The organism is Pseudomonas sp. GL_117, assembly GCF_057835125.1.
Genome location: NZ_CM174418.1, coordinates 3,834,305 through 3,891,219, shown reverse-complemented (window position 1 = coordinate 3,891,219; position 56,915 = coordinate 3,834,305). Strand labels below are relative to the sequence as shown.

Here is a 56,915-nt window from a genome sequence, read left to right as displayed (position 1 = left end):
GCGGTGAACACGTAGGGGATTTCTTCGTCGCCGTGGATGTCGAGGAACAGGTCGACGCCGTACTTCTCCATCTGTTGCTGGACGAAGAAGACTTCCGGGCTGAGTTCTTCGCTGGCGCTTTGCCAGGCTCGGTTGAGGTCCTGGCCCATGGCGTTGGTGCGCAAGTGGCCGTGGAATGCACCGTCAGGGTTCATGTTGGGCACCAGGTACAGGTCGGCGACTTTCAGCAGCTTTTTCAGCTCGCTGTCGCCGTCCTGTTGCAGGCGTTCGATGATGCCTTCCATGAACCATTCGGCCATGTGTTCGCCGGGATGTTGTTGGGCGATGATCCACACCTTGCGTCGGCCTTCGCCGCCTTTGCCACGGCGCAGCAACTGAATGTCGCGGCCTTCGACACTTTTTCCGGTGGCCAGCAACTGGGTGCCCGCACGGGTCAGGGCCTGTTCGATCAGCCAGTCGTGGCGCTCACGGCTGTAGGGTTCGAAATAGGCAAACCAGGCGTGTTTTTCACGGGTTTCGAGGCTGATGTGCAAGAGGTCGCCATCAAAACGCGTTGGCACGCGGAACCAGTTGATATGGTCGTAGGACGCCACGGCGTTGTAGCCGCTCCACGCGTGCTTATAGGAAGACTGGCTCGCGTTGCTCAGGCGGAAGGTGTGGGTGTGGCCCACGTGCATGCCTTCGGCCTTGAAGTGGAACCATTGGAAATGCGGGCTGCGGGTGTCGGGTTTGATGGCGAGCAACAACTGATAGGAATCGCTGGCGTCGAGCACCTGGATATTGCCACTGTCGAAGTCGGTGCTGATCCGGATGGAGGTCAAGGCCACGGTCATAGTCTGATTGCCTGAGTATGAGTGTTGTGGCAGGTATCTTACACAGGAGTCGGGCAAAATCTTGATGCAAAATTGTTGCATGGAGAAGGGGGGCGTCGTCCATGACGCCGCAGCAGCTTAGAATCTATGAGATTGATTCTCAAGCGCTAATTCGCAGAGATCCGACGCAGGGCGTTCGTTCGGCTTTCTTTTCGCGATGGTCTTTTGCTACCATGCGCGCCATCAAGCAACACACAGTCTTCATTAGCCTGAAGCCATGCCAGGGAAACTGGCAAAAAAAAGACCCGGCCAAAGAGCCGGGTCAAAAACCGTGATTAGCCTGATGAGGAGATATTCCAAGAGTCCGACCTAAGGTCCCTTGGTCTATCGACTGATCTCGCGATCAGCTGGGTCCAATAATAATCATTATCATTTGCAAGTCAAATGTTTTTATCCGTGGGATAGAAATATTTTTCCCGCGTGCCCGCTAAACGTTCGCCTGGGCTTCTGGCACCTGCAACGACCGCTCCACCATCGCCTTTGCCATATCAATCAAATACACCACTGAAAACGCCAGGTCCCGCTGGTTGCCTTGATGGCTGTTCGCCGATTCATACGCGGTGGCGGCCGCACTGCGCAGCAAGTCCGAGGCATGCACCAGTGCTTCCTCCTGGCTGATGCCGGATTTGACGCGGAACAGGATGTCGTCCTGGATCGATGTCGACATATCTTCTTTCAAGTAATAGTCCAGCGCGCGCTGGGCGGCGCCGCTGCTGCGCATGTCCAGCGGGTCGTCGGTTTCGGTTGTGTCGGGCAGTGAATACTGGCTTGTCGTCATAAGGGGCGGTACTCCGTGTGGGGGTCGAAAACCTTATGTCCGATGATAGTACGTATCGTATTTATGTCGTTTTATGGATTACTACAAACTGTTTATTGCCCTGGAATATGCCTGCCGTATGCTCAGGCCCCATGGATAAATGGATAGCGTTGGTCAAAGCCAACATGGAAGACGCCAAGGTCTCCCAAACCGAACTGGCCAAGCGCCTGGGCATGAGCCAGGGGGGCGTCGGCCACTGGTTGACGAAGCGTCGCACGCCGCGCGTGGCAGATATGAATCGGGTGCTGGCCGAGCTGGGCCTGGGTGACCTGGAGGTGACGCTGCACATTCGCGAACGCAGCGCTGAAGCGCCGGCCGCGACCGGCAAGTACAACCCGTATTTCCGCTACCCGGTCAGCGATTGGAAAGGCCTGTGTGAAGTGCGCGAGGAGCGCGGGACCTATGCCGCGCCACGCTTCGAACCGACGGATTACCACGCCCGGGGCGCTGCCTTCTGGCTGCCGGTCACGGGCGACGCCATGACCGCGCCCAGCGGCTTGAGCATCAGCGCGGGCATGCTGATCCTGGTGGACCCGGCCATCACCGCCGAACCGGGCAAGCTGGTGGTCGCACAATGGGCCGACAGCCCCCAGGCCACCTTCCGTCAGTTGGTGCAAGAGAGCGGCCAGTTGTACCTGGTGCCGCTCAATCCCACCTATCCCAAGCAGCTGTTCAGCGCGGATTGCCGCATCCTGGGCGTGGTGGTGCAGGCCACGGTGAAGTTTTAGTCCGCCGTGGCGAGCTCCACCAGCGCGCAACCTTCGGCAACCATTTCGCCTTCTTCGCAGAACAGTGCCTTGATCACCCCGGCCTGGGGCGCGCGGATGCTGTGTTCCATCTTCATCGCCTCCAGCACCACCAATTGCGTGCCAGCCTCGACGGTTTGGCCGACCTCCACCAGCACCCGCACGATACTTCCGTTCATCGGCGCCGTGAGGCCGCCCTGGTGCGACTGACCGGCTTCGACCGCCGCAATCGGGTCAAACAGGTTGACCGCATGCATCTCGCCGTCCCAGCGCAGGTACAGGGTGTCGGCGCTGCGTACGGCCAGATGGGCGCGCCGCACGCCCTGGTGTTCGATCAGCAACTGTTCGCCGCTTAACTGCGGCGCGTCTGTCGCCAGTGTCACCAGCCGATCCTGGCCATTGCTGCTCAAATGCAGGGAGACCTCGGCCGGCAGCCCGGCACGAAAGCCGCGAGTGTCGGCCCACGGCCCATCAGCCTTGGGCAGGCTCTGCATGAAGGCCGCGCCGGCCGCCTGCCAGAATGCATCGCTCAACTCGCCTGGCTCCGGTAGCAGTGCATCCTGATAACGCGGGATAAACCCGGTATCCAACTGCGCCGCGGCAAACGCCGGATGGCCGATGATGCGTCGCAAAAAGCCCAGGTTGGTCTTGAGCCCGCCGACGGCAAATTCATCGAGCATGCTCAACAAGCGCAGGCGCGCCTGTTCACGGTCTTCGCCCCAGGCAATCAGCTTGCCGAGCATCGGATCGTAGAACGGCGACACGCTGTCGCCTTGGGCGACGCCGCTGTCTACCCGGCGCCCAGGGCCTGGTGCGGATTCGCGGTACAGCGCCAGGTGGCCGGTGGCCGGCAGGAAATCATTGGCCGGGTCTTCGGCATACAGCCGCACTTCAATGGCATGCCCGATCAGCGGCACCTGTTCCTGGGTGATGGGCAGCGCTTCGCCCTGGGCGACGCGAATCTGCCAGGCCACCAGATCGAGGCCGGTGATCGCTTCGGTCACCGGATGTTCCACTTGCAGGCGCGTGTTCATCTCCATGAAGAAGAACTCGCCGCGCGCATCCAGCAGAAACTCCACGGTGCCAGCCCCCACGTAGCCGATGGCCTGGGCCGCACGCACCGCCGCTTCGCCCATGGCCTTGCGCTGTTCAACACTCAGGCCCGGCGCCGGGGCTTCCTCGACGACCTTTTGATGGCGTCGCTGGATCGAGCAGTCGCGCTCGTTGAGGTACAGGCAATGCCCATGCTGATCGGCAAACACCTGGATCTCCACGTGGCGTGGCTTGAGCAGGTATTTCTCGACCAACATCTGCCCATTGCCGAACGACGACAAGGCCTCCCGCTGGGCGGAGGCGAGGGCGTCGGCGAGCCCGCTGACGTCCTCGACCACTTTCATGCCCTTGCCGCCACCGCCGGCAGTGGCCTTGAGCAATACCGGGTAGCCGATGCGCTCGCACGCGTCGCGGAAGGTCTCCAGGTCCTGGGCGGCGCCGTGATAGCCCGGCACCAGCGGCACGCCGGCGGTTTCCATCAGCGCCTTGGCGGCGGATTTGCTACCCATCGCATCAATGGCCGAGGCGGGCGGGCCGAGAAAGATCAGGCCTGCGGCCTCAATCGCACGGGCAAATGCGGCGTTTTCCGACAAGAAGCCATAGCCCGGATGAATCGCCTGGGCGCCGCTGGCCTGGGCGGCGGCGATCAGTTTGTCGATCTGCAGGTAACTCTCGGTGGCCTTGCTGCCGCCCAGGTCGACCCGAATATCCGCCTCGCGACTATGCCGCGCATCGCGGTCGGTGGCGCTGTGCACGGCCACGGTGGTCAGGCCCATGGCCTTGGCGGTACGCATGACGCGGCAGGCAATTTCACCGCGATTGGCCACTAGTACGGTGGTCAATGGACTCATGGGCGCGGCTCCTGTGCTTGCCAGCTGGGCGGACGTTTTTGCAGGAAGGCACGCAAGCCTTCCTGGCCCTCGGCACTCACGCGAATCCGTGCGATGGCGTTTTCGCAATAGCGCCGCAACGCCGGGGTGAGGGCGCCGTTGCCCACTTCACGCAGCAAATCCTTGCTGGCGCGCATTGCCGCCGGGCTGTTTTGCAACAGATTGGTGATCCACAGTTCGACATGCAGGTCGAGGTCGGCCACCGGATAACTTTCCGCCAGCAGGCCGATTTCCCGCGCGCGCTGGCCGCCAAAGCGTTCGGCCGTGAGGGCGTAGCGCCGCGCCGCACGTTCGCCGATGGCCTGGACCACGAATGGGCTGATCACCGCGGGGGCCAGACCGATGCGCACTTCCGACAGGCAGAACTGCGCATCATCGGCGCCAATCGCCATGTCGCAGCAACTGATCAGGCCCAGCGCGCCGCCGTAGGCCGCGCCTTGCACCACCGCCAGGGTCGGGATCTTCAGCTTGGCCAGGTTGTACATCAGCTCCGCCAGTTCGCGGGCGTCGTCCAGGTTGGTGTGGTAATCCAGTTCGGCTGACTGCTGCATCCAGGCCAGGTCGGCGCCTGCGCTGAAATGCCTGCCGCGCCCGCGCAACACCAGGAAGCGCAGGGTTGGATCGCCCTGTACCCGGTCGAGGGCGATGATCAGTTCGCGGATCATCTCGGCGTTGAACGCGTTGTTCTTGGCTTCACGACTGAGCCACAGCGTGGCGAAACCACGGCTGTCGGTGATCAGTTCGAGGGTATTGAAATCGCTCATGGGTACAGCTCCATTTACATGCGGAACACGCCGAAGCGGCTCGGCTCGATGGGGGCATTCAACGCAGCAGAGAGGGCCAGGGCCAGCACGTCGCGGGTTTGCAACGGGTCGATGACACCGTCGTCCCACAGGCGTGCGCTGGAATAGTAGGGGTGGCCCTGGGTTTCATACTGGTCGAGGATCGGCTGCTTGATCGCTCGTTCTTCCTCGGCACTGAAGGCGTTGCCGGCCCGTTCGGCCTGCTCGCGCTTGACCTGCACCAGCACCCCGGCGGCCTGTTCGGCGCCCATCACGCCAATGCGGGCGTTCGGCCACATCCACAGGAACCGTGGGTCATACGCGCGGCCGCACATGCCGTAGTTACCCGCACCAAAGCTGCCGCCGATGATTACCGTGAACTTCGGCACCTTGGCGCAGGCTACCGCCGTGACCAGCTTGGCGCCGTGCTTGGCGATGCCGCCGGCTTCGTATTTCTGGCCAACCATGAAACCGGTGATGTTCTGCAAAAACAGCAGCGGAATGCCGCGCTGGCAGGCCAGCTCGATAAAGTGCGCGCCTTTTTGCGCGGCTTCGGCGAACAGGATGCCGTTGTTCGCCAGGATCGCTATCGGGTAGCCGTGCAGGTGCGCAAAGCCGCACACCAGGGTGGTGCCGAACAGCGCCTTGAACTCGTCGAACACCGAGCCGTCCACCAGCCGTGCGATCACTTCGCGCACGTCGAACGGTTGCTTGGCATCGGCGGGGATCACGCCATACAGCTCCTCGCCGCTGTACAACGGCGCTACGGGCGTGCGTTGCAGCAATTCGCCCTGTTTGCGCCAGTTGAGGTTGGCCACGCTGCGCCGGGCCAGCGCAAGGGCGTGTTCGTCGTTGTCGGCGTAGTGGTCGGCCACCCCGGAAATCTTGCAGTGCACATCGGCGCCGCCGAGGTCTTCGGCACTCACCACTTCACCCGTGGCGGCCTTTACCAACGGAGGGCCGGCGAGAAAGATAGTGGCTTGCTGGCGCACCATGATCGCTTCGTCTGCCATGGCCGGCACATACGCGCCGCCGGCGGTGCACGAGCCCATCACTACGGCGATCTGCGGGATGCCCTGGGCGCTCATGTTGGCCTGGTTGAAGAAGATCCGCCCGAAGTGCTCGCGGTCAGGGAACACTTCATCCTGACGCGGCAGGTTGGCGCCGCCGGAGTCCACCAGGTAGATGCACGGCAGGCGGTTTTGCTCGGCGATGGTTTGGGCGCGCAGGTGTTTTTTCACCGTGAGCGGGTAGTACGAGCCGCCTTTCACCGTGGCATCGTTGGCGACGATCATGCATTCGACGCCCTCCACGCGGCCGATCCCGGCAATCACGCCGGCGGCGGGTACGTCCTCGCCATACACCTGATGGGCGGCGAGTTGGCTGAGTTCGAGGAAGGGCGAGCCTGGGTCGAGCAGGCGGTTGATGCGCTCGCGCGGCAGCAGTTTGCCGCGAGAGGTGTGCCGCTCCTGGGCTTGCGCGCCGCCGCCTTGTCTGACGTGGGCGAGCAGGGTGTGCAGGGCATCGACCTGCTGGCGCATCGCCGCGTTGTTGGCGGCAAATTCCGCCGAGCGCGGGTTGAGCTGGGTATGCAAGGTGGCCATGGCGCGCTCCCTCAGCGGGTTTCGTTGAACAGTTCGCGGCCGATCAGCATCCGGCGGATCTCACTGGTGCCGGCGCCGATTTCGTACAGCTTGGCGTCGCGCAGCAGGCGGCCGGCGGGGAATTCGTTGATGTAGCCGTTGCCGCCGAGGATCTGGATCGCGTCGAGGGCCATCTGCGTGGCGCGTTCGGCGCTGTAGAGGATCACGCCGGCGGCGTCCTTGCGCGTGGTCTCGCCACGCTCGCAGGCCTGGGCCACGGCATAAAGGTAGGCACGGCTGGCATTGAGTTGGGTGTACATGTCGGCGACCTTGCCCTGGATCAGCTGGAATTCACCGATGCTCTGGCCGAACTGCTTGCGGTCGTGGATGTAGGGCACGATCAGGTCCATGCACGCTTGCATGATCCCGGTGGGGCCGCCGGACAGCACTACGCGTTCGTAGTCCAGGCCGCTCATCAGCACTTTCACCCCGCCGTTGAGTACGCCGAGGATGTTTTCCTCGGGCACCGCGACGTCATCGAAAAACAGCTCGCAGGTGTTGGAGCCGCGCATGCCCAGCTTGTCGAATTTGTTGCTGCGGCTGAAACCCTTCCAGTCGCGCTCGACGATAAATGCGGTGATGCCGTGGGCACCCTTTTCCAGGTCGGTCTTGGCGTAGATCACGTAGGTGTTGGCGTCGGGGCCGTTGGTGATCCAGGTCTTGCTGCCGTTGAGCACGTAGTGGTCACCGCGCTTGTCGGCGCGCAGTTTCATCGAGACCACGTCGGAGCCGGCGTTCGGTTCGCTCATGGCCAGGGCGCCGACGTGTTCGCCGCTGATCAGTTGGGGCAGGTACTTGAGTTTCTGCGCGTGATTGCCGTTGCGGTTGATCTGGTTCACACACAGGTTGGAATGGGCGCCGTAGGACAACGCCACCGAAGCCGAGCCGCGGCTGATCTCTTCCATGGCCACCACGTGGGCCAGATAGCCCAGGCCAGCGCCGCCGTATTCTTCCGGGACGGTGATGCCAAGCAGGCCCATGTCGCCGAACTTGCGCCACAGGTCGGCGGGGAACAGGTTGTCACTGTCGATTTGTGCCGCGCGGGGGGCGATTTCCTTGGCGACGAAGGACTGCACCTGGTCGCGCAGCATGTCGATGGTTTCGCCGAGGGCGAAGTTCAGGGACGGGTAACTCATGGACAGGCACCTTAATGTGAGCGTTGTTTTTGTGTGGGTTCAACGCCGGGAGGAGGGCGCTCACCTTTACGTTAACGTAAGCTTGCGTTAAGGCGCTGTCAATCGTAGTTTACGTAAACGTCAACCTAACAAAAAAGACAATAGGGGTCGTTATGGAACAACCGAATCTGAGCTACAGCCGCGGTTCTCAGGACAAGACCTTGTTGGCCATGACGATTGGCCAGGCCTTTGATCAAACCGCTGCACAGTTTCCCGATGGCGAAGCCCTGGTAGTGCGCCATCAACAACGTCGCTACACCTGGCGCCTACTCGCTGAAACCGTTGACCTGCACGCCCGGGCCTTCCTCGCCCTGGGCATGCAGACCGGCGACCGCCTGGGGATCTGGGCGCCCAATTGCGCCGAGTGGTGCATCAGCCAGATCGCCAGCGCCAAGCTGGGCGTGATCCTGGTCAACATCAACCCGGCCTATCGCAGTAGCGAGTTGGAATACGTGCTCAAGCAATCCGGCTGTCAGTGGCTGGTGTGCGCCGGGGCGTTCAAGACCTCCGATTACCACGGGATGCTGCAGGATTTGAAGCCGGACCTGCGTGGCATGATCAGTCTCGACCCCAGCCCGCCGTCGGGATTCCTGCCGTGGTCGCAGTTGGCGGCGCTCGGGGCAGGTATCCCGCCCGAACAGTTGCACTCTCGCCAGGCCAGCCTGCGCTTCGATCAGGCCGTGAATATCCAGTACACCTCCGGCACCACCGGTTTTCCCAAGGGTGCCACCCTCAGTCACCACAACATCCTCAATAATGGCTACATGGTCGGCGAAAGCCTGGGCCTGACCGCGCAGGATCGCCTGGTGATCCCTGTGCCGCTGTATCACTGTTTCGGCATGGTCATGGGCAACCTGGGCTGCATCACCCATGGCACCACCATGATCTACCCGAATGATGGCTTCGACCCGCTGTTGACCCTGACTGCCGTCGCCGAAGAACGTGCCACCGGCTTGTATGGCGTGCCCACCATGTTCATCGCCATGCTCGATCATCCGCAGCTTGGCGACTTTGATCTGTCCACCCTGCGCACCGGCATCATGGCCGGCGCCACCTGCCCCATCGAAGTGATGCGCCGGGTGATCAGCGAGATGCACATGAGCGAGGTGCAGATAGCCTACGGCATGACTGAAACCAGCCCGGTGTCTTTGCAAACCGGTGCGGATGACGACCTGGAGCGCCGCGTGACCACGGTTGGCCGCACCCAGCCACAACTGGAAAGCAAGATCATCGACGCCGACGGCAACACGGTTGCGCGCGGTGAGATCGGCGAACTCTGCACCCGTGGCTACAGCGTCATGCTCGGCTACTGGCACAATCCCGACGCCACCCGCGAAGCGATCGACGACGCTGGCTGGATGCACACCGGCGACCTGGCAAGCATGGACGCCCACGGCTACGTGTGCATCGCCGGGCGCAACAAGGACATGATCATTCGTGGCGGAGAGAACGTGTATCCGCGTGAGCTTGAGGAGTTTTTCTTCACCCATCCGGCGGTGGCAGACGTGCAGGTCATCGGCATTCCCGACGAGCGATACGGCGAAGAGATCGTCGCTTGGGTCAAGTTTCATCCCGGCCATGTGGCCAACGCGCTGGAGCTGCAAACCTGGTGCAAGGGCCGCATTGCGCACTTCAAGACGCCCAGGCATTTCAAATTCGTGGATGAGTTTCCGATGACGGTGACGGGCAAGATCCAGAAATTCCGGATGCGCGAGATTTCGATGCAAGAGTTGCGCATGCAGCCCCCGTCACAGTGAGGCTCAATGTGGGAGCTGGCTTGCCTGCGATAGCGGTCTGTCAGTTACAGGTGTGTTGCCTGATCCGCCGCTTTCGCGGGCAAGCCCGCTCCCACATTTTGAATAGCGCGGTGTCAGGCAAATCGCTGAATCGCAGAAAGCACAAAGGGGACCCAAAGGTCCCCTTTAATTTGTCGTTACGTGCTCTTTTTTTATTATTGAGGGGCGGTCTATTGTTGTTTTTGGTAACCGTTACCCTTTACCGCTGTTTTTGGCGACCCCCATCCGGGGTCAAGAGCAAACGTATTTTTTTGAGCGCTGATCTGCTTCTTCGTACGCGATCCAACCAGTGGGTAGCTACCTGAAGGTAGTTTTATTGTTCTCTACTGGTCGCGGGTTTCGGCGATGCCGTTCCCTGCGAAGCACATCTTCTCCAAAAAAATCTGTTAGCTGCGTCTCTGCCGTGTTGTTTTTGTTATGTCAGAGTCGTTTCGTCTTATTTTTATTAGGTTTGGCGCTTTTTATTCTTGTTATGCCATAGAGATAGCAGGAGCCGTGCCAACTTTTAAAAATCCTTTAAAATCAATGACTTGGTTTTTTGTGTGGGCAACAGCCTACGGCTAATGCGACAAAATATGTTCCCGTGTTACTCGATGTGTAGTCGGGCGGTAACACATTGTCACGGCTACGCTACTCAACTGGCCCTACGCGCCTTGGCTACTCGCGACCCCGTCGGCCGACCCAGCACGTGGCTGATTTGCTCACCCGCGCGAATCAATGCCTGCAGGTCGATACCGGTGTCGATACCCAGGCCGTTGAGCAGGTACAGCACATCTTCGGTGGCGACGTTACCACTGGCGCCCTTGGCGTAGGGGCAGCCACCGAGGCCCGCGATAGAGCTGTCGAACACATGGACCCCTTCCAGCAGGCTGGCGTAGATGTTCGCGACAGCCTGCCCATAGGTGTCATGGAAATGCCCGGCCAGCTTGTCCCGTGGCACCTGCGCGCCGACCACCTCGAACAACCGCCGCGTGGCCCCCGCCGTGCCGTTGCCGATGGTGTCGCCCAGGGACACCTCGTAGCAGCCCATGGCATACAACTCCCGTGCGACCGCGGCGACTTGCTCCGGCGCAATCTCGCCCTCGTAAGGGCAGCCCAGCACGCACGACACATAACCACGCACGCTGATGCCGTGCTGTTTGGCCGCGGCCATGATCGGCGCGAAACGTTCCAGGCTCTCGCTGATGGAACAGTTGATATTGCGCTGGGAAAACGCCTCGGATGCCGCCGCGAACACTGCGACTTCCTTCACCCCTGCGGCCAGCGCATCGTCAAAACCACGCAGGTTCGGCGCTAGCGCGCCGTAGGTTACGCCGGGCTTGCGCTGGATCTGCGCGAACACCTCGGCCGACCCGGCCATCTGCGGCACCCATTTGGGCGAGACAAAGCTGCCGACTTCGATATAGCTCAAGCCTGCGGCGCTTAACGCGTCCACCAGTTGGACCTTGTCAGCCACGCTGATCGGCTGGGCTTCATTCTGCAAACCGTCGCGCGGGCCGACTTCCACCAGGCGCACATGGGAGGGGAGGGACATGGCAGTTACCTTCTGATCAATGGCCAACCTGGCTCATGGTGTGGGCCAGGGCCTGGGTGCAACGCTCTTCGGCGGTGTCCAGTTCCAGTTTCATCTGTTCGATGTCCAGCAGTTGCTGCTCCAACTGCTCACGGCGCTCGGCGATCTTGCTGAGCATGCTGTTGAGCTGGATGTGGTTGCCGCTGGTGGGGTCGTAGAGTTCGATCAGTTCGCGGCATTCGGCCAGGGAAAAGCCGATACGCTTGCCACGCAGGATCAGCTTGAGGCTGACCTTGTCCCGCGCCGAGTAGATGCGCTCCTGGCCCCGGCGTTCCGGGGCCAGCAAGCCTTGTTCTTCATAGAAGCGAATGGCGCGGGTGGTGATGTCGAGCTCGCGGGCGAGGTCGGAGATGCTGTAGGTGGTACTCATGGCGGTGCCCAGGAAGAAGTCTTGGGCGCTAAGCTAATGGCTGCTTGACGTTAACGTCAAGCAGGTCGCCGTCCGTAGCAAGAGCGCTTGCCACAAAAAGACCACTCAAGCCTGCTTGCCATCCAATTTCTTTTCGTGCGCCGTCACCTGCTGGCACAACTCGATCATCTGCTCGCGCATCCAGCGGTTCGCCGGGTCCTGGTCGGTGCTTTCGTGCCAGTAAAGATGGGTTTCCACCGGCGGCACGTCGTTCACCGGCAGGTTGAACCAGTGCAATTCATGACGGCGAGCGAAGCGTTCGGGCACGGTCATGACCATGTCGGTCTGCTGCAACACCTGCGACGCCATCAAATAATGCTGGGAACGCAGGGCGATCTTGCGTTGCAAGCCCATCTTGCCCAGTGCCAGGTCCACATGGCCCAAACCGTTGCGGCGGCTGGAGATATGAATGTGGGTCAGCCCCAGGTAATCATCCAGGGTCAGCTTGTCCTTGCCCGCCAGCGGGTGGCCCTTGCGCATCGCGCACACGTAGCGGTCTTCCATCAGCTTGACGTGGCGCACCTGGGGGTCGGTGTTGAGTGGCGCGTCCACGGCGAAATCCAGGCGCCCGGCAGCCAGCTCCTTGGTGGTTTCGCGGCGTTTGGACAGGAAACTCTCGATCACCACCGTGGGTGCCAGGCGGCGCAGGCGCTGGAACAGCGGCGGCAAAATCACCGCTTCGGTGAGGTCGGTCATGCTGATGCGGTAGGTCTTGGCCGCTTGCTGCGGATTGAAGATGCGGCTTTCCTGCACCGACACCCGCAACAACGACAGCGCATTGCGCACCGGGCCGATGATGTTCTGTGCCATCGGTGTGGGCACCATGCCCTGGGCAGTGCGCACGAACAGCGGGTCGTTGAAGGTCTCGCGCAGACGCGCCAGGGCGTTGGACACCGCCGGCTGGGTGATGCCCACGATCTGCCCGGCGCGGGTCAGGTTGGCTTCGGTGTAGATCGCGTCGAAGACGATAAAGAGGTTGAGGTCGACCTTGCTCAGATTCATTTCGTTGCGCTCTTATTGTTAGGTGGTCATACGTCGATCATATATCGGTGATGAATGTTAATACACGCCGAGAATAGGCTAGGTAAATTATCAACGCTGTTCTAGCATCGATTGCATGACCTAAACAACCTCTCAGAGAAGGGAGCTGCTCATGGATTTCGCCTATTCGCCCAAGGTTCAGGAACTGCGTGAACGCGTCACTGCGTTTATGGATGCATACGTTTACCCCGCCGAGCCGGTGTTCGAACGCCAGGTCAGCGAAGGCGACCGCTGGCAGCCCACCGCGATCATGGAAGAGCTGAAAGCCAAGGCCAAAGCCGAAGGCCTGTGGAACCTGTTCCTGCCGGAATCCGAGCTGGGTGCCGGCCTGACCAACCTCGAATACGCGCCATTGGCCGAAATCATGGGCCGCTCCCTGCTGGGTCCGGAGCCGTTCAACTGCTCCGCCCCCGACACCGGCAACATGGAAGTGCTGGTGCGCTACGCCAACGAAGAGCAGAAACAACGCTGGCTGCAACCCCTGCTGCGCGGTGAGATCCGCTCGGCCTTCGCCATGACCGAACCGGACGTGGCCTCATCCGACGCCACCAACATGGCCGCCCGCGCCGAGCGCCAGGGCGACCAATGGGTGATCAACGGCAAGAAATGGTGGACCTCCGGCGCCTGTGATCCGCGCTGCAAGATCCTGATCTTCATGGGCTTGAGCAACCCCGACGCACCGCGCCACCAGCAGCATTCGATGATCCTGGTGCCGGTGGACACCCCTGGCGTGAAGATCGTGCGCCCGCTGCCGGTATTCGGCTACGACGACGCCCCCCACGGCCACGCCGAAGTGCTGTTCGACAACGTGCGGGTTCCGTACGAAAACGTCCTGCTCGGCGAAGGTCGCGGCTTCGAAATCGCCCAAGGCCGCCTTGGCCCAGGCCGTATCCACCACTGCATGCGCTCCATCGGCATGGCCGAGCGCGCATTGGAATTGATGTGCAAACGCTCGGTCAGCCGTACCGCGTTCGGCAAGCCATTGGCGCGCCTGGGCGGCAATATCGACAAGATTGCCGACTCACGCATGGAGATCGACATGGCACGCCTGCTGACCTTGAAGGCGGCGTACATGATGGACACCGTGGGCAACAAAGTGGCGAAAAGCGAAATCGCCCAGATCAAGGTGGTGGCGCCGAACGTGGCGTTGAAGGTGATCGACCGCGCGATCCAGATCCATGGCGGTGCGGGGGTGTCCAACGACTTCCCGCTGGCCTACATGTACGCCATGCAACGCACCCTGCGCCTGGCCGATGGGCCGGATGAAGTGCACCGGGCGGCGATTGGCAAGTTCGAGATTGGCAAGTATGTGCCCCGGGAGTTGATGCGCAGCGGGCAGTAAGTAGGACCGAGTCGCCTGCATTCGCGAGCAAGCCCGCTCCCACACTTTGATTTGTGAACACATTCAAAATGTGGGAGCGGGCTTGCTCGCGAAGAGGCCAGTGTTAACAACACAAAACCAGGGTTCAGTACACCCAAACCTCCACCCGCCGATTCTTGATCCGGCCCTCATCCGCCGTATTCGCCGCCACCGGCATCTGCGCGCCAAACCCGCGAATATCCCTCAGCACCACGCCGCTCTTGACCAGCTCGCGCCGCACCGCCATGCCCCGCAACTTCGACAGCAGCGCCGCACGCTGCGGGTCATTCTTGGCATCGCCAAAGCCCACCAGGGTGACTTGGCGGTCGAGCTTGTCGTGGCCTTTGAGATACGCCACCACTCGCTGCAAATCCTGGCGTGCCTTGTTGTCCAGGCTGGCGCTGCCTTCTTCGAAACGAAAGTTCACGGTCAGGCGCTGGGCTTCACGGGCGATGCGTTGATAGTCCTCAGGCATCGACGGGCGCGGTTCCACGGCCATCGCCTGCACCTGCTGCGCGATAAACCCGTTGGCGGCGACAATCGCCTGGCCCTTGCTGCTCTGGCTAAAGTCCACCAGCGCCTTGGCCCACGGGTTATGGCTGGACGGCGGCAGATAGAAAAACAGTCGGCGCGACAGTGGGTAGTCCTCGGTGGCGATCAGGCTGTTGAGCGGCAACATCGACTGCGAGTCACCATCGACAATCGCCACGGCCTTGGCCTGGCGCACATAGGGCAGGCCGATAAAGCCGATACCCTGGGGGTCCTGACTCACGGCATCGGACAGCTGTTCACTGGACTCGAAGCGTTTGGCCGAAGCCGCCAGCGGTTTGCCGCGCAGGCGCAGCACCAGTTCCTTGAAGGTGTCGTAGGTGCCGGACTGGTCATCCCGCGCATATAAATGAATGGCGCCGCCGACACCGCCCAAGGCCTCCCAGGAGGTCACTTCACCGTTGAAGATCTGCGCCAGTTGCTCGGTGCTCAGGCTGGCCAACGGGTTCTGTGGGTTGAGGATGATGGCCAGGCCGTCGATGGCGATGACCTGCTCGGCGTCGGGGCTTTTCAGGTCGCCGAGGGGCTCGAGGTCGACCAGTTCGCTGTCCTTGATCGGGCGGGATGACGCGGCCAGGTCGGCGCTGGATTTTTTCAGCGCGGCAAACCCGGTGCTGGAGCCGTGGGCGGCGATCTCGATCAATACGGTTTTGCCTTGGCGATTCTTGCCCAGCACCCGCAGCTCATTGGCGCCGTCGCCGGGTTCGCTGTGCACCGCTTGCAAGCCCTGGTGCTCCATCAACCCCTTGACCAACGCCGGCCCCAGTGCCGCGCCAATGGTGTTGGAGCCCTGGATGCGCAAAGCAGGGCCTTGATCGGGAACGGGCAGGGCGGCGCACACCGCGTGGAGGGGAAACAGAGTCAGCAGGAACAGAGCGCGCAGCCGCATGCCGGCACCTTCTTGGGCCAAAGGGAGTGCCGCGAGAATAAGTCAGTAAGATTGCGTAAATATGACAGGTGTTCACAGGGCGAAAATGTGGGAGCGGGCTTGCCCGCGAAAGCGCAATGTCAGAAAAATATGCACTGACGGACCCACCGCATTCGCGGGCAAGCCCGCTCCCACAGTTGAGTGGTGTTGATGCTCAATAGGCGCTCGGCTGGAGATCGCCCAGGCACTGCCAATCCCCTGTGGTAGTTGTCGAGCTTTAGCGAGGCTGCGAAGGCGGCGGTACTGTTGGTGGAGATGTTGGCCTCCACCATAGAATCTCCCACACCCGCCCGCTCCCACGGGTTGCCTGGGTGCAACCTGAGATCAGCTCAATTCAAGCCAGATCGGTGCGTGATCAGACGGCTTTTCCAACCCGCGCAATTCGTAATCCACCCCCGCATCCTTGACCCGTGACAGCAAGCCATTGGAGGCCATGATCACGTCAATCCGCAGCCCGCGCTTGGGCTCATCCTCGAACCCTCGGCTACGGTAGTCGAACCAGCTGAAACGATCGGCCACATCCGGGTTCAGGTGACGGAAGCTGTCCACCAGGCCCCAGTTCTTCAGGCGCGCCATCCACTCACGTTCTTCCGGCAGGAAGCTGCACTTGCCGGTTTTCAGCCAGCGCTTGGCGTTGTCCGGGCCGATGCCGATGTCGATGTCTTCCGGCGAGATGTTGATGTCGCCCATCACCACCAACGGCTGGTCATTGCTGAACTGGCTTTCCAGCAGCTGTTGCAAGTCTTCATAGAAGCGCTGCTTGGCCGGGAACTTGGTCGGGTGGTCGCGGCTTTCACCTTGTGGGAAATAGCCGTTCATGATGGTGATCGGAGTGCCGTGCTCGTCGGCGAAAGTGCCCCAGATAAAACGGCGCTGGGCGTCTTCTTCATCGCTGGCGAAACCTTTGTGCAGGCTCAACGCCGGCTTGCGCGAAAGCAGGGCCACGCCGTAGTGGCCTTTTTGGCCGTGGTAGTACACGTGATAGCCAAGAGCCTGCACTTCGGCCAGGGGGAACTGGTCGTCGTGGACCTTGGTTTCCTGCAGGCCGATCACATCCGGTTGATGCTTTTCAATCAGCGCCGCCAACTGATGTGGGCGGGCGCGCAGCCCATTGATATTGAAGGAGACGATTTTCATGGTCGGCAGTCCAGTCTGGGCAAAAGGGCGATGCTAGCCGACAAGTCGGGCGGGGGCCAGCGTGGCGGTAGGATGGATGCACTGCTAATGTCTGGGAACGACTGGAGTCGCGTAGGTTCGTACCCATAAGAACGCCATCCTTTTCAATGGCGCCCAGGGAGATCAACTGTATGCCGGACACGTCCACTGCCACCGCCGAAATTCGCCTGCTCAACAGCGGCTATTCCCGCGAAGCCCGCTCCCTGTTGTACCAGGCCTATCGGCATGAGCCGACGTTCGCCTACATCTTCGAAGCCGAACGTCCCGGTTATGAACAGCGGGTACGCGCCACCGTGCGTGAACTGGTCAAGCAGCATTTTTTCCAGAAACTTCCCGCCATCGGCCTGTTCGTCAACGACCGCCTGATCGGCATCGCGCTGATCGCCCCCCCGCAGCGCCGCCTGGGGATCACCGAGAGCTGGGCCTGGCAGATCCGCATGTGGCTGAGCACCGGGGTGCGTGGCACCCGGCGTTACCTCGACTACCACCACGCGGTGCTGGCCTGTCTGCCCGGCGAGGCGGTGCATATGCTGCCGCTGTTGGGTATTCACCCGCAATTCCAGGGCAAACACTACGGCGAGCAACTGCTGGAGGCGGTGCACAATTGGTGCGCCGAAGACCCGCACTCATCCGGTGTGGTGCTGGACACTGGGAATTCTCGCTATCTGGAGTTCTATAAACGCCAGGGCTATGAGGAGATTGGTGAAGTCGCCGTAGGACCTGTGCTGGAACATGTTTTTTTCCACCCCAATCCCCAGGCGTTACATGCTGCAACGGCTTAGCGCAGAATTTTTCAGATTCATCCGAGTTCTAAGAAACTCCCAAGCTCGTGTAGCATCCGCGCCTATGAAGTTTCCAGGAAGATTTACCAGCGGCTTGATTCTGCTGTTCACAAGCTGCGGCGTGTTGGCGCAAAGCGAATTGGACGTGCGCATCAAGCCCTCAAACGACGCGTTGAAAGCCAACATCGAAGGCTACATCGGCGGGGTGGGCGATCGTGATGAAGAGGCCTTGCTGCGGTTCAGCCGTGGCGCCGAGGAGCAGGCGCGTAAAGCGGCCCAGGCCTTGGGCTTCTACCAGCCACAGATCGAGAGCGACGTGAAGGGCGGCAAGAACCCGCGCCTGATCCTCACCATCGACCCCGGCGAACCGGTGCATTTGCGCGACGTGACCATTCGGGTCGACGGCCAGGCCGCGAACCTCAAGGCATTTCGCGTGCCCGCCAGCGACGACCTCAAACCCGGCGCTGTGCTCAACCACGGCCATTACGAAGACGCCAAGCGTCTGATCCAGAACCAGGCCTCGCGCTACGGCTTTTTCAGTGGGCGCTTTACCAGCCAGAAACTCGCGGTGGACCCTAAGGCGGGTGTCGCCGACATCGAACTGATCTATGACAGCGGTCCGCGTTATACCCTGGGCCAGGTCAACTTCAAGGGCGACACGCCGTTCGACGAAGAACTGCTGCAACGCATGGTGCCGTTCAAAAGCGGCGCTCCCTACGATTCCGAACTGATCGCCGAGCTCAACCAGAACCTGCAAGCCAGCGGCTTTTTCGAAGGCGTGCGCGTGGACGCCGCGCCCGCCGCCTCGGCCAACGATGTGATTCCGGTAGCTGTGCAACTGCAGACCCGCAAGCCACGCACCATGGGCCTTGGTCTGGGTTTCTCGACCGACGTCGGCCCACGTGGCAAGGCCAACTGGACACGTCACTGGGTCAACCCCCAGGGCCACAGTTACGGCTGGGAAGCCGAATTGTCGGCACCTCGGCAGAACGTCGGGCTGTGGTACGACATCCCGCTGGACCCGCCCCTCACCGACAAACTGCGCTTCGCCGGTGGCTATCAGAACGAAGAACTGGCCAACACCGACACCCTGAGTAAATTGCTCACCCTCGGCCCCGAATGGCACAGCAAGCTGCCCAGCGGCTGGACCCGGGTGATCTCGCTCAAATACCAGCGCGAAGAATATCGCCTGGGCAATGATTCCGGCCTCAGCAACCTGGTGATGCCGGGCATCAGCTATTCCTACCTGCGCAGCGACAACCGCATCGACCCGCACCACGGCTACCGCCTGCAATTTGATTCCAAGGTGGCCAAAGAAGGCCTGGGCTCCGACACCAACCTGCTTTACGGCACGGCCATGGTCAAAGGCCTGACCACCTTGTGGCACAACCACCGCTTCCTTGCGCGCGCCCAGGTCGGCGGCAGTGCCACCAATGGCTACAAGTCAGTGCCGCCGTCGCTGCGTTTCTTTGCCGGTGGCGACCAGAGCGTGCGCGGCTACGAGTACCAGACATTGTCCCCCGAAAACGACCGTGGCGACCGCATTGGCGGCCGCTATATGGTGGCCCTGAGCGCCGAGTATCAATATTCCATCGCCGAGAAATGGCGGATCGCAACGTTTATCGACCAGGGCAACTCGTTTAATACCCTGGAAATGCCCAGCTTGAAGACCGGCGTGGGCGTCGGCATCCGTTGGGTTTCGCCGGTGGGGCCGATCCGCCTTGACCTGGCCCATGCCCTCGAAGATCCGGGCGGCGTTCGTTTGCACTTTTCCATGGGGCCTGAGTTGTGATGCGTGGTGTGAAAATAGCGGGCCTGGCCGTGGTGGCGATCCTCGCCGTGCTGTTGCTGGCCCTGTGGGCGGTACTCGGCACCCAGGCGGGCAGCCGCTGGGCCTTGGGCCGTGTGCCGGGCTTGACCGTGGAGAATTTCCAGGGCCATCTGGGTGGTCGCTGGAGCGCCGATCACCTGTTGTGGCAACAGGACAGCAGCCGCGTCGAGCTCAAGGCGCCGACATTGGATTGGTCGCCCGCGTGCCTGTTGCGCATGACATTGTGTGTCAACCAACTGGACGTGGAGCAGGTCAGCCTGCAATTTCCACCCTCCACCGAGCAAAGCAGCGGGCCGATCCAATTGCCCGAGTTGAAACTGCCCGTGGCGATCCAGTTGGGCGACGTTCGTGTCGGCAGCCTGCTGTTCAACGGCAGCGAAGAACTCAAGGGCCTGCAACTGGCCGCGCACTGGACCGTCGCAGGCATGCAGATCGATTCAGTGCACCTGCAACGCGACGATTTGGTACTGGACCTGGCCGGCCTGCTGCAACCCACTGGCGATTGGCCATTGAGCGTTGCCGGCAACCTGAGCCTGCCTTACGCGCCAGGCGGCGCGCCCTGGACTGTCGCGCTGAAAGTCGAGGGCGACCTGCTCAAGACCCTCAAGCTCGACGCCGACAGCAGCGGTTACCTGCCCGCCAAGCTCAACGGCGAGCTGCAACCCCTGGCGGACAACCTCCCGGCGCAGGTGCGGATCATCGCCGATGGCTTCAAGCCCAGCGCCGACTTGCCCGACACCCTGCAACTCAATCAACTCGAGCTCACGGCCAAGGGCGACCTGAAAAGCGGCTACCAACTGCTGGGCAAAGCCGTACTGCCCGCGGAAAAAGGCCCGGTGGACCTGCTGCTGCAAGGCAAGGTCGACGCCAAGGGCGCGCAGATCGCCGGCCTGGACCTGACGGCAGGCGATAAACAAAGCCTCAAGCTCACGGCCCAATTGGATTGGCAGCAAGGCTTCAGCGCCGACGCCAAGATCGATTGGCTGGACTTCCCGTGGCATCGCCTGTACCCAGTGATCGACGAACCGCAGGTGGCGTTGCGTACGTTTAACGGTGAGATTTCCTACAAGGACGGCAACTACCTGGGCAACCTCAAGGCCGACCTCGACGGTCCCGCCGGCAAGTTCAATGTGGTCACGCCGTTCAGTGGCGACCTCCAGCAAATCTTCCTGCCCGAACTCAAGCTCACCGCCGGCCAAGGCAAGGCCGAAGGCCACTTGAACGTGCAGTTCGCCGACGGCATCGCCTGGGACACCGCACTCGACCTGTCGGCGCTGAACCCGGCTTACTGGGTCGCGGAACTGCCCGGCACCCTCGCCGGACCGTTGCGCAGCAAGGGCGAGTTCAAGAACGAGCAGCTCAAGCTGAACGCCGACCTTGACCTCAAGGGGCGCCTGCGTGGGCAAACCGCCGTACTCGCGGCCAAGGCCGAAGGTGCCGCTGATCAATGGACCCTGGCCAACCTGGATATACGCCTGGGCGACAACCGCATCAACGGCAGCGGCAGCCTGCAACAACGCCTCGCCGGGCAGATCGACATCAAGCTGGCGCGCCTGGCCCAGCTGTGGCCGCAGTTGCGGGGGCAAATCAACGGGCGTCTCGACGTGGCCGGTAGCCTCAACGCGCCCCAAGGCAAACTCGGCCTCAAGGGCCAGCAACTGGCCTTTGCCGACAATCGTCTGCAAAGCCTGAGCCTCGACGCCACATTGGATAGCGCCCAGCGCGCGAAGATCGACCTCAAGGGCAGCGGCATCCAATCCGGTGACACCCAGGTCGGCACCCTGACCGCCAGCGCCGCAGGCGACATCAAGAACCAGAAGGTCCAACTCGACCTGGCCGGCCCGCTGGTCAAGCTCGCCCTGGCGTTGGACGGCAACCTCGACAAAGGCAACTGGCGCGGGCGCCTGGCCAGTGGCAATGTGCAAGCCGGCGGCCAGGACTGGAAGCTGCAAGCCCCGGCGAAAATCGAACGCATGGCCGACGGCAAGTTGACCTTCGCCGCGCACTGCTGGGTGTCCGGCTCTGCCAGCCTGTGCGGTGAGGATCAGCGCCTGATGCCCGAGCCCAAGCTGCGTTATCACCTCAAGCAATTTCCCATCGACAGCCTGGCGGCGTTTCTGCCCAAGGACTTCGCCTGGCAGGGCATGCTCAACGCCGACCTGCAACTGGACCTGCCCAACAGCGGCCCCAAGGGCGTGATCGCGGTGGATGCCGGCAGCGGCACCTTGCGCGTGAAGGACAAAGACCAGTGGTTGGACTTCCCCTACGACACCTTGAAGCTGGAAACCACCCTCAACCCCAAGCGCATCGACACCCAGCTGAACTTCCATGGCGGCAAACTCGGTGAACTGACGGTACAGGCGCAGATCAATCCATTGCCGAAAAACAAGCCGATCACCGGCAACTTCAGCCTGGTCGGGCTGGATCTGGCGGTGGCGCGGCCGTTTGTGCCGATGGTGGAAACCCTCAGCGGCAAGCTCAACGGCAACGGACGTATCTCCGGTGGCCTGCTCGCGCCGCAGGTCAACGGCAACGTCAATCTGGTGGGGGGCGAAGTGTCCGGCCCGGAACTGCCGATCAGCCTTGAGGGCCTCAACGTGCAGGCGCTGATTGCTGGCGAGAGCGTGCAACTCAACGGTGGCTGGCGCAGTGGCAAGGCCGGGCAGGGCAGCCTCAAGGGCCGGATCGACTGGGGTCGCGCCCTGGCGGTGGACCTCAGCCTGCAAGGCTCGCAATTGCCGGTCACGGTGGAGCCTTACGCCGTGCTCGAAGTGGCGCCCGACCTGAAAATCAGCCTCAAGGATGACAAGCTGGCCATCGCCGGCAAGGTGCAGATCCCACGCGGTGACATCACCGTGCGGGAGTTGCCGCCGTCCACGGTCAAGGTCTCCGGCGACACCGTGATCATTGGCAGCCAGACCGAAGAGGGCAAACCGCCGATGGCCATGGCGATGGACATTGATGTGGCGGTGGGCGAAGACAAGCTCAACTTCTCCGGCTTTGGCCTCACCGCCAAAGTGCAGGGGCACGTGCACATCGGCGACAACCTCGACACCCGTGGCGAGCTGTGGCTCAACGATGGCCGCTACCGTGCCTATGGGCAGAAGCTCGATGTGCGTCGCGCGCGGTTGCTGTTCGCAGGCCCCTTGGATCAGCCGTACCTGGACATCGAAGCGATCCGCAAGACCGACGACATCATCGCCGGTATCCGTCTGAGCGGCAGCGCCGAGCAGCCCACCACGCAAATTTTCTCCGAGCCGGCCATGAGCCAGGAGCAGGCGTTGTCCTACCTGGTGCTGGGGCGTCCGCTGACCACCACCGGCGAAGACAACAACATGCTTGCCCAAGCCGCACTGGGGCTGGGCTTGATGGGCAGCGCCGGGGTTACGTCGGACCTGGCGAAGAACCTGGGTATCCAGGACTTTGAACTCGACACCCAAGGCAGCGGTACCACCACGGCGGTGGTGGCCAGCGGCAAGATCACCGAGAAACTCAGCCTGCGCTACGGGGTGGGGGTGTTTGAGCCGGCGAGCACGATTGCGCTGCGGTATTTGTTGAGCAAGAAGGTGTACCTGGAAGTGGCGAGTGGCGTGGCCAGCTCGTTGGACATCTTCTACAAACGCGACTTTTGAGTCATACACAGTAAAAAATGTGGGAGCGGGCTTGCTCGCGAATGCGGTGGATCAGCCAATGAATCTGTTGACTGACACACCGCATTCGCGAGCAAGCCAGCTCCCACATTTAGTTATGGGTGTTCCTGAAGTTGTGGGGCGCACTTCAAGTCCAGCCGCTCATAATTGAGCGCCTTGTTGCGTTCCCCTAACGCATAGTTCGCCTGGCACTGCTGCTCGCCCCATTTGATCACCACTGTGCCGGTATCCTGCTCGACCAGGGCCAGGGCCTTGCCGTTGGGATCGGAACTAGCACCCGTGCAAACGTCTCGCCCGCGGCCCTGGCTGTAGCTGGCGCTGACATCCATCATCGAGGTGCGCCCGCCGGCGTGACGACCGCGAGGCAAGCAAACTGTTTTAAGAAAGTCATGGGAAGGAGGGTGTCGACTGGCCAAAAGGCTACTCAGATTACTCAGCGAAGGCGTCACACCCCATCAGGCAATCCTTAGAACCCCACCATTCATCCGCCAATTACCAAGCAAGCTAATAATTTCTTTTGACATTCGCTGCCTAGGCAGTAACATCTTGTCATACAATCACTGCCTAGGCAGTAATAAGGTGACTTCCGATGCCCCACTTCACCCCTGACAGCTTTCGCAACTGCCACCTCGGCCTGCTCCTTGGCCGGGCGGCGCTGCTCAAGGACCGCATTATCGACACCCATATGGAGCCGTACGGCGTCACTGCCGCGCAGTTCAAGGTGTTGATCATCATTGCCCAGTTCGACGTGGACACCCCGGCGGAGCTGTGCCGCCACCTGTCCCTGGACAGCGGTTCCATGACCCGCATGCTCGACCGCCTGGAACAGAAAGGCTTGCTCGCGCGCCAGCGTTCCGAGCAGGACCGGCGCCAAGTGCGCTTGGTGCTCACCGAAGACGGCCAGCGCCTGGCCGACATGCTGCCGCACATCGGCGCCCAGTCGATGAACGAGTTGGCCGGCGCCCTGGAGCCCGGCGAGCTGCAGACCCTGGAGCGGATTCTCAAGAAAATTCTGGTAGCTGCCGGTGACGCCATCGTCATCCAGCGGGTAGGTAATCAATGAACACACGTGCACTCAGCCTGGTGCTGGTGGCCATGAGCATGGCCGGTTGCGCCAACTACAGCGGCCTCGACACCCAAGGCAAACGCCTCGACGCCGGCACTTTGCAAACGGGTAAGACCTTGAGCGACGTGACCCTGTCGAGTGCCGCCTGGCCCAGCGCCGATTGGTGGAAAAGCCTTGGCGACCCACAACTCGACGGCCTGATCCAGGAAGCCCTGCAAAACAGCCCGGACATGCAAGTGGCCAGCGCCCGTGCCCACCAGGCCGAAGCCGCCGCCTATGCCGCCGACGCGGCGCGTATGCCAACCCTGGATGCCAGCGCCGGTGTGACCCGCTCGCGCTTGGCGAAAGACCAGGACCCACGCGGGCAGGGCGATGCCTACTCGACCGTGCGCAATATCGGCGCCAGCTTCAACTACACCTTCGACCTCTGGGGCGGCCAGCGTGCGGCCTGGGAAGCGGCGTTGGGCGAGGCGCGTGCCGCCCAGGTCGACCAGCAGGCTGCGCGCCTGACCCTGGCCGCCAATGTGGCCAAGGCCTACAGCGATCTGGGCCAGGCCCATATCGTGCGCGACCTGGCCAATGACGACCTCAAGCGCACCCGGCAGATGCTCGACCTGGGCAAGCGCCGGCTGAACTCGGGCATCGACAGCCAATACCAGTACCAGCAGACCGAAAGCCTGGAAGCCAGCGCCCAGTCGCAACTGATCGACGCGGAAAAACAGCTGAAAAGCGCCAAGATCGCCCTGGCCGTGTTGCTCGGCAAAGGCCCGGACCGTGGCAATGAATTGGCCCGGCCCAACGTACTGAAACCCAGCGCGGTCGCCGTGCCCTCGGTGCTGCCGGCCGAGCTGCTGGGGCGGCGCCCGGACCTGATCGCCGCACGCTGGCGGGTCGAATCGGCAGGCAGGAACATCGATGCCAGCAAGACGCGCTTCTACCCCAACCTCAACCTGAGCGCGAGCGCTGGGGCCGAGTCGTTGCTGGGCGATGCGATGTTCGGGTCGGCCAGCCGCTTCTTCAACATTGCACCGACGATCTCACTGCCGATCTTCGACGGCGGCCGCCTGCGCGCCGACCTCGATGCCCGCGACGCCGACTACGACCTGGCGGTGGCGCAGTACAACAAAACCCTGGTGCAAGCCCTGGGCGATATCGGCAACACCCTTTCGCAACTGCGCGACACCGGCCGGCAGATCCAGGCCCAGCAACATGCCGCGGACATTGCCCAGCAGTCCTACGACACCGGGGTACAGCGCTACAGCTCCGGGATCGGTAACTACCTGGATGTGCTGAGCATCGAGCAGCAATTGCTGCAGGCCCAGCGCCAGCTGGCGACGCTGAACGCCGCGCAGATCGATCTTTCGATTCAACTGATGCAGGCCCTGGGCGGCGGCTACAGCGCCGACAACGTGGCAGCGACCACCCCAGCCACACGCACGGAATAATTTGAGGTACTTGTCATGGCCACTGCCGAAAACACCAACGCAACCGAACAACCGAAAGACAACAACCCCCGCAAACGCAAAGTGATGCTGATCGGCCTGGCGCTGATCGTCATCCTCAGCGTCGTCGGCGTGTGGGCCTGGCACGAACTTTACGGTCGCTTCAGCGAAAGCACCGACGACGCCTATGTGAACGGCAACGTGGTGGAAATCACCCCGCTGGTCACGGGCACCGTGGTCAGCATCGGCGCCGACGATGGCGACCTGGTCCACGAAGGCCAGGTGCTGGTCAACTTCGACCCGAACGACGCCGCCGTCGGCCTGCAAAGTGCCCAGGCCAACCTGGCCCGCACCGTGCGCCAGGTGCGCGGCCTGTACAGCAACGTCGACGGCATGAAGGCCCAGGTCAACGCGCAGAAAGCCGACGTGCAAACCGCCCAGGACAACTTCAACCGGCGTAAAACCCTGGCCCAGGGTGGCGCGATTTCCCAGGAAGAACTGTCCCACGCCCGCGACAGCCTGACCGCCGCGAAGAACGCCCTGACCAACCTGGAGCAACAACTGAAAACCACCAACGCGCTGGTGGATGACACCGTGATCAGCTCCCACCCGGACGTGCAAGCCGCCGCCGCGCAACTGCGCCAGGCCTACCTGACCGATGCGCGCAGCACCCTGATCGCGCCGGTCACCGGCTACGTCGCCAAGCGCACCGTGCAACTGGGCCAGCGCGTGCAACCAGGCACCGCGTTGATGGCGGTGATCCCGCTGAACCAGCTGTGGATCGACGCCAACTTCAAGGAGACCCAGCTGCGCGATATGCGCATCGGCCAGCCGGTGGACATCGAGTCGGACATCTATGGCAGTGACGTGAAATTCAGCGGCACCATCGACAGCCTCGGCGCGGGCACTGGCAGTGCGTTTGCCCTGCTGCCGGCGCAGAACGCCACGGGTAACTGGATCAAGATCGTGCAGCGGGTACCGGTGCGCATCCACATCAACGCCACCGAGCTGGCCAAGCACCCGCTGCGGGTGGGCTTGTCGACCCAGGTCAGCGTTGACCTGCACGACCAGAGCGGCCCGGTGCTGGCGCAACAGGCGCCGCAAAAAGCCTCGTTCAGCACCAACGTGTATGACCGCCAGCTCGCCGAGGCCGATGCCATGATCACCCAGTTGATCCATGACAACAGCATCGCCGCGCCCAAGGCTGTGCAACGCTGATGAGCAATAACGCCTCCTTCACGCCACCCAGCCTGTTGATGGCCACTATTGGCCTGTCGCTGGCGACCTTTATGCAGGTGCTCGACACCACCATCGCCAACGTGGCGTTGCCGACGATTTCCGGCAACCTTGGCGTGAGTTCGGAGCAGGGCACCTGGGTCATCACCTCCTTCGCGGTGAGCAACGCCATCGCCTTGCCGCTGACCGGCTGGCTCAGCCGCCGGTTTGGCGAGGTGAAGCTGTTCCTGTGGGCAACCATCCTGTTTGTGCTGGCGTCGTTCCTCTGTGGTATTTCCACGTCGATGCCCGAGCTGATCGCCTTCCGGGTCCTGCAAGGCCTGGTCGCGGGGCCGTTGTACCCGATGACCCAGACCTTGCTGATCGCGGTCTACCCGCCGGCGAGGCGCGGCATGGCCCTGGCGTTGCTGGCGATGGTCACGGTGGTGGCGCCGATTGCCGGGCCGATCCTCGGTGGCTGGATCACCGACAGCTACAGCTGGCCGTGGATCTTCTTTATCAACGTGCCGATCGGCATCTTTGCAGTGATGGTGGTGCGTTCGCAGCTGAAGAAACGCCCGGTGGTCACCAGCCACCAACCGATGGATTACGTTGGGTTGCTCAGCTTGATCGTCGGTGTGGGCGCCTTGCAGATCATCCTCGACAAGGGCAATGACCTGGACTGGTTCGAATCCAACTTCATCATCATCGGCGCGGCGATTTCGGTGATTGCCCTGGCGGTGTTCATTATCTGGGAGCTCACCGACAAACACCCGGTGGTCAACCTGAAGCTGTTCGCGCACCGCAACTTCCGCATCGGCACCATCGTGTTGATCCTCGGTTATGCGGGCTTCTTCGGGATCAACCTGATCCTGCCGCAATGGCTGCAAACCCAGATGGGCTACACCGCCACCTGGGCCGGCCTGGCGGTGGCGCCGATCGGCATCCTGCCGGTGTTGATGTCGCCGTTCGTGGGCAAGTACGCGCACAAGTTCGACCTGCGTCTGCTGGCGGGCCTGGCGTTCCTGGCAATTGGCTTGAGCTGCTTCATGCGGGCGGGCTTTACCAATGAGGTGGACTTCCAGCACATCGCCCTGGTGCAGTTGTTCATGGGCATCGGCGTGGCGCTGTTCTTTATGCCGACCTTGAGCATCCTCATGTCCGACCTGCCGCCACACCAGATCGCCGACGGCGCCGGCCTGGCGACCTTCCTGCGGACCCTGGGCGGCAGCTTCGCGGCGTCGCTGACCACCTGGATCTGGATTCGCCGCGCAGACCAGCACCATGCCTACATGAGTGAAAACATGACCACCTACGACTCGGCCACACGCAATGCGCTGGATGCCTTGGGCGGGGCAGGGCAGAAAGCCTACACGCAGCTGGACCAGATCCTCACCAGCCAGGCATACATGATGTCCACCGTGGATTACTTCACCTTGCTGGGGTGGATGTTCATGGGGTTGATGCTGTTGGTGTGGCTGGCGAAGCCGCCGTTTACGGCGAAGGCGGGGCCGGCGGCTTCCGGGCACTGATCCACGAAATGTGGAATGCAATCCCCTGTGGGAGCTGGCTTGCCTGCGAAGACGGTGGTTCAGTCGATGCCTTGGTTGACTGACACACCGCCTTCGCGAGCAAGCCCGCACAGTTGGAGCTGTGTTCACATCGGCAACCGACGCTATAGGTTGGGAAGTGCCCTGCTTTTAAAGAGGACCTTTCCGACATTATTCGCCGATAACAAATCTTTACTCTCTGGACTTTCGCACCGTCCAGGGATGACAAGGTATGAATACGAGCGTACTGCCGAGCGCTTTCTTTGATCACAGCCGACACAGACTCAGGGTCTACGGTGTCGATCCGTTGCTCGACGTTCTGGCTTTTCGCGGCGAAGAGCGGCTGAGCCGTCCCTTCAAGTACCACATCGAATTCACCTGCACCGAGCGCGATCTGGCGGTCGACCGAGTGCTGGGCAAACCCGCAACTTTCAGCCTTTTTTCCTTGCCGCCCAAGCCTGTCCTGGTTTGGCAGCCACCTCCAAAAAACAAGCCACTTCGCACCCTGACCGGCGTTGTCACCGGCTTCAAACGCCTGTCTGGTTCCAGTGATGAAGGCCGCTACGAAATCATCCTCGAACCACGTCTGGCGCTGCTGGCGCAGGGCAAGCAATTTCGCATTTACCAGCAGCAATCCGTGCCGCAGATCGTTGAGCACATCCTGCGTAGCCGTCACGGTTTTGAAGGGCAGGATTTTTACTTCCAACTGCTGCGCGACTACCCCAGGCGCGAGCAGGTCATGCAGTACGACGAAAGTGATCTGGCCTTTATTTCACGGCTGCTGGCCGACGTTGGCATCTGGTATCGCTTCGTTCGCGATGAGCGATTGAATCTTGATGTCGTGGAGTTTCACGATCACCAGCGTTACTACCAGTTCGACGTCGAGTTGCCCTATCGACCGCCCTCCGGGCTTGGCAGCGATCAGGACTGTGTGTGGAAACTGCAAACCCACCATCAGGTTGTAGAGCAACACGTCAACGTTCGCGCTTATCAATACCGGGATGCCAATGCGTGTCTCGACGGCGACATCGACCAGACCCGTGGTGCCACCACCACTTATGGCGAGGCATACCACTATGCCGAACCCTACAGCGTGCTCGGGAACAGGCTGGATACTGACGAGGACCTGCCCACCGAAAGCGGCTACAGCTACGCGCGCCTGCGGCATGAACGCTACCTCAATAACCAGACCCGGCTCAGCGGGCTTAGCACCAGTGCAACGCTGGCGCCAGGCCAGGTACTGACCATTACCGGCGGCGCGCCCAAGGCGTTCATGCCCAGGGTGGTGATCACCCAACTGACAACCCGTGCTGCCCGCGATCGCAGCCTTGAGGTCAGCTTCGACGCCATCCCCTATTCGGAAACCGTATGTTACCGACCGCCGTTGCAACCCAAGCCAAGTATCGCCGGCACCGTCCCGGCTCGTGTCTCCAACCCGGGGGTGAACGACCCTTACGCGCATATCGACCTGGAGGGGCGCTACAAGGTCAATTTCCTGTTTGATCGCGACACTTGGACGCGCGGCGAGGAAAGCCTCTGGCTGCGCCTGGCCCGGCCTTATGCGGGGGATACTCACGGCTTGCACCTGCCACTGATCGCGGGCACCGAAGTGGCCGTGGCGTTCGAGCAAGGTGACCCAGACCGCCCTTATATCGCCCACGCCCTGCACGACAGCGCACGCCCTGATCACGTCACCCTGCGCAACTACAAACGCAATGTGTTGCGCACGCCGGCCAATAACAAATTGCGCATGGATGACACCCGGGGTGAGGAGCACATCAAGCTCAGCACCGAATACAGCGGCAAGAGCCAGCTAAACCTCGGTCATATCGTAGATGCCGGAAAGAACAAGCGCGGCGAGGGGTTCGAACTGCGCACTGACGGCTGGGGCGCGATGCGGGCCGCAAAAGGCCTGCTGATCAGTGCGGATCAACAGAGCAAAGCCTCTGGCGCGGTCTTGGCGATGGACCCGGCCACGCAGCTGATACAGGGGGCTGCGCAGCAAATGGCCGACTGGCAGACCATCGCCCAGGCCCACCGAAGTCCTCAACCGGCCATCAACGGTTTACAGCAGTTGCAGGCTGACGCAAAAGACCTGGCAGCCCCGGCCATCCTGCTCAGCGCTCCCCAAGGTATTGGCGCGGTTACGCCGTCCAGCCTGCTGCTCAAAAGCGGCGACGCGCTGTACCTGCAAAGCCACGACGACATCCATCTAGCCGCCGCCCGGCAGCTCTCGGCTCACGCCAACCAAGGCATTTCCCTGCTCGCTCAGCAGCACGGCATGCGCCTGGTCTCGGGCAAGGGACCGCTGGAAATCGAGTCCCACGGTGATTTGCTCAATTTGATCGCACAGCAGGACATCAGCGTGCAGTCGGTGCAGGGGCAAGTGCACCTGACCGCCAGGAACGGCATCACCCTGGGGTGTGGTGGCGGTTACCTGCGGATTCACCCGAGTGGCGCAATCGACATCCACAGCCCAGGCAAGTTGCTCCTCAAGGGGCAGCATGTGTGGGAGGGGCCTGCGGGCCAGAGCTTTGCGTTGCGTGAGTTGCCGCAGTCGGTGTGTGAGGACTGCCTTAAGAGAGCACGCGCAAAGGCCATCACCCTTTTGATGCGTGAAGGTTGATCAGGAGAGAGTGAAATGGCAGCACCTATCCCATGGCAGGACCAGGTCGAACACGTATGTGCCACCGCCGGTGTGCACTCTGTAGATCTGCTGTTTGATCAGGCCGCCTGGCACACCGACCTTATCGGGGCGCTGGAGCAGATAAGGCCAGCGATCCCTTGGTTTTCACTGTTCACGGGAACCCCCGAGGAACACATGCTGGACCAGGCCCCCCTATTGATGCGCCTGGACTTGACCCATTGGCGGCATAAAGCCTGGCTGGAGGAACTACTGACTCACGGCGCAGCCGACGCACGCGTGTTGGTGGTGATCTCGCCGCTGGCCTTTGAAACCCTGAGTCACGCGCTGCGAGCACTTTCGCAAATCCGCTGGGGCGGTAAAGCCGGACTGTTGCGTTACTACGACCCGCGCAGCTTTCCCTTATTGATGTCTTCGATTTTTACCGACCAACAACGCACTGAGTTTCGGCAACTGGCTTTTTTTTGGGGCTGGTTTGATCGAGATGAGCAAATGCAGTGGCTCAAGGGACATGCATTGGGTGGAAAGAGCGCCGTTCACGTTTCACCTTTTCTGGAATTGAGCGACGAACAGTTCGAGTTGATGGGGTGTATCAGCGATGCGCAGGAGTTAATGAACAGCGGAGAGTTTTATCAAGCACTTGGAGGTCGGGAGCAGCGTTTCTCTTTGTTCTACTCATTAGCCTTGAAGGCCAGTCGGGAAAATTATTTTGGTGATTTTCATGAGTATGTAAGGAGCAGGTTATGAGGTTGAAGCGTTGCTTGCTTTGCTTGGGTTTTGTCGGGTGCGGCCTGGCGGCTTTAATGTTGTTGGGGTGTGCGTTTACCGAAAACAAAATGGTGGCCGGGAATATAGCGGCGATTAATCATGTTGAAGGTACTGCGATTAATTGGTTTTCGGTGAATGGGTATAGAGCCCACGGCGGAGGGGGGAGTTCGTGTTGCATCATTTTGCCGGTTAAGTGGCGGCCGGGGTTGGAAGTGGATGTTGAATGGGAGGTTGATCCGAATAGCAATGCTGCTACGCCTCCGTTAGGGACGGAGGAGTTCAAAGCCTTTATGGTCAAGCATAAATCCAACTATCGACGTTACAGCGCATCTGTTGATGTTCCGGAGTGGCCTGAAAAAAAATCTTGCGACCTAAAGGTGCACTTCTTAACTTGCAATCGCGTTGCAGTTACTACTGCTTGCGCGATATATGGTCGACCAGATTATCCGATCAAAGAACCTAGGCGCGCAAAGGAGCCAGTTGTATGTGCGAAGTGACGCGTTTCATGATTAATTTTTTTAGGAGGCAGAGTTTGTTTTTCTCGTTGCTGAGGTCGGTAGTGTGTTTTATTGGAAAGATAAGCGCGGTTTTGAAATGCCTGTGTGGGTTATTGGTGCTTACATTGTTGGGGTGTACGTTCGCTGAAAATAAGATGGTAGCCGGGAATATAGCAGCGATTAATCATGTTGAAGGTACTGCAATTAATTGGTTTTCGGTGAATGGCTATAGAGCGCACGGCGGAGGAGGGAGTTCGTGTTGCATCATTATGCCAGTTAAGTGGCGACCGGGGTTGAAGGTGGATGTTGAGTGGGAGGTTGATCCTGATCGCTTTGCGAAAATAAAAAGAAAAACAATCGGGTTTGGATTTGATGAGGAAGCCTGGGCCAGTCACAAGGCTAAATTTCGACAGTACCGAGTTACAGTCGATGTTCCTGAATGGCCGGAAAAAAAGTCGTGCAGTATGAATGTTCATTTCTTGACTTGTAAGCGAGTGGAGGTGACGACCTCGTGCTGGGTGTACGGTCACCCAAGTTATCCCATCCAAGAACCACTTGATATGAAGGAGCCAGCTGTATGCCCCAATTAGAAAGTAACTCAAAGGATAACGTTTTTGTTCCGACTCGTAAGTCTTGGTGGTCAGGCGATAAAATTATATTGGTAATTTGAGTGAGTGTGTAAGGAGCAGGTTATGAGCCTGAAGAGATGCTTGCTTTGCTTTGGTTTTATGGGGGGCGGCCTGGCGACTTTAGTGTTGTTGGGGTGTGCGTTTACTGAAAATAAAATGGTGGCCGGGAATATAGCGGCGATCAATCATGTTGAAGGTACTGCGATTAATTGGTTTTCGGTGAATGGGTATAGAGCGCACGGCGGAGGGGGGAGTTCGTGTTGCATCATTATGCCGGTTAAGTGGCGGCCGGGGTTGGAAGTGGAGGTTGAGTGGGAGGTTGATCCTAATTCATCCGCAGAAATGCCATCTGTTACGTCGAATAAATTTCACGAGGTTTATGCAAGACACGCTGAGAGCTACAGGGTTTATAGAGCTGTTGTTGCCATTCCGGAATGGCCTGAAAAAAAATCTTGCGACCTAAAGGTGCACTTCTTAACTTGCAATCGCGTTGCAGTTACTACTGCTTGCGCGATATATGGTCGACCAGATTATCCGATCAAAGAACCTAGGCGCGCAAAGGAGCCAGTTGTATGTGTGAAGTGACGCGTTTCATGATTAATTTTTTTAGGGGGCAGAGTTTGTTTTTCTCGTTGCTGAGGTCGGTAGTGTGTTTTATTGGAAAGATAAGCGCGGTTTTGAAATGCCTGTGTGGGCTATTGGTGCTTACATTGTTGGGGTGTACGTTCGCTGAAAATAAGATGGTAGCCGGGAATATAGCAGCGATTAATCATGTTGAAGGTACTGCAATTAATTGGTTTTCGGTGAATGGCTATAGAGCGCACGGCGGAGGAGGGAGTTCGTGTTGCATCATTATGCCAGTTAAGTGGCGACCGGGGTTGAAGGTGGATGTTGAGTGGGAGGTTGATCCTGATCGCTTTGCGAAAATAAAAAGAAAAACAATCGGGTTTGGATTTGATGAGGAAGCCTGGGCCAGTCACAAGGCTAAATTTCGACAGTACCGAGTTACAGTCGATGTTCCTGAATGGCCAGAAAGAGAATCTTGCGACCTAAAGGTGCATTTCTTAACGTGCAATCGCGTTGCAGTTACTACGGCTTGTGCGATATATGGTCGACCAAATTATCCGATCAAAGAACCTAGGCGCGCAAAGGAGCCAGCTGTATGTCCGAAATAAAAAATCAACTTGCAGATAAAGCTTTTGGTGCGCCTGTTTTTCCTCTTGGCGGGCGCTTGCCTAGAGATGTTTCAGTGGTGGATGCTAACTATCGTAGGCAAACTGCTGAAGAGAACCTATTTTGTCGACAGCCTGATTCTGCTGGGAGGAGTCAGCGCTTTGTATGTTGTCATAGCATGCACGTAAGCCTGTTTTTCGATGGGACCAATAACAACGACAATAATGACACCAAAAAGAACCATCCCAGTAATATCGCCAAGCTCTATCATGCGTCGATTCAGGATGATGAAGCTAAAGGGAGCGGCTATTACTCTTACTACATGCCCGGTGTTGGCACCCCATTTCCGGAAGTGGGCGAGTTGGATTACAGCGAGGACGGGTTGAAGTACGCCACCGGAGGCGAGGATCGCATCAACTGGGCTTTGGTATCTGTCGCCGACGCCATGTATTCGGCGTTGGCCGGTGTTCCTTTGTCGCAGGATGATCGTGCGAAAGCGGTCACCAAAATGAGCACGTGGTCTCTGCCCTTGATGAGTACCCTTGGCCCAAGCAATCGTCGCTCCGTAATGACCAGCCTGCTTGCCCCTTTGAAAGCCCGCGTGCCGGTAGCACAGCCCAAGGTTCTAGGAATCAAACTCTTCGTATACGGCTTCTCCCGAGGCGCCGCAGAGGCCCGTACTTTTGTTACCTGGCTAAGCCAGCTATTCGACACGCCGGAAGGCGCCGAGCGCCCCGAACAAAGCCTGATTGGTCTGCCAATCAGCGTCGAGTTTCTCGGCCTGCTGGATACCGTGGCCTCGGTCGGCATCGCTCACGCCGCGCCGTTTTTTGCAGGGCACATGGATTGGGCCGATAACACTCAGTTATTGCCCGACGCCCAACGTTTCCCTGATCTGGTCAAGTGCTGCCGCCATTTCGTCGCGGGATTCGAACAGCGCTCGTGTTTCCCGCTGGATTCGATACGCAATGAAGATGGCAAGTACCCAGCCAACACCATTGAAGTGGTCTACCCCGGCGTTCATTCCGATGTGGGAGGCGGCTACCCAAAAAATGATCAGGGCAAGGCACGCGGTGGTACCAATGAACTAGTTTCACAGATCGCCTTGCACGACCTATATGCCGAAGCCTTCGCTGCGGGCGCACCGTTGCAGGTTCCGGAGCAGGCATTGCCTGAAAGCTTGCAGCGCAACGAATCTTGGCGGAGGTTGGGGCCGGACACAAAAGAGGAGTTCGATATCAGCCCCCTCGTTATCGAACGCTTCAACGCCTGGCGCCAAACCCTCCCAGGCATCCCTTGCGACCCACCCACTGCGACTCCCCCCTGGTCCTACCAACCCATCCAGCTCACCACCACTGTCGAAGACACCCTGGCCGACCAACTGGGCTGGATCACCGGCTGGCGCATCGGCCGTTTTGCCAACGACAGCTACAAACACCAACCCTTCTTCACTCAAGCCCACGAGACCACGGCCTACGATGAGGGCCAGCAACGCGAGCACTACGAAGCGCTGAAAAAGGCTCTCAAAAAACACCGCGAGCAAACCCCTGATGCGGCCAAAACCTTCCCGGGCCCGCCCATCTACGAACCGAAGATCGACCAGACCCAACTGAGTCAGGCCGCTGCCGAGTTCAAGGCCGACTACACCGGCAGCAAACGCGAACAAACCAGCTTGAAGGGTTACGTGCTGGATGTGGTGCTGCGCGACGCGATCTACCTGCTCAACGAAGATGACGAAGCCAAGGACCACGCTGCACTCAAGGCGGCGGGCGAGCGACGTTGCAAACAGCTGTTCCGGGATGACCGAGGTACGCCCAGTACGGAAGAAAATATGGCCCTGCTGGTCGCGCTGTTCGACGATCAAGTCCACGACTCGCGCGCCTGGTTCATGCACGATGCGCTGAAAACCCGTGAGCTGTGGGCCGGTTACTTTTTTTACCGCATGACCTATTTCGGCAATGAAAACAGCCGCGAGCTTTCCCCGGTGGTGGTGGCGGGGCGGATGCTGGGTGTGGCGATGGTGGTTGGGGCCACGGTGTATGGCATCAAGCGAAAAAATGCCCTGGGTGGCCTTGCCGCCGGTATCAGCGGCGCGACCATCGGTTATCAGGTTATCGACAAGGCCACGGGCCTGGTGGTGCCGTTCCTGCCGGGGGCCGAGCAAATCCTCAAGCCAACCGCGCACATCGGTTTGGTGGCCGCCGAGCTGAAAACTCAAATCGCCCAGGAGGATCTGGCCGAGCGCCTGGAACGCACCACTGCCATGTTGCGCGCGGCGGGCAGCTTGTTTGGGATCGACGGGGAGGTGGCCTGATGTTGCCTTTAGTGCGTCTCGGTGATCCTTTGCAGCCCTTTGGCGGCGAGGTTTTGCAAGGCCATTTCCTGGCCTTCGGCAAACCGGTGGCCTGCATGGGCGACCCCGTCCGCTGTAAAAAGCACGGCCTGAACAAAATCAGTGAAGGCACTGCGGGTTCCACAATGGACGGCAAACCTGTGGCGCTGCACGGGCACCGATGTGAGTGCGGCTGCCGTTTGGTGAGCACGCTTGCTACTGCATCGATGGGGGTGTCGCCATGACTCGGCCGCCGCTGTATCCGCAGGTTATTGCGCCGAGAGCACCCCATTGGCGAGGCTGGTGGCTGGCGTTGCTGGTGCTCTTGAGCGTGCAGGCGGCAGCCCTGTTTGCGCTCTGGCCCGAAGGCCAGCCTCAGGTAGAACTGTGGTTATGGAGTGCAGTGCTGCCATTGAGTTGGGTGTTGGTATTGGCGCTGCGTATATTGGTTTGGCAGATCGCTCAGTTCCAGACGGATGTGTACCGCCGCGCCCGTGATGGCGACCTGCAGCGCTGGTGGCGGCGGCGTGGTTTGGGGTTGCCGGTGCAACAGGTGTTGTTGCTCGGGCCGGCGGGCGACGAGCAGGCGCAGTACCGCGGGCTGATGGCCGCCACGCCCGTCCCGAAACCGTCGCTGATACCGGGGGCGACGCAGCCTGCGCTACGGTGTCGATTGTCACTGAGCAATCTCACCGAACGCGGCCCTGCCTTGGCCCGCCACCTTGCCCGGTTGACCCTTGCACTTCCTGAGTTATCTGCGCGCTGGCCAAGGTTGTGCGGCGTTGCCTGGGCGGGTGATACGGGCAGCGAGAGCGCGTTCACTCAACAGTTGGCCAAGGCCGGCGTGAGGCTGCCCGATACTCGCGTGCCATTGGCCGATCTGGCCGACCTCGATGCGCTGATTGAAGGCTTTTACCCGCGCTGCCAGGAGGCGGGGGATTGGTTCTTGTGCGCCGGCGTGGTGTCTTTGGAACGCGCCGAAGACCCTGAGCTGCCAGGCGAAGCGGGCTTTCTGTGGGTGGTGGATCGGCAAGGCAGGCAGGTGTTGCATCGAGCTGAGTATCTATTGAGCGAAACGCATGAGTCGCCGGCTCAACTGTGCGCGCAGGTGCAATGTTATGCCGGCCTTGATGGGCCGCCGGCCAGCTGTTTGGCATTGGATGCAACCAGCCAGCTAACGTTTGCGCAGGGAGGCTGGTGCGCAGCCGAGCACCAACTGAGCATGCATTGGGGCCTGCTGGGGAACCTGGCGCCTTTCATCGGTATGTCGCTGGCGCTGTTGCAGGCGAAGGTGGCAGCTCAGCCCTGCGGCTGGTTGAGTCAGGACGCCGAGAAACGACTGGCGATTGGAGTGGTGGTACCTCATGGCAATCATTAAGGGTGGACGTAAGGCCTCTTTGGTCGGCGTGGGGTTGGGTTATCTGGTGGTCGCGTGGTTGCTGGTCATGCTCGGCTGCTTGCTCTACGCATTGTGCCGTGACTATTTCGCTTGGCCCGCGCTGGCGCTCAAGGATCTGGCACTCCGAGGCCTGTTCATCGGGCTCGCGCTTTGCTGGTTTTGCCCGCTGATTGTATTGGCTTGGGACCGTGTTGCGGTTGGCTGGGCAACGGGGTTGGTGGCGACAGTGGCTGAACCCTGGGGGGCTTTTCCGAGTCCTGTCGAGCCTGAAGAAAAACCGTGGCTGGAGGCGCTACGCAAGTCTCTTCGCACCCAGCACGGGTACTTCTGGCGCAGCAAAGTCCGCTGGTTTTTAGTGTTTGGCGAACCGGATCAGATCAACGCTATCGCCCCTGGCTTGACGCCACAAAACTGGCTGGAAGGGCAGGGCACAGTGTTGTTATGGGGTGGCAGTGTCAATTGCGGGCTGGACAAGGCAGCCCTTGCACAGTGGCGCGAGTTGAGCCGCCAGCGTGCGTTTGACGCTGTGGTCTGGGCGCTGGGCAGGGAGCAAAGCCTCGATGATGCCGCGATGGGTGAGGGCGTTCGGCACTTGTGCGAACTGTCCCGTGAGTTGCGCTGGCAGATTCCCCTGCACCTGTGGCAAGTCTGTGCCAGCCCATGGCCGCAGGCCCAGCGCAGAGTCGAGCCGGTTGGCAGTGTGTTGCCGACGAAGCTGACCATCGGCGCCCTGCAAGCGTGCTTGCAAGGCTTGATCGAGCCCCTGCGTCAAGCAGGTCTGGCGCAGATGCATGATCAGACTACCCATGATTTCCTGCTCCGGCTGTCTCGCGATTTGCAGGTCGAAGGCATGACCCGGTGGCGCCAGGCGCTTGCGCCGTTGCTGGGCCCGTCCGCCCGTGGAGTGCCCCTGCGTGGTGTGTGGTTCAGCCTGCCGGTGCAGCGTGAGCCGACGGGCCATTATTGGCCGAAGGACCCCGCCTGGAACGGCGTACTGGCGGACAAACCCGTACGCCGCCGAGTGGGCTGGAGCGCCGCTCGCGTCTGTTACGCCGTGACGATGATGCTGATGCTGGTCTGGGCAATGGGCTTGTGGCTGTCCTTCGCCAGTAACCGCGCGCAGGTCGCTCAAGCACACGCGTCGCTCGCTGCGTTGCAGCAATCGGCTCAAGGCGACCAGCAATTTCAGGCCCTCAACGAGCTGACTCGCGTCCTCGCCCGGCTGGACTACCGCGCCGAGCACGGCACGCCGTGGTATCAACGTTTTGGCTTGAACCAGAACCAAGCCTTGCTTGAAACCCTTTGGCCGCACTACGTCGAAAGCAATAACCGATTGATGCGCGACCCGGCGGTCGAGAATTTGCAACGCCAACTCGACACGTTGATCAACCTTGCACCGGACAGCCCGGACCGCGCCCGCTACGCCCGTGTTGCCTACGATCAACTCAAGGCTTACCTGATGATGGCCCGCCCGGAAAAAACCGATTCTGTCTTCCTGGCCAAGACCTTGAGCGAGGCTGAGCCGCTGCGCGCCGGTTTGTCACCCGGTATTTGGCAGAGCCTGTCGCCGACGCTTTGGCAGTTCTACAGCGTGCAGTTGGCTGCACATCCCGAGTGGCGCATCGCGGCTGACTGGAAGCGGGTCGCTCAGGTCCGGCAGGTCTTGCTAGGCCAGTTGGGTCGACGCAACGCCGAAGCCAGCCTGTACCAACAGGTGCTCGATGCCGCCGCCAATCATTCGCCGGACTTGAGCCTGCACCAGATGGTCGCCGATACCGATGCATTGGCACTGTTTTCCACCGACGCCAGGGTCGCGGGGGTGTTCACCCGCCAAGCCTGGGAGGGCCATGTGCGCCAAGTCATTGACGATATTGCCAGCGCTCGACGCGAGGAAATCGACTGGGTGCTCAGCGACAAGCCCATCGATGTTGATCCCGATCTGACGCCAGAAAAACTGCGCGAGCGTCTTACCGAGCGCTACTTCCAGGACTATGCCCGCGCGTGGCTGGACTTCCTCAACAGTCTGCGCTGGCAGCAATCCGAACGGATGGCCGATGTCATCGACCAATTGACGTTGATGAGCGATGTGCGCCAGTCGCCATTGATTGCACTGATGAGCACAGTGGCGTACCAAGCGCATGCAAGTCACCGTGGCCGGACACTTGGAGACTCTCTGATCCAGTCGGCGCAACAGTTGATCGGCCGGGACGAGACGCCGGTGACCGACGGATTGACGCATGAGCCGAGCGGCCCCCTGGATGCCACTTTCGGTCCGCTGCTTTCACTGATGAGCAACGACGACGGTAGCAAGCTCTCCTTGCATGCTTTTCTCACCCAAATCACCCGCGCTCGCCTGAAACTGCAGCAAGTCAGTCACGCCCCGGACCCGCAGGCCATGACCCAGACCCTGGCGCAAACGGTCTTCCAGGGAAAAAGTATCGATCTGACCGACACCCAGTCCTACGGCAGGCTGATTGCTGCCAGCCTGGGTACGCAGTGGGCCGGGTTCGGCGAGGCGCTGTTCGTGCGTCCAATGGACCAGGCCTGGCAGCGGGTGCTGCAACCTTCAGCGGCGAGTCTTAACCGCCAGTGGCAACGCGCGATCGTGACGCCCTGGCACAGCGCGTTTGCCAGCCGCTACCCGTTTGCCGCCACAGGCAGTGACGCCTCGTTGCCGATGTTGGGACAAATGATTCGTGCCGACTCAGGGCGGATCGAGCAGTTCTTGCAGCATCAACTGAGCGGCGTGTTGCGCAAGGAGGGCAATCGCTGGGTGGTCGATCCGTTGCATAGCCAGGGCTTGCGTTTCAATCCGCAGTTTCTGTCAGCCATCAACCAGCTCAGCAACTTGGCGGACGTGCTCTACACCGACGGTGGCATGGGGCTGAGCTTCGAGCTCCAGGGCAAGGCGGTCAGAGACGTGGTGCAAACCACCTTTGTTCTCAATGGCGAAAAACACCACTACTTCAACCAAAAAGAACGTTGGCAGCGCTTCAACTGGCCAGGCCATAGCGATTACCCCGGGGTGAGCCTGAGCTGGACCAGTGTGCATGCCGGCGAACGCCTGTTGGGTGATTACCAAGGCACCTGGGGGCTGATCCGTTTGCTGGAAAAAGCCCGCGTCACGCCATTGGACGATGGCGACAGCCTCTATCGCATGGAGCTCAAGGCGCCTGACGGTATCGACCTGACTTGGCATCTGCGCACCGAACTGGATGCAGGGCCATTGGCACTGCTCAAGCTGCGCGGTTTCACGCTGCCTTCACAGATATTTTTGGCTGATGAGTCGTAGGCACAAAACGCGAGTGTGGAATGCAAACCCCTGTGGGAGCTGGCTTGCCTGCGATAGCGGTGGTTCAGTCGATACATGAGTTGACTGCCCCCCGCTATCGCGGGCAAGCCCGCTCCCACATTTGGATCGGTGTTCACATTGGATCAGTGGTGTTTGAGGTTCAGGCGCCAGGCAGCGCCAGTTGCGGATTGACGAAATCAAACGCCGCCAACTGAAACCCTTGCTCATCCACCTGCAACGCCCAACCCTGTTTATCCCAATCCCCCAGCACAATGCGCTTGGCCGCTTGCTCGCCAATCTGCAACTTGTGAATGGCGGGGCGGTGGGTGTGGCCGTGGACCAGGGTGCGTACGCCGAACTGCTGCATTACCCGTGGCACTTCCTCGGGGGTGACGTCGACAATGTCGTTGGCCTTCATGCGTGTCTGTGCACGGCTTTCACTGCGCAGCTTGCGCGCCAGTTTGTGGCGGGTGCGCAGGGGCAGGTGGCGCAGGATAAACAGCACGACCGGGTTGCGCAGGATACGCCGCAGCTTCATATAGCCGACGTCGCGGGTGCAGAGGCTGTCGCCGTGCATCAACAGCACCGGCTCGCCATGGAGTTGCACGACACTCGGGTCCTTGAGCAAGGTGGCACCTGCAGCTTTGCAGAACGCCTTGCCGATCAGGAAGTCGCGGTTGCCATGCATGATGAAAATCGGGGTGCCGCTGTCGCTCAGTTCGCGCAGGGCTGCGCAAATCGAGCGTTGGAAAGGGGTCATCCCATCGTCGCCAATCCAGGCTTCAAAGAAGTCCCCCAGAATGTACAACGCCTGGGCGCCACGGGCGCGGCCGTGGAGTAAATCCAGAAACGCCCGGGTTATATCCGGGCGCTCCTCTTCCAGATGCAAATCTGAAATCAGCAATATCACCCAACGATCTCGGCTTTCTCGACGATCACGTCTTCTACCGGAACGTCCTGGTGACCGGCTTTGCCAGTGGTCTGTACGCCTTTGATCTTGTCAACGACGTCCTGGCCTTCGGTGACTTTACCGAATACCGCGTAACCCCAACCCTGCACGTTCTTGCCGCTGTGGTTCAGGAAGGCGTTGTCGGCCACGTTGATGAAGAACTGCGCGGAGGCCGAATGCGGCTCCATGGTACGGGCCATGGCGACGGTGTACTTGTCGTTGGAAAGGCCGTTGTCCGCTTCGTTCTGGATGCTTGGGCGCTTGTCTTTCTTTTCTTTCATGCCTGGCTCGAAACCACCGCCCTGGATCATGAAGTTGCCGATGACACGGTGGAAAACGGTGTTTTCGTAGTGGCCGGCGTTTACGTACTCGATGAAGTTGGCGACGGTGATCGGCGCTTTCTCGGCGTTCAGCTCGATGACGATGTCACCGTGGTTGGTGGTCAGTTTGACTTGAGTCATGGTCGTTTCTCTTTCAAGGAATTCGTAGGTACGGACGCCCTAGCGCCTTACCGGTTTGGCGAAACTTCGGCCAAGGCGCGCAGTTTAGCGTGCCCGGCAGGAATTTCGAGGTGGTTTTTTATCGCGTTCGTCATTAAAGCAGTAATTAAAGCAGCAGTTTTGGGTCGTGGCCTGTCAGTGTCTTGACCGCTTCGGCTATTATGAGCGCTTTGTTTTATCTGGCCTCAACCGGCCACGTACCTGTCTGTTCAAGGATCCTATGAGCAAGCCCACTGTCGACCCTACCTCGAATTCCAAGGCCGGACCTGCCGTCCCGGTCAATTTCCTGCGCCCGATCATCCAGGCGGACCTGGATTCGGGCAAGCACACGCAGATCGTCACCCGTTTCCCGCCTGAGCCAAACGGCTACCTGCACATCGGTCACGCCAAGTCGATCTGTGTGAACTTCGGCCTGGCCCAGGAATTCGGTGGCGTCACGCACCTGCGTTTCGACGACACCAACCCGGCCAAGGAAGACCAGGAATACATCGACGCCATCGAAAGCGACGTGAAGTGGCTGGGCTTCGAATGGTCCGGTGAAGTGCGCTATGCCTCGCAATACTTCGACCAGTTGCACGACTGGGCCGTCGAGCTGATCAAGGCCGGCAAGGCCTACGTCGACGACCTGAGCCCGGAACAGGCCAAGGAATACCGTGGCACCCTGACCGAGCCGGGCAAGAACAGTCCGTTCCGCGACCGTTCGGTGGAAGAGAACCTGGACTGGTTCGCACGCATGCGTGCCGGTGAGTTCCCGGACGGCGCCCGCGTGCTGCGTGCCAAGATCGACATGGCCTCGCCGAACATGAACCTGCGCGACCCGATCATGTACCGCATCCGCCACGCCCATCACCACCAGACCGGTGACAAGTGGTGCATCTACCCGAACTACGACTTCACCCACGGTCAGTCGGACGCCATCGAAGGCATCACCCATTCGATCTGCACCCTGGAGTTCGAAAGCCATCGCCCGTTGTACGAGTGGTTCCTGGAGCACCTGCCGGTTCCTGCGCACCCGCGCCAGTACGAGTTCAGCCGCCTGAACCTGAACTACACCATCACCAGCAAGCGCAAGCTCAAGCAGTTGGTGGATGAAAAGCACGTACATGGCTGGGATGACCCGCGCATGTCCACACTGTCGGGCTTCCGCCGCCGTGGCTACACGCCGGCTTCGATCCGCAATTTCTGCGACATGGTCGGCACCAACCGTTCCGACGGCGTGGTCGACTTCGGCATGCTCGAATTCAGCATCCGCCAGGACCTCGACGCGAACGCCCCACGCGCCATGTGCGTGCTGCGTCCGCTGAAAGTCGTGATCACCAACTACCCGGAAGACAAGGTCGACCACCTCGAACTGCCGCGCCACCCGCAGAAAGAAGAACTCGGCGTGCGCAAGCTGCCGTTCGCCCGTGAAATCTACATCGACCGCGATGACTTCATGGAAGAGCCGCCAAAAGGCTACAAGCGCCTGGAGCCAAATGGCGAAGTGCGCCTGCGTGGCAGCTACGTGATCCGTGCCGACGAAGCGATCAAGGACGCCGATGGCAACATCGTCGAACTGCGTTGCTCGTACGACCCGGAAACTCTGGGCAAGAACCCGGAAGGCCGCAAGGTCAAAGGCGTGATCCACTGGGTGCCGGCCGCCGCCAGCATCGAGTGCGAAGTGCGTCTGTACGATCGCCTGTTCCGTTCGCCGAACCCTGAAAAGGCGGAAGACAGCGCCAGTTTCCTCGACAACATCAACCCTGACTCCCTGCAAGTACTCACTGGTTGTCGTGCCGAACCCTCGTTGGGCGAAGCACAGCCGGAAGACCGTTTCCAGTTCGAGCGCGAAGGTTACTTCTGCGCGGATATCAAGGACTCGAAACCAGGCGCTCCGGTATTCAACCGTACCGTGACCTTGCGTGATTCGTGGGGCCAGTGATCAGGCAGGCCTGACCGGCTTTGCCTAGAGAGAAGGAATTGTCGTGTTAACGATCTACAACACACTCAGCAAGACCAAAGAAGTCTTCAAGCCGCTGGATGGCAACAAGGTGCGCATGTACGTGTGCGGCATGACCGTGTACGACTACTGCCACATCGGCCACGGCCGCAGCATGGTGGCTTTCGACCTGGTCACCCGCTGGTTGCGTTTCAGCGGCTATGACTTGACGTACGTGCGCAACATCACCGACATCGACGACAAGATCATCAACCGCGCCAATGAAAACGGCGAGTCGTTCGACGCGCTGACCGAGCGCATGATTGCCGCGATGCACGAGGACGAGGCGCGCCTCAACATCCTCAAGCCGGACATGGAGCCACGCGCCACGGACCACATCCCGGGCATGCACGCGATGATCCAGACCCTGATCGACAAGGGTTACGCCTACGCCCCGGGCAATGGCGACGTGTACTACCGCGTCGCCAAGTTCATGGGCTACGGCAAGCTGTCGCGCAAGAAAATCGAAGACCTGCGCATCGGCGCGCGTATCGAAGTGGATGAGGCCAAGCAAGACCCGCTCGACTTCGTGCTGTGGAAAGGCACCAAGCCGGGCGAGCCGAGCTGGGAATCGCCATGGGGCGCCGGGCGGCCGGGCTGGCACATCGAATGCTCGGTGATGTCCACCTGCTGCCTGGGCGAGACGTTCGACATTCATGGCGGCGGCAGCGACCTCGAGTTCCCGCACCACGAAAACGAAATCGCCCAGAGCGAAGCCGCCACCGGCAAGACCTACGCCAATGCCTGGATGCACTGCGGCATGATTCGCATCAATGGCGAGAAGATGTCCAAGTCCTTGAACAACTTCTTCACCATCCGCGACGTGCTGGCAAAGTATCACCCGGAAGTGGTGCGTTACCTGCTGGTGTCGAGCCACTACCGCAGTGCGATCAACTACTCGGAAGACAACCTCAAGGACGCCAAGGGCGCCCTGGAGCGGTTCTACCACGCGTTGAAAGGCTTGCCGGTGGTTGCTCCGGCCGGTGGCGAAGCGTTCGTTGAGCGCTTCACCCAGGTGATGAACGACGACTTCGGCACCCCAGAAGCCTGCGCCGTGCTGTTCGAGATGGTGCGCGAGATCAACCGCCTGCGCGAGAGCGATCTCGACGCCGCCGCTGGCCTTGCCGCACGCCTGAAAGAACTGGCCAGCGTGCTGGGCGTGTTGCAGATGCAAGCCGATGACTTCCTCCAGGCCGGCGCCGAAGGGCGTGTGGATGCGGCTGAAGTCGATGCGCTGATCCAGGCGCGCCTGAACGCACGGGCCAACAAGGACTGGGCGGAATCCGACCGTATCCGTGACCAACTCACCGCCATGGGCGTGGTGTTGGAAGACGGCAAGGGTGGGACGACGTGGCGCTTGGCTGATCAGGCTTGATTGCTAAAGGCTGAATAAAAAACGCCCCGACTGGTTCGGGGCGTTTTTTTTCGCCAGGCACACCACAATCCAAATGTGGGAGCGGGCTTGCTCGCGAATGCGGTGTATCAGTCACACATGTGCTGACTGACACGCCGCATTCGCGAGCAAGCCCGCTCCCACAGTTTTTACCGTGCCCGCTTTGCAAATTCTTCGGCTTCAGATTGATCTGTGAATGGGCTCGTCTTTGAGGCTTAGTGTTTTATCCACCATCAATTGGATTCCTTCCAGCATCCGACACATACCCAGTGCCACACTACGAGGATTGCCATCGATCTCGAAAGCCAAATGGCTTGCCAACGCACGAACCGACGCTAGATCCTCTGACGCGTTGACCAACAGCGTCTCGACGTCCAGTCCTTCGCGTACGGTAAACAGGTTGTCGCCCTCAGCAGATGGCTGCGGGTTTTCAGAGGGGTTCAGATAGTGGTTAATTGCTCGATGAGCAGAGGCGTGAAACGCGGTTGAATCTAACGGCGGATTTGGACTGTCTTTAATCATGGCAAAGCTCCTAGAGTATTGGAGCTGCCTCCCATCGCTGCGAAACGATACTAGGGTGGCAGCTGTACGCGGGTTCGCAGACCGGGACTCTAGGCACCCGGCATACCCGAAGGTATCCCGCGCACAGCCGCCATGACATCAGGCATAAAAAAGCGCCCGCTATCTGAGGTGGACGCTGTGCGTCTAGAGTTTAACCGGGCTGCGAAACCCGGTCGCTGAATTTGCAGCGACTGCCGAAGATTAGGCAGCCATCTTCCGAGGGACAACCCTTAAACACTGTCGGAAAATTCTGTGGTTTTTTACTCGGCTGCGCCACCGATCCATTGGTGACCCCCAATCTAAATGTGCCCACCCACTCAGATTCAAAGCCTTGGTGTTCCCTGGCACCCATGCATGGCCTATTCCTTAATAAAAATGGCGACGGTACAAAAGGCCTAGGACATTTCGGAACGTTTCCATTTGTTTTGACGCCTACCGAATCGTGGCTTTAGATAGCTGCGTCAACCCATCCCATGACTAGAATGGCAGCGATTAAAATGGATTGTATTTTCTGCAACATTGTCCGCAAAGCCTCCCCAGCCCACATCCTCTGGGAAGACGACCAGCACATGGCCTTCCTCTCGATTTTCCCCAACACCCCGGGTTTCAGCGTGGTGATCCCCAAGCAGCATTACGGCAGCTATGCGTTTGCCCAGTCGGACGAAGTGTTGGCCGCGCTCGCGGTGGCGGCGAAGAAGACGGCCTTGCAGATCGACCGGGCGTTTCCCGATGTGGCGCGTACGGGGCTGATCATGGAGGGCTATGGCGTGGATCACCTGCATGCGAAGTTGTTCCCCATGCATGGCACAGGGTCGGACAGTACGTTCAAGCCCTTGAGTTCGAAGGTGGACAAGTTTTTCGAGGCGTATGAGGGCTATATCTCGTCCCATGATCATGGGCGCGCGGATGATGACGGGCTGGCAGAACTGGCGGCGAGAATTCGATCTTTCGCCTAGCACAAAACCAAATGTGGGAGCCCGCTCCCACATTTATACTGTGTTCACTTGAGCGATCAGCGGCGGCTGCTGACTTCGGCAGGCACATCATCACCCGCCATGCGCTTACGGAACAGTGCCGTGCGCGCCAGCAGCAACGTGGTCACCGGCACCGTGATCGACAACAAAATCGGAATCAACCAGCCGTGCAACACCGGCCCGGACTTGAGTGCCGAAAAGTACACAATCGACGCCAATGCCACACACCACGCGCCCAACGTCGAAGCCAGCGCCGGCGGGTGCATGCGTTGAAAAAAGTCCTTCATGCGCAACAAGCCGATTGCGCCGATCAAGGCGAACACGCTGCTCGACACCAGCAGCACGGCCACGATCACTTCCACCCATAACGGCATCATTCAATCACCTCGCCACGCAGCAGGAATTTCGCCAGGGCAAACGAGCCCACGAAGCCAAACAGCGCAATCAACAGCGCCGCTTCAAAGTAGGTGTCACTGGCGTAACGAATGCCCAGCACCAGCATCATCAGCATCGCCAGCATGTACAGGTAATCCAGCGCCAGGACTCGGTCCTGGGCCGAGGGACCCTTGAACAGGCGCACCAGGGTCAGCACCATGGCCAGGGAAAACAGGAACAGGCTGAACAGGATCGCATTGGAGAGCAGGGCGCTCATTCGAAGATCTCCATCAGGGGCCGCTCGTAGGTGGATTTGAAGTGCTCGATAAACGCCGCTTCATCCTCCAGATCGAACACGTGCAACAGCAGGATGCTGCGGTCCAGCGCCAGTTCCGACCAGATGGTGCCGGGCACCACGGTGGTGATCATCGACAGCGCGGCGAGGCCGTTGGCGTCGCGCAGGTCCAGGGGGATCTTGATAAAGCGCGAACGCGGTGGGCGTGTGCCGCAGGTCAGCACGCCCCAGGCCACTTGCAGGTTGGACGCGATCACGTCGCGGCCGACCACGAAGAACAGGCGGATGATCACCCCGGGACGGCGGATGCGGATCGGCAATGGCCGCAGCGGCGCCATCAGCAGCGGCGCGAGAACGCCCAGCAGTGCGCCGAGCAGCAGGTTGCCGGGGCTCACCGACAGGTTCAGCACCAGCCATAACAACCACAGTGCCAACGACAGCCACGGCGCAGGGAACAGGCGTTTCATGGCTGCACCTCCAGCGCGGCGCTCTTCGCTTCGGGGCTCGGCACCGGACGCGTGGCCATCACCGCCATCACGTAGTGCTCGGGGTTGTTCAGGCTCACGGCCGTGGCCTGGGTGTAGCGCATCAGCGGTTCGGCCTTGAAGGTCAACAGGATACTCAACCCGAGCAGGAAGAAGATCGGCACGCACTCATAGCGGCGCAGCAGCGGCGAGGGGCGCTCTTCCGGCGTCCAGAAGCGCTGGATGCCCAGGCGCGCGAACGCGATCAACGAGGCCAGGCCAGAGAGCACCAGCAGCACCACCAGGCCCCAGGCTGCCGGACGGATCGGCGCGTCGACGCTCACGCCCAGGCCCAGTGGATTGATCAGCGCGCTGAGCAAACTCAGCTTGCCGATAAACCCGGACAACGGCGGCATGCCGATGATCAGCAACGCGCAGGCGATAAAGCTCAAGCCGAGGAACGCCATGGTCCAGGGGATCACCTGGCCGACCACGGCTTGCTGTTCATCATCCAGGTTCACCCCCGGACGCGGATGCAGGGATTCCATGGCCTTGGGCAGCGCATCGATTTCCTCATCCAGCGGCAAGTCGTTGGCCGAACGCGAACGCTCGATCAACTCCGCCAGCAGGAACAGCGCGCTCAACGCCAGGGTCGAGCTGACCAGATAAAACAGCGCGCCTGCCGTCAGGCTCGGCTGGGCGAAACCCACGGCCGACAGCAAGATCCCCGCCGACACCAGGATGCTCAAGCTGGCCATGCGCTCCAGCCGTTGTGCCGCGACCATCGCCAGCGCCGCGCCGATAATGGTCGCCATGCCGCCGTACACCAACCAGTCACCGCCAAACAGCGCCGACGCACCGGCCTGGCCGGAGAACAGCAGCGTCCACAAGCGCAGCACGGTGTATACGCCGACCTTGGTCATGATCGCAAACATCGCCGCCACCGGCGCACTTGCCGAGGAATAGGCAGGAGCCAGCCAGAAGTTCAGCGGCCACATGCCGGCCTTGGCCAGGAACGCGGTGGCGAGGATCGCCGCACCCGCATGCAGCAGGCCACGATCCGCCTCCGGCACCAGCGGAATTTTCAGCGCCAGGTCGGCAAAGTTCAGCGTACCCGTGACGCCGTAGATCATCGCCGCGCCAATCAGGAACAGCGACGAGGCCAGCAGGTTGATTGCGATGTAATGCAGCCCCGCCGACACCCGCGCGCGGCCCGAGCCGTGCAGCATCAGGCCGTAGGACGCCGCCAGCAGCACCTCGAAGAACACGAACAGGTTGAACAGGTCGGCGGTGAGGAAGGCGCCGTACAGGCCCATCATCTGCACCTGGAACAAGGCATGGAAACTGGTGCCGGCACGGTCCCAGCGGGCCATGGCGAACAGCAGCGCGCTCACGCCGATGATGCCGGTGAGTACCAGCATCAGCGCCGACAGTTGGTCCACCACCAGCACGATGCCGAACGGCACCTGCCAGTTGCCCGGCAGGTACACGCCAATCGAACCGGGGCCGCCTTTTTGCGTCCAGTACAGCAACAGCACCGCAATCCCCAGGCCCAGCACGCTGGAGAACAGGTTGATCTTGGCTTTCAGCGGCCGGCGTTTTTCGCCGAGCATCAACATCAGTGCAGCGGTGAGCAGCGGCAGCAGAATCGGCGCGATGATCAGTTGGTTGACCCAATTCATTCCTTGGGCTCCCGGCCGTCGACGTGGTCCGTGCCGGTCAGGCCCCGGGAGGCGAGCAGCACCACCAGGAACAACGCGGTCATGGCGAAGCTGATTACGATGGCCGTCAGCACCAGGGCCTGGGGCAGCGGATCGGTGTAGTTGAGCAGGTCTTGCGGCACGCCGTCCTTGATGATCGGCTCCTTGCCGATAAACAGGCTGCCCATGCTGAAGATGAACAGGTTGACCCCATACGACAGCAGGCACAGGCCCATCACCACCTGGAATGTCCGTGGCCGCAGGATCAGCCACACACCGGAGGCCGCGAGGACCCCGATGGCAATTGCGATGACTTCTTCCATCAGGCGGCTCCTTCCGTTGCGGCAACCACTTTGGCCTGGTTGCTTGGTTTGTGTGCGCGCACCGATTGGTGACCGAGGGCGGTGAGCATCAGCAGCGTCGAGCCGACCACCATGGCGTACACGCCGACGTCAAAGAACAGCGCGCTGGCCACATGAATGTCGCCCAGCAGCGGCAGGCTGAAATGCCAGGTGTGGGTGGTCAGGAACGGGTAGCCGACAAACAGCGCACCCAGCCCGGTCAGCGTCGCCGACAGCAGGCCGAAGCCCATCCAGCGCATCGGCCGCAGGCTCATCTGCGCCTCGACCCACTGCGTACCGGCGACCATGTATTGCAGGATGAACGCCACCGACATCACCAGCCCGGCGACAAACCCGCCGCCCGGTTGGTTGTGGCCGCGCATGAACAGGTAGAACGACACCACCAGCGCAATCGGCAGCAGCAGGCGCACCAGCACTGCGGGCACCATCATGAAGCCCAGCGCGGTGTCGCTGGCCTGGCGCGGGTTGACCAGGTCAGTGGCCACGTCCGGGGCCAACTGGCGCTGTTGCGCGGGCAGTTGCATGCTTTCCTTGGACGGGCGGAAACGTCGCAGCAGCGCGTACACCGTCAGCGCCACGGCGCCGAGCACGGTGATTTCGCCGAGGGTGTCGAAGCCGCGGAAGTCCACCAGCATCACGTTGACCACATTGCTGCCGCCGCCTTCGGGCAGGGCGCGGCTGAGGTAGAACGAGGAAATATCGTTGGGCGTCTGCCGCGTCAGCATCGCGTAGGACAGCAACGCCATGCCGCCGCCTACCACGGTGGACAGCAGGAAGTCGCGCACCCGGCGAATCCGCGCCTTGCGCAGGCTGCCCGGCAGGGGCGAAACCTCTTCGATCCGCCGTGGCAACCAACGCAAGCCCAGCAGGATCAGCACGGTGGTCACCACTTCCACCACCAGTTGGGTCAAGGCCAGGTCCGGCGCGGAGAACCACACGAACGTGATGCAGGTCATCAGGCCGCACACGCTGACCATGGTCAGGGCTGCCAGCCGGTGATACTTGGCTTGCCACGCGGCGCCGACGGCGCAGGCAATCGCCAGCAGCCACAAGGTAACGAACACGATGGAACCGGGGATCTTCGGCCGGTCGCCCCAGCTGAGGCTGCTGTGCAGCATCGGGATGAGGCCTGCGACCACCGCCGCCAACACCAGCAGGAACAGCTGGGTTTGCAGGCGTTTGGTGCTGATGCGTTTTTCGATCTTGCGTGCACCGCGCATCATCACAACCAGGCAGCGCTCGAAGCCGCGCTTGCCGTTGAAGTAGCTGATGATCGGCGGGTAATCGAAGCGCCCGCGCTTGAGTTGCTTGCGCAGCAACAGGTAGAGCACCACGCCGCAGGACATCGCCACCAGGCTCATGATCATCGGCGCGTTCCAGCCGTGCCAGATCGCCAGGCTGTACTGCGGCAGCACGCCGCCCACCACGGGCAGTGCGGCGGCAGCGAGGATCGAGCCGACCATCTGCGCCGGGAAGATCCCCACCAGCAGGCAGGTGAACACCAGCAGTTCCACCGGCGCGCGCATCCAGCGCGGCGGTTCGTGTGGCGTATGGGGCAGGTTGGTGGCTGTCGGGCCGAAGAACACATCGACCGTGAAGCGCAGCGCGTAGGCCACGCTGAACGTACCGGCGATGGTGGCGATCACCGGCAGGGTGATTTCCACCCACTTGGTCGCCGAGATGAACACGGTTTCGGCGAAGAACATCTCTTTGGACAGGAAGCCGTTAAGCAGCGGCACGCCCGCCATGGACGCACTGGCGACCATCGCCAGGGTCGCGGTAAACGGGATCAAACGCACCAGACCACTGAGTTTGCGAATGTCACGGGTGCCGCTTTCGTGGTCGATGATACCCGCCGCCATGAACAGCGAAGCCTTGAAGGTGGCGTGGTTGAGAATGTGGAACACCGCAGCGACGGCGGCGAGCGGGCTGTTGAGGCCCAGCAGCAGGGTGATCAGCCCGAGGTGGCTGATGGTGGAATAGGCCAGCAGGCCCTTGAGATCGTTTTGAAACATCGCGCAGTACGCGCCGAGTAGCAGGGTGATCGCGCCGGCGCCGCCGACGATGTAGAACCATTCTTCGCTGCCGGACAGCGACGGCCACAGGCGGGCCAGCAAGAACACGCCGGCTTTCACCATCGTCGCCGAATGCAGGTAGGCCGACACCGGCGTGGGGGCCGCCATCGCGTGGGGTAGCCAGAAGTGGAAGGGGAACTGCGCGCTTTTGCTCAGCGCGCCGATCAGCACCAGGGCGAGCATGATCGGGTAGAGCGCGTGGGCGCGGATCTGCTCGCCCGCCGCCAGCACCTGGTCGAGGTCATAGCTGCCGACGATATGCCCCAGCAGCATCACGCCCGCCAGCAGGCACAAACCGCCGGCGCCGGTGACCATCAACGCCATATAGGCACCGCGTCGCGCATCGGCGCGGTGGTGCCAGTAGCCGATCAGCAGGAACGAGAACAGGCTGGTCAGTTCCCAGAAAAACACGATCTGGATCAGATTGCCGGAGATCACCAGCCCGAGCATCGCGCCCATGAAGGCCAGGAAAAACGCAAAGAAGCGTGGCACCGGATCGTCCGGCGACATGTAATAGCGCGCATACAGCGACACCAGCGTGCCGATGCCCAGTACCAGCATCGAGAACAGCCAGGCAAACCCGTCCATGCGCAACACGAAGTTCAAGCCCAGGCTGGGCAACCACATGAATTCTTCGCGGATCACGCCACCGTGGGCGATCTGGGGGTAGAGCAGGGCGACTTGAACGGTGCCGACCAGGGCCACCAGGCCGGCCAGCAGGGATTCGGTGTTACGTGCGTTATGCGGCAGCAAGGCTGCCAGACAGCTGCCAAGAAACGGCAGCAGCAGTAGAACTATCAGGGACATAGGCTTCTAATCTGCGGGAGTTTGGGATGCATCATACGTGCCGCTTTCTCGATCACCAAACGGCAACATGTGGCAGGATCCTACAGGAGCAGTTGAAGGCAGCTACAAGCGGCAAGCTACAAGAGAGTAGTCGGGCCTACATTTCTTGCAGCTTGTAGCTTGAATCTCATGCATCAACCCTGGCTTTCCGGTTCGACGGCGCTCTCGGTATTGGCGACTTTCGAGCTGCTCCTCTTCATCTCACTCACTATCACTGCCAACACAATCAACGCCGCCCCCACCATTGCGATCGGCGGGAAGCGTTCCCCGGCAATCCGCCCGACCACACCGGCCCACACCGGCTCCCCGGCATAAATCAGCGTGGCCCGCGTTGGCGAAACGCTCTGCTGCGCCCAGTTCATCGCCACCTGGATCACCGCGCTGGTCAAGCCCAGGCCGACCGCGCTGAACAGCAGCAACCACGAAAACCCCGGCAAGGCCTCGCCCATCGGCACCACCATCATGAACGACAGCACCGAGGCCGTTGCCAGTTGCACCACCGTAACCCGGCGCACATCCACCTGCCCGGCATAGGCGCCGATCAAAATGATTTCGGCGGCTATGGCTATTGCACCAATCAATGTGGCGATTTCCCCGGGGCTGAAGTTCAACGATGCGCCCGCAGGCCCCGTCAACAGCATCAAGCCGGTGAACGCCAGCATGATGCCAATGCTTGGCATCAACCCTGGACGCCGGCCCAGCACCAGCCATTGCAGCAAGGGCACAAAGGGCACGTATAGCGCGGTGATAAACGCCGATTGGCTGCTGAGGATGGTCTGCAAGCCAATGGTCTGCAAGCCGTAGCCAAACATGATCGCCACGCCGATAAACACCCCGGCCTTGAACTCGAACAAGGTCAGGTCACGCAAGGTCCGCAAGGAAAAGAAGCCCACCACAATCGCCGCGGCGGCAAAGCGCAGGCCCACGAAAAACATCGGGCCGCTGACGGTCATGGCGTGTTGCACCAGCAAGAAGGTGCCGCCCCAGATCATGGTGATGAACACCAGGATGCATTCGGCTTTGCTGAAACGGTTGAAACGCGAGGGGGATTTGGCGGTGGTCATGGCGGCTCGGTCTTGCAAGGGGAAGGCACGGACCGCACAATGCGCCGCACGCTGGGCAGTATACTGCGCACACCCACCCATTGAGCAATATAGTGCACAAAGAAAATCCACAACGGGCCTCGGTCCTGCAACACGTCAGCCAGAACGTGCGCCGCCTGCGCCATGCCGCCGACCTGAGCCAGACCGCGCTCTCGGAAAAGTCCGGAGTCAGCCGGCGCATGCTGGTGGCCATCGAAGCCGGCGAGAAGAATGTCAGCCTGTCCACCCTGGACCGCGTGGCCGAAGCCTTGGACGTGGCGTTCAGCGACCTGATCCAGGCCCCGGACGTGCGCGACCACAGCCGCATCAACGAGCTGGCCTGGGCCGGTGAGATCGACGGCAGCAAGGCGGTGTTGCTGGCCAAGGCCACGGCGCGGCGTGAAGTGGAGCTGTGGGAATGGCGCCTGGAGCCCGGCGACCGTTACTGCCCGGACCCCGACCTCGAAGGCTGGAGTGAGCAACTGTTTGTGTTCGAGGGCAGCCTGACCCTGGTCGTGGCTGGCGTAGAAAACCGCATCGGCGCCGGCGAGTTTTTCATGTTCGCCAGTCATCAGCCTCACACCTATCGCAATGATGGGGATGTCGCCGTGAAGTTTGTACGGAACGTCGTTATTTAGATTGTCAACTGGCAGATTTCACAGCTTATTTCTTTTGAATTGATTGTTTATATTCGGTGGGCGCTCTAGTTTCACTGTCTTGGCTTCTTGTGCAGTGACTTTACAATCCATATTCATTCCGAATGCGGTGGGGGCGTGTCGTCAACTTTAATCAAAGAGGATATGTTAATGAACGGAGTTCTAGTATCTCGCTCAGCCTTACTGCCTGCGCCCTCTATTGTGCCCTCTAGTGGCAATGTTATTTCTCGTGCAGTAATAGTGGGTAACAAAGCACGGCTCGTCATCCCGCTATATCCAGGGATCGCAATTGGTGACCAGGTTAATGTTCAGATCCTTACTGACGGCCAATGGGGGTTTTTCTCGAGCGCGACAGTCACTGATGTCAATACGATGATTGAATTTGTATTGTACGATGCGCTCTTTGCATCTCCCACAACGCAAGCGACTGCCAGCTATATCGTCAACAATAACGACTACTCAGCGCAAGCGTTGTATAGCGTCGAAGATTAAAACTTCGAAAAGGGTGAGTTTCACGTTGTACTCAACATAAGTAAGACTGTTGCTGGAGCAACACTCGTTAGACAGTTTGCTGATTTTAATTGTGTGTTGCTCCATTTTTTTCCAGGAAACCACCCGACTTTACGGGCAATCACATTCCGGCACGACTCCTGCAATCACTCCGTTATCCCATCGGAGCCTGGAGTCGGCCCATGTCTGCCCACCCTTTACACCCTGCCCATATCATCCGCTCGGACGCGCAAGCCATCGAGATCGCCACGCGCCTGGCGGCACGCTTTGCCGTCGAGGCCAGCGAGCGCGACCGTGAGCGACGCCTGCCCGTCGCCGAGCTTGAAGAATTTTCTGCCAGCGGCCTGTGGGGCATCACCATTCCCAAGGCCTATGGCGGCGCCGAGGTGTCTTATGTGACCGTGGCCGAGGTGATCAAGCTGATCTCCGCCGCCGACCCGTCGTTGGGGCAGATCCCGCAAAACCACCTGGGCGTGGTCGACATCCTGCTGCAAACCGCCAGCGAGGAACAAAAGCGTTACTACTTCGGCAAGGTCCTGGCCGGTTATCGCTTTGGCAACGCGTTCTCCGAAGCCAAAAGCAAAAACGCCGGCACCTTTGATACGCAAATCCGCTTCCATGGCGACAGCGCGCAAATCAATGGCGAAAAGTTCTACTGCACCGGCGCGCTGTTCGCCCACATCGTGCCCACCGTCGCCAATAACGAAAAGGGTCAGGCATTTATCGCCTTCGTCGAGCGTGATGCCCAGGGCCTGAACGTAATCGACAGCTGGGACGGCTTCGGTCAGCGCACCACCGCCAGCGGCGGCGTGACCCTCGATGGCGTCAGCGTGCCCCTGTCTGCCGTCATCCCTGCGCACCAAGCGTTCGACCAGCCCACCGCCAACGGCCCGATCTCGCAGATCATCCAGGCGGCGGTCGACACCGGCATCGCCCTCGGGGCCCTTGAGCAAGCGAAAATCTTCGCCCGCCAGGCGCGCCCGTGGATCGACAGCCAGCAGGAGTACGGCTGGCAAGACCCGTTCACCATCGCCGCCATCGGTGACTTGGAATGGCGTGTGCACGGCACCGAAGCCATCCTCGCCAAGGCCGGCCGCGCCGTCGACCACGCCCTC

The 56,915-nt window shown here is 60.7% G+C and carries 48 protein-coding genes and 1 pseudogene (2 of these 49 running past the window's edge); 27 read left to right on the top strand and 22 right to left on the bottom strand.

Annotated features, from left to right (window positions below; all coding sequences use genetic code 11):
• A protein-coding gene (locus AC3ISR_RS17525; RefSeq protein WP_192296628.1) for a M14 family metallopeptidase crosses the window boundary here: on the bottom strand, window positions 1-833 show its 5' portion. Its footprint begins 319 nt before the window's first position; 833 of the gene's 1,152 nt are visible here — the first part of the coding sequence; it begins with the start codon at window positions 831-833; its stop codon lies beyond the left edge, outside the window.
• 101 nt (window positions 834-934) lie between these two features.
• Between AC3ISR_RS17525 and AC3ISR_RS17520 the strand changes: the two genes are divergently transcribed.
• Window positions 935-1,147, top strand: coding sequence for a hypothetical protein (locus AC3ISR_RS17520; protein ID WP_192296627.1), 213 nt, complete (start codon window positions 935-937; stop codon window positions 1,145-1,147).
• Between the two features lie 152 nt (window positions 1,148-1,299).
• On the opposite strand, the gene AC3ISR_RS17515 is transcribed toward AC3ISR_RS17520, so the two are convergent.
• Window positions 1,300-1,650, bottom strand: coding sequence for a DUF6124 family protein (locus AC3ISR_RS17515; RefSeq protein ID WP_489324391.1), 351 nt, complete (start codon window positions 1,648-1,650; stop codon window positions 1,300-1,302).
• 131 nt (window positions 1,651-1,781) lie between these two features.
• Here AC3ISR_RS17515 and AC3ISR_RS17510 point away from each other — a divergent pair, with 131 nt between their 5' ends.
• Window positions 1,782-2,417, top strand: a complete 636-nt coding sequence (locus AC3ISR_RS17510; RefSeq protein ID WP_192296625.1) for a LexA family protein — start codon at window positions 1,782-1,784, stop codon at window positions 2,415-2,417.
• On the opposite strand, the gene AC3ISR_RS17505 is transcribed toward AC3ISR_RS17510, so the two are convergent.
• Genes AC3ISR_RS17505 through AC3ISR_RS17490 form a run of 4 tightly spaced genes read right to left on the bottom strand, consistent with a single transcriptional unit; the run spans window position 2,414 to window position 7,939 of the window.
• Window positions 2,414-4,339 carry an acetyl/propionyl/methylcrotonyl-CoA carboxylase subunit alpha gene (locus AC3ISR_RS17505; protein ID WP_463983551.1) on the bottom strand — a complete coding sequence of 642 codons (1,926 nt, stop codon included), beginning with the start codon at window positions 4,337-4,339 and terminating at the stop codon, window positions 2,414-2,416. The genes AC3ISR_RS17510 and AC3ISR_RS17505 overlap by 4 nt on opposite strands.
• Window positions 4,336-5,142 carry a gamma-carboxygeranoyl-CoA hydratase gene (locus AC3ISR_RS17500; RefSeq protein WP_192296623.1) on the bottom strand — a complete coding sequence of 269 codons (807 nt, stop codon included), beginning with the start codon at window positions 5,140-5,142 and terminating at the stop codon, window positions 4,336-4,338. The genes AC3ISR_RS17505 and AC3ISR_RS17500 overlap by 4 nt, the downstream gene beginning before the upstream one ends.
• 14 nt (window positions 5,143-5,156) lie before the next feature.
• Window positions 5,157-6,764 carry a carboxyl transferase domain-containing protein gene (locus AC3ISR_RS17495; protein WP_192296622.1) on the bottom strand — a complete coding sequence of 536 codons (1,608 nt, stop codon included), beginning with the start codon at window positions 6,762-6,764 and terminating at the stop codon, window positions 5,157-5,159.
• Between the two features lie 11 nt (window positions 6,765-6,775).
• The gene (locus AC3ISR_RS17490; protein ID WP_192296621.1) at window positions 6,776-7,939 is read right to left on the bottom strand and encodes an isovaleryl-CoA dehydrogenase; all 1,164 of its coding nucleotides are present in this window, start codon (window positions 7,937-7,939) and stop codon (window positions 6,776-6,778) included.
• Window positions 7,940-8,091: 152 nt separating this feature from the next.
• Between AC3ISR_RS17490 and AC3ISR_RS17485 the strand changes: the two genes are divergently transcribed.
• A complete protein-coding gene (locus AC3ISR_RS17485; protein WP_463983552.1) occupies window positions 8,092-9,735 on the top strand; it encodes an AMP-binding protein in 1,644 nt (547 codons plus the stop codon).
• Between the two features lie 673 nt (window positions 9,736-10,408).
• Here AC3ISR_RS17485 and AC3ISR_RS17480 read toward each other — a convergent pair.
• From AC3ISR_RS17480 to AC3ISR_RS17470, 3 genes are all read right to left on the bottom strand, one after another.
• A complete protein-coding gene (locus AC3ISR_RS17480; RefSeq protein WP_463983553.1) occupies window positions 10,409-11,308 on the bottom strand; it encodes a hydroxymethylglutaryl-CoA lyase in 900 nt (299 codons plus the stop codon).
• 16 nt (window positions 11,309-11,324) lie between these two features.
• Window positions 11,325-11,717 (bottom strand): MerR family transcriptional regulator, encoded by a 393-nt coding sequence (locus AC3ISR_RS17475; RefSeq protein ID WP_017737716.1) that lies wholly within the window; start codon window positions 11,715-11,717, stop codon window positions 11,325-11,327.
• Window positions 11,718-11,822: 105 nt separating this feature from the next.
• Window positions 11,823-12,758, bottom strand: coding sequence for a LysR family transcriptional regulator (locus AC3ISR_RS17470; RefSeq protein WP_192296618.1), 936 nt, complete (start codon window positions 12,756-12,758; stop codon window positions 11,823-11,825).
• A gap of 151 nt (window positions 12,759-12,909) precedes the next feature.
• Between AC3ISR_RS17470 and AC3ISR_RS17465 the strand changes: the two genes are divergently transcribed.
• Window positions 12,910-14,139 carry an acyl-CoA dehydrogenase gene (locus AC3ISR_RS17465; RefSeq protein ID WP_226456421.1) on the top strand — a complete coding sequence of 410 codons (1,230 nt, stop codon included), beginning with the start codon at window positions 12,910-12,912 and terminating at the stop codon, window positions 14,137-14,139.
• Between the two features lie 124 nt (window positions 14,140-14,263).
• Here the strand turns inward: AC3ISR_RS17465 and AC3ISR_RS17460 are convergent, their stop codons facing one another.
• Both AC3ISR_RS17460 and xthA read right to left on the bottom strand, forming a co-directional pair.
• The gene (locus tag AC3ISR_RS17460) at window positions 14,264-15,595 is read right to left on the bottom strand and encodes a substrate-binding domain-containing protein (RefSeq protein WP_192296616.1); all 1,332 of its coding nucleotides are present in this window, start codon (window positions 15,593-15,595) and stop codon (window positions 14,264-14,266) included.
• Between the two features lie 363 nt (window positions 15,596-15,958).
• Entirely contained in the window at window positions 15,959-16,771 is an 813-nt protein-coding gene (gene xthA / locus AC3ISR_RS17455; protein ID WP_192296615.1) for an exodeoxyribonuclease III, read from the bottom strand.
• Between the two features lie 170 nt (window positions 16,772-16,941).
• Between xthA and AC3ISR_RS17450 the strand changes: the two genes are divergently transcribed.
• From AC3ISR_RS17450 to AC3ISR_RS17440, 3 genes are all read left to right on the top strand, one after another.
• Complete coding sequence (locus AC3ISR_RS17450; protein ID WP_192296614.1) at window positions 16,942-17,592, top strand: GNAT family N-acetyltransferase; 651 nt, start codon at window positions 16,942-16,944, stop codon at window positions 17,590-17,592.
• A gap of 64 nt (window positions 17,593-17,656) precedes the next feature.
• Window positions 17,657-19,384, top strand: coding sequence for an autotransporter assembly complex protein TamA (locus AC3ISR_RS17445; protein ID WP_463983554.1), 1,728 nt, complete (start codon window positions 17,657-17,659; stop codon window positions 19,382-19,384).
• Window positions 19,384-23,055 (top strand): translocation/assembly module TamB domain-containing protein, encoded by a 3,672-nt coding sequence (locus tag AC3ISR_RS17440; protein WP_463983555.1) that lies wholly within the window; start codon window positions 19,384-19,386, stop codon window positions 23,053-23,055. The genes AC3ISR_RS17445 and AC3ISR_RS17440 overlap by 1 nt, the downstream gene beginning before the upstream one ends.
• A 113-nt stretch (window positions 23,056-23,168) precedes the next feature.
• On the opposite strand, the pseudogene AC3ISR_RS17435 reads toward AC3ISR_RS17440, so the two are convergent.
• Window positions 23,169-23,348: pseudogene (locus AC3ISR_RS17435) on the bottom strand (hypothetical protein); the annotation flags it as partial.
• Window positions 23,349-23,662: 314 nt separating this feature from the next.
• Between AC3ISR_RS17435 and AC3ISR_RS17430 the strand changes: the two are divergent.
• From AC3ISR_RS17430 to AC3ISR_RS17365, 14 genes are all read left to right on the top strand, one after another.
• A complete protein-coding gene (locus AC3ISR_RS17430; RefSeq protein ID WP_226456416.1) occupies window positions 23,663-24,136 on the top strand; it encodes a MarR family winged helix-turn-helix transcriptional regulator in 474 nt (157 codons plus the stop codon).
• Window positions 24,133-25,584 (top strand): efflux transporter outer membrane subunit, encoded by a 1,452-nt coding sequence (locus AC3ISR_RS17425; protein ID WP_463983556.1) that lies wholly within the window; start codon window positions 24,133-24,135, stop codon window positions 25,582-25,584. Before AC3ISR_RS17430 ends, AC3ISR_RS17425 begins: the two co-directional genes overlap by 4 nt.
• Before the next feature lie 15 nt (window positions 25,585-25,599).
• Window positions 25,600-26,799 carry an HlyD/EmrA/EmrK family protein gene (locus tag AC3ISR_RS17420; protein WP_192296609.1) on the top strand — a complete coding sequence of 400 codons (1,200 nt, stop codon included), beginning with the start codon at window positions 25,600-25,602 and terminating at the stop codon, window positions 26,797-26,799.
• Window positions 26,799-28,328 carry a DHA2 family efflux MFS transporter permease subunit gene (locus AC3ISR_RS17415; protein WP_192296608.1) on the top strand — a complete coding sequence of 510 codons (1,530 nt, stop codon included), beginning with the start codon at window positions 26,799-26,801 and terminating at the stop codon, window positions 28,326-28,328. The genes AC3ISR_RS17420 and AC3ISR_RS17415 overlap by 1 nt, the downstream gene beginning before the upstream one ends.
• Window positions 28,329-28,578: 250 nt before the next feature.
• Entirely contained in the window at window positions 28,579-30,972 is a 2,394-nt protein-coding gene (locus AC3ISR_RS17410) for a type VI secretion system Vgr family protein (RefSeq protein ID WP_463983557.1), read from the top strand.
• A gap of 15 nt (window positions 30,973-30,987) precedes the next feature.
• A complete protein-coding gene (gene tla1 / locus AC3ISR_RS17405) occupies window positions 30,988-31,737 on the top strand; it encodes a toxin Tle1 chaperone Tla1 (protein ID WP_463983558.1) in 750 nt (249 codons plus the stop codon).
• Window positions 31,734-32,255 carry a Tli1a family immunity protein gene (gene tli1a / locus AC3ISR_RS17400; RefSeq protein ID WP_463983559.1) on the top strand — a complete coding sequence of 174 codons (522 nt, stop codon included), beginning with the start codon at window positions 31,734-31,736 and terminating at the stop codon, window positions 32,253-32,255. The genes tla1 and tli1a (AC3ISR_RS17400) overlap by 4 nt, the downstream gene beginning before the upstream one ends.
• Entirely contained in the window at window positions 32,243-32,845 is a 603-nt protein-coding gene (gene tli1a, locus AC3ISR_RS17395) for a Tli1a family immunity protein (protein WP_463983560.1), read from the top strand. The genes tli1a (AC3ISR_RS17400) and tli1a (AC3ISR_RS17395) overlap by 13 nt, the downstream gene beginning before the upstream one ends.
• A 138-nt stretch (window positions 32,846-32,983) precedes the next feature.
• Window positions 32,984-33,469 carry a Tli1a family immunity protein gene (tli1a, locus tag AC3ISR_RS17390; protein ID WP_463983613.1) on the top strand — a complete coding sequence of 162 codons (486 nt, stop codon included), beginning with the start codon at window positions 32,984-32,986 and terminating at the stop codon, window positions 33,467-33,469.
• Window positions 33,457-34,059: a Tli1a family immunity protein gene (gene tli1a / locus AC3ISR_RS17385; protein ID WP_463983561.1), complete on the top strand. Its 603-nt coding sequence runs from the start codon at window positions 33,457-33,459 to the stop codon at window positions 34,057-34,059. Before tli1a (AC3ISR_RS17390) ends, tli1a (AC3ISR_RS17385) begins: the two co-directional genes overlap by 13 nt.
• Entirely contained in the window at window positions 34,047-36,371 is a 2,325-nt protein-coding gene (locus AC3ISR_RS17380; protein WP_463983562.1) for a T6SS phospholipase effector Tle1-like catalytic domain-containing protein, read from the top strand. Before tli1a (AC3ISR_RS17385) ends, AC3ISR_RS17380 begins: the two co-directional genes overlap by 13 nt.
• Entirely contained in the window at window positions 36,371-36,634 is a 264-nt protein-coding gene (locus AC3ISR_RS17375) for a PAAR domain-containing protein (RefSeq protein WP_192296603.1), read from the top strand. Before AC3ISR_RS17380 ends, AC3ISR_RS17375 begins: the two co-directional genes overlap by 1 nt.
• Before the next feature lie 140 nt (window positions 36,635-36,774).
• Window positions 36,775-37,767 (top strand): hypothetical protein, encoded by a 993-nt coding sequence (locus AC3ISR_RS17370; RefSeq protein ID WP_489324850.1) that lies wholly within the window; start codon window positions 36,775-36,777, stop codon window positions 37,765-37,767.
• Window positions 37,754-41,080 carry an ImcF-related family protein gene (locus tag AC3ISR_RS17365; protein ID WP_489324390.1) on the top strand — a complete coding sequence of 1,109 codons (3,327 nt, stop codon included), beginning with the start codon at window positions 37,754-37,756 and terminating at the stop codon, window positions 41,078-41,080. The genes AC3ISR_RS17370 and AC3ISR_RS17365 overlap by 14 nt, the downstream gene beginning before the upstream one ends.
• A 160-nt stretch (window positions 41,081-41,240) precedes the next feature.
• On the opposite strand, the gene lpxH is transcribed toward AC3ISR_RS17365, so the two are convergent.
• Together lpxH and AC3ISR_RS17355 are read right to left on the bottom strand one after the other, a co-directional pair.
• On the bottom strand, window positions 41,241-41,990 hold the full coding sequence (lpxH, locus tag AC3ISR_RS17360; protein WP_192296602.1) for a UDP-2,3-diacylglucosamine diphosphatase: 750 nt from the start codon (window positions 41,988-41,990) through the stop codon (window positions 41,241-41,243).
• Window positions 41,987-42,490 (bottom strand): peptidylprolyl isomerase, encoded by a 504-nt coding sequence (locus AC3ISR_RS17355; RefSeq protein WP_010209496.1) that lies wholly within the window; start codon window positions 42,488-42,490, stop codon window positions 41,987-41,989. Before AC3ISR_RS17355 ends, lpxH begins: the two co-directional genes overlap by 4 nt.
• A 259-nt stretch (window positions 42,491-42,749) precedes the next feature.
• On the opposite strand from AC3ISR_RS17355, the gene AC3ISR_RS17350 reads away from it, so the two are divergent.
• Complete coding sequence (locus tag AC3ISR_RS17350) at window positions 42,750-44,450, top strand: glutamine--tRNA ligase/YqeY domain fusion protein (RefSeq protein WP_192296601.1); 1,701 nt, start codon at window positions 42,750-42,752, stop codon at window positions 44,448-44,450.
• A gap of 43 nt (window positions 44,451-44,493) precedes the next feature.
• Entirely contained in the window at window positions 44,494-45,882 is a 1,389-nt protein-coding gene (gene cysS / locus AC3ISR_RS17345; protein ID WP_192296600.1) for a cysteine--tRNA ligase, read from the top strand.
• Window positions 45,883-46,080: 198 nt separating this feature from the next.
• Here the strand turns inward: cysS and AC3ISR_RS17340 are convergent, their stop codons facing one another.
• Window positions 46,081-46,422, bottom strand: coding sequence for a DUF6124 family protein (locus AC3ISR_RS17340; RefSeq protein WP_489324389.1), 342 nt, complete (start codon window positions 46,420-46,422; stop codon window positions 46,081-46,083).
• A gap of 536 nt (window positions 46,423-46,958) precedes the next feature.
• Here AC3ISR_RS17340 and AC3ISR_RS17335 point away from each other — a divergent pair.
• The gene (locus AC3ISR_RS17335; protein WP_489324388.1) at window positions 46,959-47,417 is read left to right on the top strand and encodes an HIT family protein; all 459 of its coding nucleotides are present in this window, start codon (window positions 46,959-46,961) and stop codon (window positions 47,415-47,417) included.
• A gap of 56 nt (window positions 47,418-47,473) precedes the next feature.
• Here the strand turns inward: AC3ISR_RS17335 and AC3ISR_RS17330 are convergent, their stop codons facing one another.
• From AC3ISR_RS17330 to AC3ISR_RS17300, 7 genes are all read right to left on the bottom strand, one after another.
• A complete protein-coding gene (locus AC3ISR_RS17330; protein ID WP_192296598.1) occupies window positions 47,474-47,812 on the bottom strand; it encodes a Na+/H+ antiporter subunit G in 339 nt (112 codons plus the stop codon).
• Window positions 47,809-48,087, bottom strand: coding sequence for a K+/H+ antiporter subunit F (locus tag AC3ISR_RS17325; RefSeq protein WP_105522735.1), 279 nt, complete (start codon window positions 48,085-48,087; stop codon window positions 47,809-47,811). Before AC3ISR_RS17325 ends, AC3ISR_RS17330 begins: the two co-directional genes overlap by 4 nt.
• On the bottom strand, window positions 48,084-48,572 hold the full coding sequence (locus AC3ISR_RS17320) for a Na+/H+ antiporter subunit E (RefSeq protein ID WP_192296597.1): 489 nt from the start codon (window positions 48,570-48,572) through the stop codon (window positions 48,084-48,086). The genes AC3ISR_RS17325 and AC3ISR_RS17320 overlap by 4 nt, the downstream gene beginning before the upstream one ends.
• Window positions 48,569-50,251 carry a monovalent cation/H+ antiporter subunit D gene (locus AC3ISR_RS17315; protein ID WP_192296596.1) on the bottom strand — a complete coding sequence of 561 codons (1,683 nt, stop codon included), beginning with the start codon at window positions 50,249-50,251 and terminating at the stop codon, window positions 48,569-48,571. Before AC3ISR_RS17315 ends, AC3ISR_RS17320 begins: the two co-directional genes overlap by 4 nt.
• Window positions 50,248-50,592 (bottom strand): Na+/H+ antiporter subunit C, encoded by a 345-nt coding sequence (locus AC3ISR_RS17310; RefSeq protein ID WP_003192163.1) that lies wholly within the window; start codon window positions 50,590-50,592, stop codon window positions 50,248-50,250. The genes AC3ISR_RS17315 and AC3ISR_RS17310 overlap by 4 nt, the downstream gene beginning before the upstream one ends.
• Window positions 50,592-53,513 (bottom strand): monovalent cation/H+ antiporter subunit A, encoded by a 2,922-nt coding sequence (locus AC3ISR_RS17305; RefSeq protein WP_192296595.1) that lies wholly within the window; start codon window positions 53,511-53,513, stop codon window positions 50,592-50,594. Before AC3ISR_RS17305 ends, AC3ISR_RS17310 begins: the two co-directional genes overlap by 1 nt.
• 173 nt (window positions 53,514-53,686) lie before the next feature.
• Complete coding sequence (locus AC3ISR_RS17300) at window positions 53,687-54,616, bottom strand: DMT family transporter (protein ID WP_463983566.1); 930 nt, start codon at window positions 54,614-54,616, stop codon at window positions 53,687-53,689.
• 92 nt (window positions 54,617-54,708) lie between these two features.
• Here AC3ISR_RS17300 and AC3ISR_RS17295 point away from each other — a divergent pair, with 92 nt between their 5' ends.
• From AC3ISR_RS17295 to AC3ISR_RS17285, 3 genes are all read left to right on the top strand, one after another.
• The gene (locus AC3ISR_RS17295) at window positions 54,709-55,272 is read left to right on the top strand and encodes a helix-turn-helix domain-containing protein (protein ID WP_192296593.1); all 564 of its coding nucleotides are present in this window, start codon (window positions 54,709-54,711) and stop codon (window positions 55,270-55,272) included.
• A gap of 168 nt (window positions 55,273-55,440) precedes the next feature.
• The gene (locus AC3ISR_RS17290; protein ID WP_192296592.1) at window positions 55,441-55,782 is read left to right on the top strand and encodes a hypothetical protein; all 342 of its coding nucleotides are present in this window, start codon (window positions 55,441-55,443) and stop codon (window positions 55,780-55,782) included.
• A 200-nt stretch (window positions 55,783-55,982) separates the two neighbouring features.
• A protein-coding gene (locus AC3ISR_RS17285; protein WP_192296591.1) for an SfnB family sulfur acquisition oxidoreductase crosses the window boundary here: on the top strand, window positions 55,983-56,915 show its 5' portion. The gene runs 264 nt beyond the window's last position; 933 of the gene's 1,197 nt are visible here — the first part of the coding sequence; its start codon is at window positions 55,983-55,985; its stop codon lies beyond the right edge, outside the window.

Excerpts from the sequence above, each read along its gene's own strand:
- AC3ISR_RS17520 (WP_192296627.1), top strand. The coding sequence starts at position 935 with ATGACGCCGCAGCAGCTTAGAATCTATGAGATTGATTCTCAAGCGCTA.
- AC3ISR_RS17515 (WP_489324391.1), bottom strand. The coding sequence starts at position 1,650 with ATGACGACAAGCCAGTATTCACTGCCCGACACAACCGAAACCGACGAC.
- AC3ISR_RS17510 (WP_192296625.1), top strand. The coding sequence starts at position 1,782 with ATGGATAAATGGATAGCGTTGGTCAAAGCCAACATGGAAGACGCCAAG.
- AC3ISR_RS17505 (WP_463983551.1), bottom strand. The coding sequence starts at position 4,339 with ATGAGTCCATTGACCACCGTACTAGTGGCCAATCGCGGTGAAATTGCC.
- AC3ISR_RS17500 (WP_192296623.1), bottom strand. The coding sequence starts at position 5,142 with ATGAGCGATTTCAATACCCTCGAACTGATCACCGACAGCCGTGGTTTC.
- AC3ISR_RS17495 (WP_192296622.1), bottom strand. The coding sequence starts at position 6,764 with ATGGCCACCTTGCATACCCAGCTCAACCCGCGCTCGGCGGAATTTGCC.
- AC3ISR_RS17490 (WP_192296621.1), bottom strand. The coding sequence starts at position 7,939 with ATGAGTTACCCGTCCCTGAACTTCGCCCTCGGCGAAACCATCGACATG.
- AC3ISR_RS17485 (WP_463983552.1), top strand. The coding sequence starts at position 8,092 with ATGGAACAACCGAATCTGAGCTACAGCCGCGGTTCTCAGGACAAGACC.
- AC3ISR_RS17480 (WP_463983553.1), bottom strand. The coding sequence starts at position 11,308 with ATGTCCCTCCCCTCCCATGTGCGCCTGGTGGAAGTCGGCCCGCGCGAC.
- AC3ISR_RS17475 (WP_017737716.1), bottom strand. The coding sequence starts at position 11,717 with ATGAGTACCACCTACAGCATCTCCGACCTCGCCCGCGAGCTCGACATC.
- AC3ISR_RS17470 (WP_192296618.1), bottom strand. The coding sequence starts at position 12,758 with ATGAATCTGAGCAAGGTCGACCTCAACCTCTTTATCGTCTTCGACGCG.
- AC3ISR_RS17465 (WP_226456421.1), top strand. The coding sequence starts at position 12,910 with ATGGATTTCGCCTATTCGCCCAAGGTTCAGGAACTGCGTGAACGCGTC.
- AC3ISR_RS17460 (WP_192296616.1), bottom strand. The coding sequence starts at position 15,595 with ATGCGGCTGCGCGCTCTGTTCCTGCTGACTCTGTTTCCCCTCCACGCG.
- xthA (WP_192296615.1), bottom strand. The coding sequence starts at position 16,771 with ATGAAAATCGTCTCCTTCAATATCAATGGGCTGCGCGCCCGCCCACAT.
- AC3ISR_RS17450 (WP_192296614.1), top strand. The coding sequence starts at position 16,942 with ATGCCGGACACGTCCACTGCCACCGCCGAAATTCGCCTGCTCAACAGC.
- AC3ISR_RS17445 (WP_463983554.1), top strand. The coding sequence starts at position 17,657 with ATGAAGTTTCCAGGAAGATTTACCAGCGGCTTGATTCTGCTGTTCACA.
- AC3ISR_RS17440 (WP_463983555.1), top strand. The coding sequence starts at position 19,384 with ATGCGTGGTGTGAAAATAGCGGGCCTGGCCGTGGTGGCGATCCTCGCC.
- AC3ISR_RS17430 (WP_226456416.1), top strand. The coding sequence starts at position 23,663 with ATGCCCCACTTCACCCCTGACAGCTTTCGCAACTGCCACCTCGGCCTG.
- AC3ISR_RS17425 (WP_463983556.1), top strand. The coding sequence starts at position 24,133 with ATGAACACACGTGCACTCAGCCTGGTGCTGGTGGCCATGAGCATGGCC.
- AC3ISR_RS17420 (WP_192296609.1), top strand. The coding sequence starts at position 25,600 with ATGGCCACTGCCGAAAACACCAACGCAACCGAACAACCGAAAGACAAC.
- AC3ISR_RS17415 (WP_192296608.1), top strand. The coding sequence starts at position 26,799 with ATGAGCAATAACGCCTCCTTCACGCCACCCAGCCTGTTGATGGCCACT.
- AC3ISR_RS17410 (WP_463983557.1), top strand. The coding sequence starts at position 28,579 with ATGAATACGAGCGTACTGCCGAGCGCTTTCTTTGATCACAGCCGACAC.
- tla1 (WP_463983558.1), top strand. The coding sequence starts at position 30,988 with ATGGCAGCACCTATCCCATGGCAGGACCAGGTCGAACACGTATGTGCC.
- tli1a (WP_463983559.1), top strand. The coding sequence starts at position 31,734 with ATGAGGTTGAAGCGTTGCTTGCTTTGCTTGGGTTTTGTCGGGTGCGGC.
- tli1a (WP_463983560.1), top strand. The coding sequence starts at position 32,243 with ATGTGCGAAGTGACGCGTTTCATGATTAATTTTTTTAGGAGGCAGAGT.
- tli1a (WP_463983613.1), top strand. The coding sequence starts at position 32,984 with ATGGGGGGCGGCCTGGCGACTTTAGTGTTGTTGGGGTGTGCGTTTACT.
- tli1a (WP_463983561.1), top strand. The coding sequence starts at position 33,457 with ATGTGTGAAGTGACGCGTTTCATGATTAATTTTTTTAGGGGGCAGAGT.
- AC3ISR_RS17380 (WP_463983562.1), top strand. The coding sequence starts at position 34,047 with ATGTCCGAAATAAAAAATCAACTTGCAGATAAAGCTTTTGGTGCGCCT.
- AC3ISR_RS17375 (WP_192296603.1), top strand. The coding sequence starts at position 36,371 with ATGTTGCCTTTAGTGCGTCTCGGTGATCCTTTGCAGCCCTTTGGCGGC.
- AC3ISR_RS17365 (WP_489324390.1), top strand. The coding sequence starts at position 37,754 with ATGGCAATCATTAAGGGTGGACGTAAGGCCTCTTTGGTCGGCGTGGGG.
- AC3ISR_RS17355 (WP_010209496.1), bottom strand. The coding sequence starts at position 42,490 with ATGACTCAAGTCAAACTGACCACCAACCACGGTGACATCGTCATCGAG.
- AC3ISR_RS17350 (WP_192296601.1), top strand. The coding sequence starts at position 42,750 with ATGAGCAAGCCCACTGTCGACCCTACCTCGAATTCCAAGGCCGGACCT.
- AC3ISR_RS17340 (WP_489324389.1), bottom strand. The coding sequence starts at position 46,422 with ATGATTAAAGACAGTCCAAATCCGCCGTTAGATTCAACCGCGTTTCAC.
- AC3ISR_RS17335 (WP_489324388.1), top strand. The coding sequence starts at position 46,959 with ATGGATTGTATTTTCTGCAACATTGTCCGCAAAGCCTCCCCAGCCCAC.
- AC3ISR_RS17330 (WP_192296598.1), bottom strand. The coding sequence starts at position 47,812 with ATGATGCCGTTATGGGTGGAAGTGATCGTGGCCGTGCTGCTGGTGTCG.
- AC3ISR_RS17325 (WP_105522735.1), bottom strand. The coding sequence starts at position 48,087 with ATGAGCGCCCTGCTCTCCAATGCGATCCTGTTCAGCCTGTTCCTGTTT.
- AC3ISR_RS17320 (WP_192296597.1), bottom strand. The coding sequence starts at position 48,572 with ATGAAACGCCTGTTCCCTGCGCCGTGGCTGTCGTTGGCACTGTGGTTG.
- AC3ISR_RS17315 (WP_192296596.1), bottom strand. The coding sequence starts at position 50,251 with ATGAATTGGGTCAACCAACTGATCATCGCGCCGATTCTGCTGCCGCTG.
- AC3ISR_RS17310 (WP_003192163.1), bottom strand. The coding sequence starts at position 50,592 with ATGGAAGAAGTCATCGCAATTGCCATCGGGGTCCTCGCGGCCTCCGGT.
- AC3ISR_RS17305 (WP_192296595.1), bottom strand. The coding sequence starts at position 53,513 with ATGTCCCTGATAGTTCTACTGCTGCTGCCGTTTCTTGGCAGCTGTCTG.
- AC3ISR_RS17300 (WP_463983566.1), bottom strand. The coding sequence starts at position 54,616 with ATGACCACCGCCAAATCCCCCTCGCGTTTCAACCGTTTCAGCAAAGCC.
- AC3ISR_RS17290 (WP_192296592.1), top strand. The coding sequence starts at position 55,441 with ATGAACGGAGTTCTAGTATCTCGCTCAGCCTTACTGCCTGCGCCCTCT.